Origin of the sequence: Streptomyces sp. NPDC051133 (assembly GCF_040682635.1) — a bacterium.
GTDB lineage: Bacteria > Actinomycetota > Actinomycetes > Streptomycetales > Streptomycetaceae > Streptomyces.
Genome location: NZ_JBFBBK010000040.1, coordinates 1 through 55565 on the forward strand (window position 1 = coordinate 1; position 55565 = coordinate 55565).

51 protein-coding genes and 1 pseudogene are annotated in these 55565 nt (G+C 71.6%); 19 read left to right on the forward strand and 33 right to left on the reverse strand.

The genetic code is table 11. The features are described from left to right. Positions 1-228 precede the first annotated feature (228 nt). Positions 229-810: a TetR/AcrR family transcriptional regulator gene (locus AB0N17_RS32490; protein ID WP_366015171.1), complete on the reverse strand. Its 582-nt coding sequence runs from the start codon at positions 808-810 to the stop codon at positions 229-231. Positions 811-947: 137 nt separating this feature from the next. Here AB0N17_RS32490 and AB0N17_RS32495 point away from each other — a divergent pair, with 137 nt between their 5' ends. Beyond that, a complete protein-coding gene (locus tag AB0N17_RS32495; protein ID WP_366015172.1) occupies positions 948-1700 on the forward strand; it encodes an SDR family oxidoreductase in 753 nt (250 codons plus the stop codon). A 125-nt stretch (positions 1701-1825) separates the two neighbouring features. Here AB0N17_RS32495 and AB0N17_RS32500 read toward each other — a convergent pair whose 3' ends face one another. Next, the gene (locus tag AB0N17_RS32500; RefSeq protein WP_366015173.1) at positions 1826-3409 is read right to left on the reverse strand and encodes an MDR family MFS transporter; all 1584 of its coding nucleotides are present in this window, start codon (positions 3407-3409) and stop codon (positions 1826-1828) included. A gap of 121 nt (positions 3410-3530) precedes the next feature. Here AB0N17_RS32500 and AB0N17_RS32505 point away from each other — a divergent pair, with 121 nt between their 5' ends. Then, positions 3531-4127 (forward strand): helix-turn-helix domain-containing protein, encoded by a 597-nt coding sequence (locus AB0N17_RS32505; RefSeq protein ID WP_366015174.1) that lies wholly within the window; start codon positions 3531-3533, stop codon positions 4125-4127. Between the two features lies 1 nt (position 4128). On the opposite strand, the gene AB0N17_RS32510 is transcribed toward AB0N17_RS32505, so the two are convergent. Next, entirely contained in the window at positions 4129-4680 is a 552-nt protein-coding gene (locus AB0N17_RS32510; protein WP_366015175.1) for a M23 family metallopeptidase, read from the reverse strand. Between the two features lie 595 nt (positions 4681-5275). Here AB0N17_RS32510 and AB0N17_RS32515 point away from each other — a divergent pair. Beyond that, positions 5276-5926 carry an HAD family acid phosphatase gene (locus AB0N17_RS32515; protein ID WP_366015176.1) on the forward strand — a complete coding sequence of 217 codons (651 nt, stop codon included), beginning with the start codon at positions 5276-5278 and terminating at the stop codon, positions 5924-5926. A 110-nt stretch (positions 5927-6036) separates the two neighbouring features. Here the strand turns inward: AB0N17_RS32515 and AB0N17_RS32520 are convergent, their stop codons facing one another. Then, positions 6037-8562, reverse strand: coding sequence for an ATP-dependent Clp protease ATP-binding subunit (locus tag AB0N17_RS32520; RefSeq protein ID WP_366015177.1), 2526 nt, complete (start codon positions 8560-8562; stop codon positions 6037-6039). Positions 8563-8991: 429 nt separating this feature from the next. Between AB0N17_RS32520 and AB0N17_RS32525 the strand changes: the two genes are divergently transcribed. Next, a complete protein-coding gene (locus AB0N17_RS32525) occupies positions 8992-10005 on the forward strand; it encodes an SCO3374 family protein (RefSeq protein WP_366015178.1) in 1014 nt (337 codons plus the stop codon). Here AB0N17_RS32525 and AB0N17_RS32530 read toward each other — a convergent pair. From AB0N17_RS32530 to AB0N17_RS32575, 10 genes are all read right to left on the reverse strand, one after another. Further along, on the reverse strand, positions 9984-10319 hold the full coding sequence (locus tag AB0N17_RS32530; RefSeq protein ID WP_366015179.1) for an Lsr2 family protein: 336 nt from the start codon (positions 10317-10319) through the stop codon (positions 9984-9986). The genes AB0N17_RS32525 and AB0N17_RS32530 overlap by 22 nt on opposite strands. Before the next feature lie 203 nt (positions 10320-10522). Next, the gene (locus tag AB0N17_RS32535; RefSeq protein WP_366015180.1) at positions 10523-11071 is read right to left on the reverse strand and encodes an amino-acid N-acetyltransferase; all 549 of its coding nucleotides are present in this window, start codon (positions 11069-11071) and stop codon (positions 10523-10525) included. Positions 11072-11080: 9 nt separating this feature from the next. Continuing rightward, positions 11081-11521, reverse strand: coding sequence for a BlaI/MecI/CopY family transcriptional regulator (locus AB0N17_RS32540; protein WP_366015181.1), 441 nt, complete (start codon positions 11519-11521; stop codon positions 11081-11083). 127 nt (positions 11522-11648) lie between these two features. Continuing rightward, positions 11649-11828 carry a hypothetical protein gene (locus tag AB0N17_RS32545; RefSeq protein ID WP_366015182.1) on the reverse strand — a complete coding sequence of 60 codons (180 nt, stop codon included), beginning with the start codon at positions 11826-11828 and terminating at the stop codon, positions 11649-11651. 66 nt (positions 11829-11894) lie between these two features. Beyond that, a complete protein-coding gene (locus tag AB0N17_RS32550) occupies positions 11895-12554 on the reverse strand; it encodes a hypothetical protein (protein ID WP_366015236.1) in 660 nt (219 codons plus the stop codon). 170 nt (positions 12555-12724) lie between these two features. Continuing rightward, a complete protein-coding gene (locus tag AB0N17_RS32555) occupies positions 12725-13522 on the reverse strand; it encodes a type III pantothenate kinase (protein ID WP_366015183.1) in 798 nt (265 codons plus the stop codon). Between the two features lie 5 nt (positions 13523-13527). Continuing rightward, positions 13528-14505, reverse strand: a complete 978-nt coding sequence (nadC, locus tag AB0N17_RS32560) for a carboxylating nicotinate-nucleotide diphosphorylase (protein ID WP_366015184.1) — start codon at positions 14503-14505, stop codon at positions 13528-13530. Positions 14506-14534: 29 nt separating this feature from the next. Beyond that, a complete protein-coding gene (locus AB0N17_RS32565; RefSeq protein WP_366015185.1) occupies positions 14535-16232 on the reverse strand; it encodes an L-aspartate oxidase in 1698 nt (565 codons plus the stop codon). Beyond that, positions 16229-17221: a pantoate--beta-alanine ligase gene (gene panC / locus AB0N17_RS32570; RefSeq protein WP_366015187.1), complete on the reverse strand. Its 993-nt coding sequence runs from the start codon at positions 17219-17221 to the stop codon at positions 16229-16231. Before panC ends, AB0N17_RS32565 begins: the two co-directional genes overlap by 4 nt. Continuing rightward, entirely contained in the window at positions 17221-18180 is a 960-nt protein-coding gene (locus AB0N17_RS32575) for a DUF2520 domain-containing protein (protein ID WP_366015188.1), read from the reverse strand. Before AB0N17_RS32575 ends, panC begins: the two co-directional genes overlap by 1 nt. A 336-nt stretch (positions 18181-18516) precedes the next feature. Here AB0N17_RS32575 and AB0N17_RS32580 point away from each other — a divergent pair, with 336 nt between their 5' ends. Then, positions 18517-19638, forward strand: coding sequence for a beta-eliminating lyase-related protein (locus AB0N17_RS32580; RefSeq protein ID WP_366015237.1), 1122 nt, complete (start codon positions 18517-18519; stop codon positions 19636-19638). A 105-nt stretch (positions 19639-19743) separates the two neighbouring features. Here AB0N17_RS32580 and AB0N17_RS32585 read toward each other — a convergent pair whose 3' ends face one another. After that, entirely contained in the window at positions 19744-19950 is a 207-nt protein-coding gene (locus tag AB0N17_RS32585; protein ID WP_366015189.1) for a hypothetical protein, read from the reverse strand. 165 nt (positions 19951-20115) lie between these two features. On the opposite strand from AB0N17_RS32585, the gene AB0N17_RS32590 reads away from it, so the two are divergent. Then, positions 20116-21219: a DUF5937 family protein gene (locus AB0N17_RS32590; protein WP_366015191.1), complete on the forward strand. Its 1104-nt coding sequence runs from the start codon at positions 20116-20118 to the stop codon at positions 21217-21219. Between the two features lie 118 nt (positions 21220-21337). Here AB0N17_RS32590 and AB0N17_RS32595 read toward each other — a convergent pair whose 3' ends face one another. Continuing rightward, positions 21338-22009: a response regulator transcription factor gene (locus AB0N17_RS32595; RefSeq protein WP_366015192.1), complete on the reverse strand. Its 672-nt coding sequence runs from the start codon at positions 22007-22009 to the stop codon at positions 21338-21340. 91 nt (positions 22010-22100) lie between these two features. After that, on the reverse strand, positions 22101-23306 hold the full coding sequence (locus tag AB0N17_RS32600; protein ID WP_366015193.1) for a sensor histidine kinase: 1206 nt from the start codon (positions 23304-23306) through the stop codon (positions 22101-22103). 223 nt (positions 23307-23529) lie between these two features. Here AB0N17_RS32600 and AB0N17_RS32605 point away from each other — a divergent pair, with 223 nt between their 5' ends. Further along, positions 23530-24675, forward strand: a complete 1146-nt coding sequence (locus tag AB0N17_RS32605; RefSeq protein ID WP_366015239.1) for an SAM-dependent methyltransferase — start codon at positions 23530-23532, stop codon at positions 24673-24675. Between the two features lie 8 nt (positions 24676-24683). Here AB0N17_RS32605 and AB0N17_RS32610 read toward each other — a convergent pair whose 3' ends face one another. Continuing rightward, positions 24684-25835 carry an NADH-quinone oxidoreductase subunit D gene (locus AB0N17_RS32610; protein WP_366015194.1) on the reverse strand — a complete coding sequence of 384 codons (1152 nt, stop codon included), beginning with the start codon at positions 25833-25835 and terminating at the stop codon, positions 24684-24686. A 31-nt stretch (positions 25836-25866) separates the two neighbouring features. Here AB0N17_RS32610 and AB0N17_RS32615 point away from each other — a divergent pair, with 31 nt between their 5' ends. After that, positions 25867-26370: a PH domain-containing protein gene (locus AB0N17_RS32615; protein WP_366015195.1), complete on the forward strand. Its 504-nt coding sequence runs from the start codon at positions 25867-25869 to the stop codon at positions 26368-26370. A gap of 83 nt (positions 26371-26453) precedes the next feature. Then, positions 26454-27761 carry a PH domain-containing protein gene (locus AB0N17_RS32620; protein ID WP_366015240.1) on the forward strand — a complete coding sequence of 436 codons (1308 nt, stop codon included), beginning with the start codon at positions 26454-26456 and terminating at the stop codon, positions 27759-27761. Between the two features lie 54 nt (positions 27762-27815). Here the strand turns inward: AB0N17_RS32620 and AB0N17_RS32625 are convergent, their stop codons facing one another. Continuing rightward, positions 27816-29264, reverse strand: a complete 1449-nt coding sequence (locus tag AB0N17_RS32625; protein WP_366015196.1) for a hypothetical protein — start codon at positions 29262-29264, stop codon at positions 27816-27818. A 97-nt stretch (positions 29265-29361) separates the two neighbouring features. Beyond that, complete coding sequence (locus tag AB0N17_RS32630) at positions 29362-30489, reverse strand: alpha/beta hydrolase-fold protein (RefSeq protein WP_366015197.1); 1128 nt, start codon at positions 30487-30489, stop codon at positions 29362-29364. Between the two features lie 228 nt (positions 30490-30717). Here AB0N17_RS32630 and AB0N17_RS32635 point away from each other — a divergent pair, with 228 nt between their 5' ends. From AB0N17_RS32635 to AB0N17_RS32660, 6 genes and pseudogenes are all read left to right on the forward strand, one after another. Continuing rightward, entirely contained in the window at positions 30718-32532 is a 1815-nt protein-coding gene (locus tag AB0N17_RS32635; protein ID WP_366015199.1) for a phosphatidylglycerol lysyltransferase domain-containing protein, read from the forward strand. Positions 32533-33297: 765 nt separating this feature from the next. Further along, a pseudogene (gene folP / locus AB0N17_RS32640) lies at positions 33298-34155 on the forward strand (dihydropteroate synthase); the annotation flags it as partial. A gap of 203 nt (positions 34156-34358) precedes the next feature. Next, positions 34359-34901, forward strand: a complete 543-nt coding sequence (locus AB0N17_RS32645; RefSeq protein ID WP_366015200.1) for a nuclear transport factor 2 family protein — start codon at positions 34359-34361, stop codon at positions 34899-34901. 250 nt (positions 34902-35151) lie between these two features. After that, complete coding sequence (gene folB / locus AB0N17_RS32650) at positions 35152-35511, forward strand: dihydroneopterin aldolase (RefSeq protein WP_208899553.1); 360 nt, start codon at positions 35152-35154, stop codon at positions 35509-35511. Then, complete coding sequence (folK, locus tag AB0N17_RS32655) at positions 35508-36119, forward strand: 2-amino-4-hydroxy-6-hydroxymethyldihydropteridine diphosphokinase (RefSeq protein ID WP_366015202.1); 612 nt, start codon at positions 35508-35510, stop codon at positions 36117-36119. Before folB ends, folK begins: the two co-directional genes overlap by 4 nt. A 71-nt stretch (positions 36120-36190) precedes the next feature. Further along, positions 36191-36679 (forward strand): DUF3180 domain-containing protein, encoded by a 489-nt coding sequence (locus AB0N17_RS32660; RefSeq protein ID WP_366015203.1) that lies wholly within the window; start codon positions 36191-36193, stop codon positions 36677-36679. A gap of 3 nt (positions 36680-36682) precedes the next feature. On the opposite strand, the gene AB0N17_RS32665 is transcribed toward AB0N17_RS32660, so the two are convergent. The 7 genes from AB0N17_RS32665 to dacB form a co-directional block, all read right to left on the reverse strand. Further along, positions 36683-37534 carry a hypothetical protein gene (locus AB0N17_RS32665; RefSeq protein WP_366015204.1) on the reverse strand — a complete coding sequence of 284 codons (852 nt, stop codon included), beginning with the start codon at positions 37532-37534 and terminating at the stop codon, positions 36683-36685. A gap of 201 nt (positions 37535-37735) precedes the next feature. Then, a complete protein-coding gene (gene folE, locus AB0N17_RS32670) occupies positions 37736-38341 on the reverse strand; it encodes a GTP cyclohydrolase I FolE (RefSeq protein ID WP_366015205.1) in 606 nt (201 codons plus the stop codon). Between the two features lie 111 nt (positions 38342-38452). Then, positions 38453-40492, reverse strand: a complete 2040-nt coding sequence (gene ftsH, locus AB0N17_RS32675) for an ATP-dependent zinc metalloprotease FtsH (RefSeq protein WP_366015206.1) — start codon at positions 40490-40492, stop codon at positions 38453-38455. 195 nt (positions 40493-40687) lie between these two features. Further along, complete coding sequence (gene hpt, locus AB0N17_RS32680) at positions 40688-41248, reverse strand: hypoxanthine phosphoribosyltransferase (RefSeq protein ID WP_366015207.1); 561 nt, start codon at positions 41246-41248, stop codon at positions 40688-40690. A gap of 90 nt (positions 41249-41338) precedes the next feature. Further along, positions 41339-42391, reverse strand: coding sequence for a tRNA lysidine(34) synthetase TilS (tilS, locus tag AB0N17_RS32685; RefSeq protein WP_366015208.1), 1053 nt, complete (start codon positions 42389-42391; stop codon positions 41339-41341). A gap of 192 nt (positions 42392-42583) precedes the next feature. After that, positions 42584-43684, reverse strand: coding sequence for a zinc-dependent metalloprotease (locus AB0N17_RS32690; protein WP_366015241.1), 1101 nt, complete (start codon positions 43682-43684; stop codon positions 42584-42586). A 160-nt stretch (positions 43685-43844) separates the two neighbouring features. Continuing rightward, a complete protein-coding gene (dacB, locus tag AB0N17_RS32695; protein ID WP_366015242.1) occupies positions 43845-45389 on the reverse strand; it encodes a D-alanyl-D-alanine carboxypeptidase/D-alanyl-D-alanine-endopeptidase in 1545 nt (514 codons plus the stop codon). 124 nt (positions 45390-45513) lie between these two features. Here dacB and AB0N17_RS32700 point away from each other — a divergent pair, with 124 nt between their 5' ends. Beyond that, positions 45514-46005: an inorganic diphosphatase gene (locus AB0N17_RS32700; RefSeq protein WP_031115900.1), complete on the forward strand. Its 492-nt coding sequence runs from the start codon at positions 45514-45516 to the stop codon at positions 46003-46005. A gap of 115 nt (positions 46006-46120) precedes the next feature. Beyond that, positions 46121-47776, forward strand: a complete 1656-nt coding sequence (locus tag AB0N17_RS32705) for a threonine/serine exporter family protein (protein WP_366015209.1) — start codon at positions 46121-46123, stop codon at positions 47774-47776. A gap of 30 nt (positions 47777-47806) precedes the next feature. Here the strand turns inward: AB0N17_RS32705 and AB0N17_RS32710 are convergent, their stop codons facing one another. Further along, positions 47807-48814: a VTT domain-containing protein gene (locus AB0N17_RS32710; protein ID WP_366015210.1), complete on the reverse strand. Its 1008-nt coding sequence runs from the start codon at positions 48812-48814 to the stop codon at positions 47807-47809. A gap of 147 nt (positions 48815-48961) precedes the next feature. Here AB0N17_RS32710 and AB0N17_RS32715 point away from each other — a divergent pair, with 147 nt between their 5' ends. Beyond that, on the forward strand, positions 48962-49327 hold the full coding sequence (locus AB0N17_RS32715; RefSeq protein WP_366015211.1) for a YbjQ family protein: 366 nt from the start codon (positions 48962-48964) through the stop codon (positions 49325-49327). A 28-nt stretch (positions 49328-49355) separates the two neighbouring features. Here the strand turns inward: AB0N17_RS32715 and AB0N17_RS32720 are convergent, their stop codons facing one another. Further along, entirely contained in the window at positions 49356-50120 is a 765-nt protein-coding gene (locus AB0N17_RS32720; protein WP_366015212.1) for a MerR family transcriptional regulator, read from the reverse strand. 150 nt (positions 50121-50270) lie between these two features. Between AB0N17_RS32720 and AB0N17_RS32725 the strand changes: the two genes are divergently transcribed. Further along, complete coding sequence (locus tag AB0N17_RS32725; RefSeq protein ID WP_366015213.1) at positions 50271-51677, forward strand: glutamate decarboxylase; 1407 nt, start codon at positions 50271-50273, stop codon at positions 51675-51677. A gap of 40 nt (positions 51678-51717) precedes the next feature. Here AB0N17_RS32725 and AB0N17_RS32730 read toward each other — a convergent pair whose 3' ends face one another. The 4 genes from AB0N17_RS32730 to AB0N17_RS32745 all read right to left on the reverse strand — a co-directional run bounded on the left by AB0N17_RS32730 (position 51718) and on the right by AB0N17_RS32745 (position 55432). Continuing rightward, positions 51718-52359 (reverse strand): PadR family transcriptional regulator, encoded by a 642-nt coding sequence (locus AB0N17_RS32730; RefSeq protein ID WP_366015214.1) that lies wholly within the window; start codon positions 52357-52359, stop codon positions 51718-51720. Positions 52360-52390: 31 nt separating this feature from the next. Beyond that, on the reverse strand, positions 52391-52939 hold the full coding sequence (locus AB0N17_RS32735; RefSeq protein ID WP_366015215.1) for a DinB family protein: 549 nt from the start codon (positions 52937-52939) through the stop codon (positions 52391-52393). Positions 52940-53055: 116 nt separating this feature from the next. Further along, on the reverse strand, positions 53056-54516 hold the full coding sequence (locus AB0N17_RS32740) for an aldehyde dehydrogenase family protein (protein WP_366015216.1): 1461 nt from the start codon (positions 54514-54516) through the stop codon (positions 53056-53058). A gap of 91 nt (positions 54517-54607) precedes the next feature. After that, positions 54608-55432 (reverse strand): helix-turn-helix transcriptional regulator, encoded by an 825-nt coding sequence (locus tag AB0N17_RS32745; protein WP_366015243.1) that lies wholly within the window; start codon positions 55430-55432, stop codon positions 54608-54610. Positions 55433-55565: the final 133 nt, after the last annotated feature.

Genomic DNA, 55565 nt, shown 5'->3' on the forward strand with positions numbered 1-55565 from the left:
CCCGCCCACGCGGCGCACGCACCCGCACCCGCCCACACGGCGCACGCACCCGCACCCGCCCACGCGGCGCACGCACCCGCACCCGCCCACACGGCGCACGCACCCGCACCCGCCCACACGGCGCACGCACCCGCACCCGCCCACACGGCGCACGCACCCGCACCCGCCCACACGGCGCCCGCACCCGCCCCCGCAGCACCTGCACCCCCGCGAGCCGCGGCCCCGTCCCTACTCGATCAGTGAATCGGCCAGCCGCACCGCGGTGTCCCGGTCCAGCGGCCCGTGCCCCAGCAGGAAGCGGTACCAGAAGAAGCCGTAGAACTGGTCGACCAGCAGCTCCACGTCCCGCCCCGCCGGCAGCTCCCCCCGCTCCCGGCCCCGGACGAGAACCGCGCGCACGGCCGCCCGGCGGGTCTTCGTGAACTCCCCCATCAGTTCGGCCAGGTGCGGATCCCGGGCCGCCTCCCGGACGAGGGTGCGCAGAGCCGGGGCGGACGGGGGGCGCTGGGACGTCTCGAAGGTGGCCGTCGCCAGCGCCCGCAGATCCTCGCGCAGGCTGCCCGTGTCGGGTGTGGGCACCTCCTGCGCGGCGCGATCGGTGAGCGCCTCCAGCAGTACGGCGCCCTTCGACGGCCACCAGCGGTACAGCGTCTGCTTCCCGACCCCGGCCGCGCGCGCGATGGTCTCCACGCTCACCGGCGCACCGTCGGCGTCGGCGAGCAGGTCCAGCGCGGCGTCGAGGATCGCCCGTCGTGCGGCTTCGTTGCGGCGGCGCCCGGTGTGCGGGCGGGGTTCCTTGCTGTCGTGCACGGCCTCATCCTCTCCGAGCTCCCGGCCCTCCCGGAACCTCCTTGACGAGACTGTCAGTCTCGGTAACACTTTAACGAGACCGACGTTCTCGGCAAAGGGCCGGGACCCGGTGGACCGTTCTCGGGAGAGAGCCACTCATGAGCACTCCGCACACCCCTGTGAACCACCTCGCCGGACAGCGCGTCGCCGTCATGGGCGGCAGCTCCGGCATCGGCGAGGCGACGGCCCGCCTCTTCGCGGCGGACGGCGCGGAGGTCGTCGTCACCGGCCGCGACCAGGACCGGCTGGACGCCGCGGCGGCCCGGATCGGCGGCAAGGTGTCGACGCACCGCCTGGACGCGTCCGACCGCACCGCGGTGGACGCCTTCTTCGCCACGGCCGGCGCCATCGACCACCTGGTCCTGGCGCTCAGCGGCAGCAAGGGCGGCGGCCCGTTCGCCGCACTGGACCTGGCCGAGCTGGCGGACGGCTTCGACGGCAAGTTCTGGCCGCACGTCCACGTCCTGCAGGCTGCGCTGCCCACCCTGCGCCACGACGGCTCGGCGACCCTGGTGACGGCCGCCTCCGCCCGCGCCGCCCTGCCCGGCACCGCCGGCCTCGCCGCGATCAACGGCGCCCTGGAGGCGATGGTCCCGCCGCTCGCGGTGGAGCTGGCGCCGCTGAGGGTCAACGCGGTCTCGCCGGGCGTCGTCGACACGCCCTGGTGGGACGGCGTGCCGGACGAGCAGCGCCGGGCGCTCTTCGACGGCTACGCCGCCGCCACGCCCGTGGGCCGGGTCGGCCGCCCCGAGGACATCGCCCGCGCGATCCACCTGCTCGCCGCGAACGGCTTCGTGACCGGAGTGGTCCTGGAGGCGACGGGCGGCGCGACCCTGGCCACGGGCCGCTGAGCCCCTCCCCCGGAAAAGGCGAAGACCCCCGGGGCGGACACCGACCGGGGGTCTTCTGTTCGGTTACGGCACCGGACTGCCTGTCCGGCTGCGGACACGGCCGTGGCCGCGGGTGGGACTGCGGCTCAGACGGCGTCGATCACCGGCAGGGGGCCACCGTCGTCGCCCTTCGCGGTGGCCTGCGCCGCGCCGCGCAGCGGCACCTCCTTGACGAACAGCGCCGCGGCCAGCACCAGCACCGCGATCACGGCGCCGAGCAGGAACGCCGAGTGCGTACCGGCGGACACCGCGTACTGGTACGCCTCCCGGATCGGCGCCGGCAGCTTCGCCAGGCTCTTCGCGTCCAGCGCGGCGGACTTCTCGGTCATGTGCCTGCCCGCCGCGCCGGCCCGCTCGGCCATCACGTGCTGCACGCGGTGGTTGAACAGGGCGCCCATGACGGCCACACCGAAGGAGGAGCCGAGCGTACGGAACAGGGTCGAGGACGAGGACGCCACGCCCATGTCCTTCATCTCCACGCTGTTCTGCGCCACCAGCATGGTGATCTGCATCAGGCAGCCCATGCCGAGGCCCAGCACGGCCATGTAGACACCGGAGGTGACCCGGGTCGTCCCGGTGTCCATCAGCGACAGCAGGTACAGGCCGACGACCATCAGCGCACCGCCGACGATCGGGAACGCCTTGTAGCGGCCGCTGCTGGTGGTGATCCGCCCGGCGACCATCGAGGTCACGAGCATCGCGCCGAGCATCGGCAGCAGCAGGAGACCGGAGTTGGTGGCGGAGGCACCCTGCACGGACTGCTGGTACAGCGGCAGGTAGAGCGTGGCGCCGAACATCACGAAACCGGTGATGAAGCCGATGACCGACATCAGGGTGAAGTTGCGGCTGCGGAACATGTGCAGGGGCAGCACCGGCTCGACGGCCTTGGTCTGCCACCACACGAACGCGATCAGGGAGACGACGCCGAGGGCGATCAGCTCCATGATCCGCGCGGAGGTCCAGGCGTACTCGCTGCCGCCCCAGGTGGTGACCAGCACGATCGCCGTGATGCCCACGGTCAGCAGCGCGACGCCCAGGTAGTCGATGCGCGCCTTGGCCCGCTTCTTCGGCAGGTGCAGCACGGCGGAGACCAGCACGAGGGCGACCGCGCCGAGCGGCAGGTTGATGTAGAAGGACCAGCGCCAGCCCCAGTTGTCGGTGATCGTGCCGCCGACCAGCGGGCCGCCGATCATCGCCAGCGCCATGACACCGGCCATCATGCCCGTGTACTTGCCGCGCTCCCGCGGCGGGATCAGGTCGCCGATGATCGCCATGACGCCGACCATCAGGCCGCCGGCACCCAGACCCTGCACGGCACGGAAGCCGATGAGCTGGCCCATGTTCTGGGCCATGCCGCTCAGCGCCGAGCCGACCAGGAAGATCACGATGGAGCTGAGGAAGGCGCCCTTGCGCCCGTACATGTCGCCGACCTTGCCCCACACGGGGGTCGAGGCCGCGGTCGCCAGGGTGTAACCGGTGACGACCCAGGACAGGTGCTCCAGGCCGCCCAGCTCGCCCACGATCGTCGGCATCGCCGTGCCCACGATCATGTTGTCGAGCATCGCGAGCATCATCGCGATCATGAGCGCGAGCAGCACCACGCGCACGCTCTTGGGCCGTTTGGTCTCCGCCGAGCTCTCCACTACGACGCGTTCGACTGTGTCCGCCATTTTTCCACTCCCCCTGCGGCACCACTTACTTGCCGCCCGGCTAGTTCACTACACTGGGAAGGTAGACCTGTCACTAGCCGGGCGTCAAGTAAGTTTCCGCGGGAGCGCGAGGAGTACGAGGATGGGCGGCACCATGGACGGCACCAAGCACCAGCGCCGCGGCAACACCCGCCAGCGCATCCAGGACGTGGCGCTCGAGCTCTTCGCGGAGCAGGGGTACGAGAAGACCTCGCTGCGGGAGATCGCCGAGCGGCTCGACGTCACGAAAGCGGCCCTGTACTACCACTTCAAGACGAAGGAAGAGATCATCGTCAGCCTCTTCGAGGATCTGACGAAGCCACTCGAGGACCTGATCGAGTGGGGCCGGCAGCAGCCGCAGACGCTGGAGACCAAGCAGGAGATCATCCGGCGCTACAGCGCGGCCCTCGCCGGCGCGGAGCCACTGTTCCGCTTCATGCAGGAGAACCAGGCGACGGTGCGCGAGCTGCGCATCGGCGACACCTTCAAGGACCGGATGCGCGGCCTGCGGGACATCCTCATGGACCCGGAGGCCGCCCTCGTCGACCAGGTCCGCAGCATCAGCGCGATGTTCACGCTGCACGCGGGCATGTTCGTGATGCAGGACCTGGAAGGCGACTCCGAGAAGAAGCGGCAGGCCGTTCTCGAAGTCGCCGTGGACCTCGTCACGCAGGCGCACAGGGGCGCCCACCAGGACTAGGTCAGACCTTCACACCCTTGCTCACCAGGAAGGCGACGGGGTTGACGGCGGAACCGTAGTTCGGGGTCGTACGGATCTCGAAGTGCAGGTGCGGGCCGGTGGTGTTGCCGGTGTTCCCGGACAGGGCGATGTGCTGACCGGTCTTGACGGCCTGGCCGACCTTCACGTCGATCCGGGACAGGTGGGCGTACTGCGAGTACTGGCCGTCGGCGTGCTTGATGACGATGGCGTTGCCGTACGCCGGGCCGTCACCGCCGCCGTTGGGGCCCGCCTTGACGACGGTGCCGCCGTGCGCGGCCATGACGTCGGTGCCGACCGGGACGGCGAAGTCCTGGCCACTGTGCTTGTGCATCCAGTGGCTGCCGCCCTGGTCGAAGCTGGCGGTGAGCGTGTACGACTTCACCGGGTCGACCCAGGACGCGGCCGACGGCGCGGCGGCGTTCGCGACCCCGGTACCCACCACGGCCGTGGCGCCGAGGCCGGCGGCCAGGACGGCCACGCGGGTACGGAGCGAGGACGTACGGGAAGAGCGGGACGTGACGCGCTGGAACATTCGAGACCTCATGGGTTCGGGAACAGAACGACCACCTGGCGCACTGACATTCGCTTCGCCGGTGGGGCCATTCATTGGTAACCCGACTTCCCGACCGGGCACAAAGGGCTTATCTACGGCAGCTCATAGTAGATATTGGCAAAACCGCCCACTTCTAGACGTAAGAGACATCCGGCACCGTCGCGCTGACCTGCCGGTTCCCGGGGCGAGTTTTATGGAATGCCCGAATTGCCCAATTAAGGACAGCACTACGCCTCTTCGTACGGGCCTTATCCCCTGTGCGCCACATCACCGGCACGCCAGCCCTCCGGACGGCGAATGTGACCCGGGCCTCTCGATATCAACCCGGCATATGTGACCCAGACCTCTCGAATGCCCCGGGGCAAATGTGACCCAGACCCCGGAAATCCGACATTGAGGTGACCCGGGTCTCCCACTTCCCCCCGGAGAAATGTGACGCAGGCCCCTAGGCGCCTACCGATCGGTAACCTTACGGTTCCTCTCGCGCCACCCTCGCCTCAGATCATGCTCCTGACATTCAGGCACGTGTACGGACCCGACCAGCCCGTGTACGGACGTGAGAGGACCCCCACCGATGACCAGACGCCCCCGGGCGCGCCGTATGGCCGTCACCGCCGTCTCCGTGGCCGCCCTGGCCGCGATGGCCGCTCCGGCCCAGGCCGCGGCCACCAGCGGCTCCACCGCCGCGGCCGGCGCCACCAGCGCCTCGATCTCCTCCGGCTCCGCCGCGAAGGTCGACTACGCGACCTGGCAGAAGGACTGCCAGGCGGTGATGGACCAGGCCCTGCCGTACCTGAAGGACCGCATCGCCGCCGCCCGGCCGGGTGAGAAGCAGGCGATCGTCTTCGACATCGACAACACCACGCTGGAGACCGACTTCGGCTTCACCTACCCCCAGCCGGCCAACAAGCCCGTCCTGAACGTCGCGAAGTACGCCCAGGAGCACGGGGTCTCGCTCTTCTTCGTCACGGCCCGCCCGGGCATCATCTACCTGCCCACCGAGTACAACCTCGAGCACGACGGCTACGACGTCTCCGGCCTCTACCTCCGCGGTCTGTTCGACCTCTTCAAGGACGTCGCCGCCTACAAGACCGCCCAGCGCGAGGACATCGAGGGCAAGGGCTACACGATCATCGCGAACATCGGCAACAGCGCGACCGACCTGTCGGGCGGTCACGCCGAGAAGGCGTACAAACTGCCGGACTACAACGGCCAGTTGTCCTGACTCCCGGCGGAGGTCACCGGCCGGGACCTCCGCGCGTCAGGGTGACCACATGAGAAGGGGCCGGTGCCCGAAGGCACCGGCCCCTTCAACTCTGGCGAACCGCCGGAGGCTTACGCGTCCTTGCTCAGGTTCGGACCCGCCCCGCCCGCGGCCTGCTCGATCGGCGGGACGTCGGGCAGTGCCGACTTCTCCTCGCCGCGGAAGGTGAAGGTCTGGGACTCGCCCTCGCCCTCGGTGTCCACGACCACGATGTGACCGGGGCGCAGCTCGCCGAAGAGGATCTTCTCCGAGAGCGTGTCCTCGACCTCGCGCTGGATCGTGCGGCGCAGCGGACGCGCGCCCAGCACCGGGTCGTAACCCTTCTTGGCCAGCAGCTCCTTGGCGGACTGGGAGAGCTCGATGCCCATGTCCCGGTCCTTCAGGCGCTCGTCCACCTTGCTGATCATCAGGTCGACGATCCGCAGGATGTCCTCCTGCGTCAGCTGCGGGAAGACGACCACGTCGTCGACGCGGTTGAGGAACTCGGGACGGAAGTGCTGCTTGAGCTCGTCCGACACCTTGTTCTTCATGCGCTCGTAGTTGGTCTTCGTGTCACCCGCGGCGGCGAAGCCGAGGTTGAAGCCCTTGGAGATGTCCCGGGTGCCGAGGTTGGTCGTCATGATGATGACCGTGTTCTTGAAGTCCACGACCCGGCCCTGGGAGTCGGTCAGGCGACCGTCCTCCAGGATCTGCAGCAGCGAGTTGAAGATGTCCGGGTGGGCCTTCTCGACCTCGTCGAAGAGGACGACGGAGAACGGCTTGCGGCGGACCTTCTCGGTCAGCTGGCCGCCCTCTTCGTAGCCCACGTAGCCGGGGGGCGAACCGAAGAGACGCGAGACCGTGTGCTTCTCGCTGAACTCCGACATGTCGAGGGAGATCAGCGCGTCCTCGTCACCGAAGAGGAACTCGGCGAGCGCCTTGGACAGCTCGGTCTTACCGACACCGGACGGGCCGGCGAAGATGAACGAGCCACCGGGGCGCTTCGGGTCCTTCAGACCGGCACGCGTACGGCGGATCGCCTTCGACAGCGCCTTGACGGCGTCGACCTGGCCGATGACCCGCTTGTGGAGCTCGTCCTCCATGCGCAGCAGGCGGGAGGACTCCTCCTCGGTCAGCTTGAAGACCGGGATGCCGGTGGCCGTGGCGAGGACCTCGGCGATCAGCTCGCCGTCGACCTCGGCGACGACGTCCATGTCGCCGGCCTTCCACTCCTTCTCGCGCTTGGCCTTGGCGGCCAGGAGCTGCTTCTCCTTGTCGCGCAGGGAGGCGGCCTTCTCGAAGTCCTGCGAGTCGATCGCGGACTCCTTGTCCCGGCGGACGGCGGCGATCTTCTCGTCGAACTCGCGCAGGTCCGGCGGCGCGGTCATCCGGCGGATGCGCATCCGGGAGCCGGCCTCGTCGATCAGGTCGATCGCCTTGTCCGGGAGGAAGCGGTCGGAGATGTACCGGTCGGCCAGAGTGGCGGCCTGGACCAGGGCCTCGTCCGTGATGGAGACGCGGTGGTGCGCCTCGTAGCGGTCGCGCAGGCCCTTGAGGATCTCGATCGTGTGCGGCAGGGACGGCTCGGCGACCTGGATGGGCTGGAAGCGGCGCTCCAGGGCCGCGTCCTTCTCCAGGTGCTTGCGGTACTCGTCCAGGGTGGTCGCACCGATGGTCTGCAGCTCACCGCGGGCCAGCATCGGCTTCAGAATGGAGGCCGCGTCGATGGCGCCCTCGGCGGCACCCGCACCGACCAGCGTGTGCAGCTCGTCGATGAACAGGATGATGTCGCCGCGGGTGCGGATCTCCTTGAGCACCTTCTTCAGGCGCTCCTCGAAGTCACCGCGGTAGCGGGAGCCGGCGACCAGTGCGCCCAGGTCGAGGGTGTAGAGGTGCTTGTCCTTGAGGGTCTCGGGCACCTCGCCCTTGACGATGGCCTGGGCGAGGCCCTCGACGACGGCGGTCTTGCCGACGCCGGGCTCACCGATCAGCACCGGGTTGTTCTTGGTACGGCGGGACAGCACCTGCATGACCCGCTCGATCTCCTTCTCGCGCCCGATGACCGGGTCGAGCTTGGACTCACGAGCGGCCTGGGTCAGGTTCCGGCCGAACTGGTCCAGGACGAGGGAGGTCGAGGGGGTGCCCTCGGCCGGGCCGCCGGCGGTGGCGGTCTCCTTGCCCTGGTAGCCGGAGAGCAGCTGGATGACCTGCTGCCGCACCCGGTTGAGGTCTGCACCCAGCTTGACCAGGACCTGGGCGGCGACGCCCTCGCCCTCACGGATCAGGCCGAGCAGGATGTGCTCCGTGCCGATGTAGTTGTGGCCCAGCTGAAGAGCCTCGCGGAGCGACAGCTCCAGGACCTTCTTGGCACGGGGGGTGAAGGGGATGTGACCGGACGGGGCCTGCTGGCCCTGGCCGATGATCTCCTCCACCTGCTGGCGGACCGCCTCAAGCGAAATGCCGAGGCTCTCCAGGGCCTTAGCGGCGACACCTTCGCCCTCGTGGATGAGACCCAGGAGGATGTGCTCGGTGCCGATGTAGTTGTGGTTGAGCATCCGGGCTTCTTCCTGAGCCAGGACGACAACCCGCCGCGCGCGGTCGGTGAACCTCTCGAACATCGTTAATCGCTCCTCAGAGCGGTCAGGCAGTGGGGGGAACTTCCCCTCCCTGTCCTTCCGCAGCTTAGTCCCGCAAGCGGGGACCGCTCATTCCAACTGCCGACACCGTCGATGGCCTCCTGACCCCGAACGCCGACATCTGCTCCAACCCGATGGTGCGAGACGATGTTCCCGCAGGCCAGGCAGTTACCCCAGTCGCCAGTACGCCCATGGCGAACGTGAGACGGCCCGTCCTGCGTGTCGCCCCCTCCCACTAGGCATGTCTTACCCGCAGGGACTGACACTCCATGCCGCGCGCACCGGTTCCCTCCGCTATGGGCGAACAACCTTGCGCCTCCCCGCACCCCCGCGCGCCCCCGTTTTCGGCACTATGCGCGATCACGGGAGCACACAGCGTAACTCTCGGGTCGCTCCGCCGGTTGCACGGGCATGGCTGGTCCGGCCCCCACGGCATCCGCGGAGCTCCCTCCCCGCGCTCCCGCGTCCCATACGGTCCCCCTTCCCCGACGACCGCTCGATCCGGAGACGGAGCCCTGCGCTCCGCCGGCCGGCCCGGACACCCGGGCCCGGCACTGGTACGAGAACGATCTGGGGTGGGCGACAGTGCCCGGACGGCCGCTGCGGCTGCTCACAGGGGTGCGGTTCGACGTCCTGGACGTGCCGGCCGAGGCGGGCGCGGGGGCGCTCCGGCATCTCGCGCCGGGCTCTCCGGTGGCCGTGCGGGGCGACCGGATGGAGCTGCTGGTGGCCGCGGGCAGCGCGGAGGAGCTGCCGGGGCTGCTGGACTGGCTGGAGTGGGGCGGGGTCGCCCTGGACCTGCGGGCCCTGGGGGCGGGCGAGACGCTGCAGGCGCCGATTCCGCCGGTCCGTGCGGGCGGTGCTTCCGCGGACACCGTTTCCGCGGGGGCCGCTTCGGCGGGGGTTGCTTCGGCGTATGCCGGTTTTGCACCGAACAATCCCCTCTCGGGGGATTTCACGTCGGCCGAATCCCCGTCGGCCGTATCCCCGCCGACGGAATCCCTGCCGGTCAAGTCCCTGCCGGGCGATTTTCCGCCGCCCGATTCACTTCCCGGGGATGCCCCGCGGGCCTGCCCCGTGCGGCTCGATTCCGTAGCGGCCGAATCCGTGCGGGCCGGTTCCGTACAGGCCGGTTCCGTGCGGGCCGAGTCCGTGCGGGCCTGCCTGCGGGCCCATGGCGCGCAGGGCTGTCGCGGGCCGTTCGAAGCCGAACAGGGGGCCGCCGTGTGGTTGCGGCCCCCCTGGCCGGGAGGTGAGGTCGAAGCCTGGCTGCCTGCGATGCCGGCCATGGGGCGCGAGGGGAGCGCCCCCGATCTCGTACGCCTGGTGGACACGGTGGCAGCACAGTGTCACCGGGTCCGGCTGCGGCGCGCGTGCGCCGGGCCGTCCGCCTGCCGGCGGGATCAGCCGTGGGCCTTCTCGTAGGCCTCGCGGATGGACTGGGGAACACGGCCGCGGTCGTTGACCTCGTGGCCGTTCTCCTTCGCCCAGGCGCGGATCGCCGCGGTGTCCTGGTTGCCACCGGAAGCGGCACGCGCCTTTCCGCGACCGCCCGAAGCGCGGCCTCCGGTACGGCGGCCACCCTTCACGTAGGCGTCGAGGAGACCGCGCAGCTTGTCCGCATTGGCGGTCGTGAGGTCGATCTCGTACGTCTTGCCGTCCAGCGCGAACGTCACGGTCTCGTCCGCCTCGCCGCCGTCGAGGTCGTCGACAAGAAGGACCTGAACCTTCTGTGCCACCGGATTTCCTTTCATCGATAACGTTGAGGGCCAGGGGTGTGCGGCGTTCGCCGTTTCGCCGCCCCTGTTATATGCAGTACTGCAGTACGTCGGAAAGCAAACCGCTTTTGCCGGAAAAACACAAACCCCTGGGAGTGACCGAGCGGACCGCCCGCCTCCGGAAACATGCGCGTTTCGGACATAGGGAACCTGGGCAATGACGATCACAGATGCAGAAGCATCCGGCTGTTGCCCAAGGTGTTCGGTTTCACTCGTTCGAGACCGAGGAACTCCGCGACACCCTCGTCATAGGAACGCAAGAGCTCCGCGTACACATCGGTGTCGACCGGTGTCTCACCGATCTCCACGAAGCCGTGCTTCCCGAAGAAGTCCACTTCGAAGGTGAGACAGAAAACCCGGCGAACGCCGAGCCAGCGTGCGGTCTGGAGCAACTTCTCCAGCAACTGATGTCCGACGCCGGCGCCCTTGAGCCCGGGCTTCACCGCCAGAGTGCGGACTTCCGCGAGGTCCTCCCACATGACGTGCAGCGCACCGCAGCCGACGACCTCGGCGTTGTCGTCGCGTTCCGCGACCCAGAACTCCTGGATGTCCTCGTAAAGCATGACCGTGGCTTTGTCGAGCAGGATGCGGTCGCGGACGTAGGCGTCGAGGAGGTGGCGCACGGCGGGGACATCGCTGGTCCGGGCCCGGCGGACGGTGATGGCTTTTGCGGGGACTTCGGGACGCTCTGCGGACAGACGCTCTGCTGACATGAGCGGACGCTATCGCCCGTCGCCGTCCCCCGCCGAGCCGGGGTTCTCCTCTTCCCGGGCTTCCGGTGCTTGCGGGGCTTCCAGGGTTTCCGGGCCCTGGACGATGCGTACGGCGTCACGGAGGGCCTGGCGCTGTTCATCGCTCATCATCCCGAAGAAGGCGACGAGAGCGGCGGCCGCGTTGTCGCTCTGCGACCAGGCGTCGTTCATGAGGGCGGCCGCGTAGGCGGCGCGGGTGGAGACGGCCTCATATCGATACGCCCGCCCTTCCGCCTCGCGGCGGACCCAGCCCTTCTGATGGAGATTGTCCAAAACCGTCATCACGGTGGTGTACGCGATGGAGCGTTCCTGCTGGAGGTCTTCCAGGACTTCTCGAACGGTCACCGGGCGGTTCCACTTCCACACCCGCGTCATGACCGCGTCTTCGAGTTCTCCCAATGGGCGAGGCACAGCTCAGAACAATAGTGGGAGATCCGGTCAATGGCGTGCCGGACGTGCACCAAGTCCGTGAATCAGACAAAAAGGGCGTTCCGCGCCGAGGAGTACGCCGGTGAAGGGCGTCGAGGGCCGCTTCGGCTCAGGCGTCGCCGCTGGCGGAGACCTTGCGGCCGCCCTCCACGCGCGCGAGGGCGGCGTCGACGGCCGCGTCCTCCTTGGCCTTGGCGGCCCCGCCCTGGGTCTTCACGATCACCCTGACGACACCGATGAAGAACACGGCCATCACTACCGGGGGCACGAGCGCGGAGACGTAGTCCATGGGACCAGAGTAGCCATCCCCGAACGCCCGAAATGACCGGGGCCCGGCCGGGGGCCGGGCGGGTCGTCAGCCGGCCGCCAGCCGGCAGGTGGCCGCCGCCTCCGCCGGGGGCGCCGGTTTGCGGCGCGGGAAGACCTCGCCGGGCGTGGGAATGGGCCGCTTCGGCGCGGCCGGTGCGGGGGCCGGCCGCTCGGGAGTGGCCGGCGCGGGCTTCGGCGCGGGCTTCTCCGCCGGTTTCTGCGGCTCCTCGGGTCGTTCCGCCCCGGCTCCGGCCCCGGAGCCTCCAGCACCCCCGGGAAGGGCCGTCAGGCGCGCTCTGGAGGGCGGCACGGCCGGCGCGGGCAGCGTGCGCGCCCCCTGTGCGAACCGGGCCCGCACGTCCTGCTCCGCCAGCGTCCGGCAACGCTCCAGCAGGGCCGCCGCCGCGGGGTTCCCGCGCAGCGCCCGGAGCGCGGCGAGGTCGTCCGCCGTCGGCCGGTGCCCGGCGCCCAGCACCTCCTCCAGCAGGCTCAGATAGCCGGTCGCCGTTCCCGGAAGAGCGGCCCGGTACCGGCCGAGGTCGGCCACCAGGAAGGCGCGCAGTCTGGCCCCCTCGCGCATCGCCTCGTCGAGCGACTCGGCAAGGCGGTGACAGTCCTTGACGTCCTCGGCGGACGCTCGGCCGGGGTGGAGGGCGAGGGCGAGGGCGCGGCGGAGCACACGCAGCTCCTCCACGCCGAACGCCATGCCGCCGCGGGATCCGTATGGCGTGGGCATGCGGCGACGGTACCGCTAATCAGACAAAAGCGACGGACCAGGACGTTTTGTCGCCGCGTGTCGTCCGAGGTTTCCCCCGGCCGCAGTCACCCGGGCCGGTTCTCGGCGGGGCCGGCGCACCTCGGCGCGCCGGCCCCGCCTCACAGCCGCGACACGTTCCGCTCGTACACCAGGCGCAGCCCGATCAGCGTCAGCCACGGCTGGTGCTCGTCGATCACCGAGGACTCGCCCAGCACCATCGGCGCGAGCCCGCCGGTGGCGATCACCGTGACGTCGTCCGGGTCGTCCGCCAGCTCGCGCGCCATGCGGCCGACGACCCCGTCGACCTGGCCGGCGAACCCGAACACGATGCCGGCCTGCATGGCCTCGACCGTGTTCTTGCCGATCACGCTGCGCGGCCGGGCCACCTCGATCTTCCGCAGCTGGGCGCCCTTGACGCCGAGCGCCTCCACGGAGATCTCGATACCGGGCGCGATGACCCCGCCGACGTACTCCCCGCGCGCGGAGACCGCGTCGAACGTGGTCGCCGTACCGAAGTCCACGACGATCGCCGGGCCGCCGTACAGCTCCACGGCCGCGACGGCGTTGATGATCCGGTCCGCGCCGACCTCCTTGGGGTTGTCGGTGAGGATCGGCACGCCCGTCTTCACGCCCGGCTCGACCAGGACGGCGGGTACGTCGCCGTAGTAGCGCCGGGTGACCTCGCGCAGCTCGTGCAGCACCGACGGCACGGTGGCGCAGATCGCGATGCCGTCGATGCCGTCGCCCAGCTCCTCGCCGAGCAGCGGGTGCATGCCCATCAGGCCCTGGAGCAGCACGGCCAGCTCGTCCGCCGTGCGGCGCGCGTCCGTGGAGATGCGCCAGTGCTCGACGATGTCCTCGCCGTCGAACAGGCCGAGGACGGTGTGCGTGTTGCCGACGTCGATCGTGAGCAGCATCGCCGTTACTCCGCCTCGCGCAGGTCCAGGCCGATGTCCAGGATCGGCGAGGAGTGGGTGAGCGCGCCGACGGCCAGGAAGTCCACGCCCGTGTCGGCGTACACGCGCGCGACGTCGAGCGTCAGCCGGCCGGAGGCCTCCAGCAGGGCCCGCCCGCGGACGATCCCGACGGCCTCCGCGCACTCGTCGGGCGTGAAGTTGTCCAGCAGGATCAGGTCGGCGCCCGCCTCGACGACCTCGCGCAGCTGGTGCAGGGTGTCGACCTCGACCTCGATCGGCACCTCCGGGAAGGCCTCCCGTACGGCCTTGAAGGCCTGCGCCACGCCCCCGGCCGCCACCACGTGGTTGTCCTTCACCAGGGCCGCGTCGGACAGCGACATGCGGTGGTTGACGCCGCCGCCCGCGCGGACCGCGAACTTCTCCAGCGAGCGCAGGCCCGGCGTCGTCTTGCGGGTGTCGCGGACCTTCGTGCTCGTTCCCTCCAGCGCGTCCGCCCAAGCGCGCGTGGCGGTCGCGATGCCGGACAGGCGGCACAGGATGTTCAGCGCGCTGCGCTCGGCGGTGAGCAGGTCACGCGTGCGCGTGGTGACCGACAGCAGCTTCTGGCCGGCCTCGACGCGGTCGCCGTCCTCGACGTGCCGCTCGACCTCGAACTCGTCCGTGCAGACCACGGAGAGCACGGCCTCGGCGACCCGCAGGCCGGCCACGACGCCCGCCTCGCGCGCGGTGAAGTCGCCGGTGGCCACCGCCTCCTCCGGGATGGTCGAGACGGTCGTCACGTCCACGCCGCCGTCCAGGTCCTCCTGGATGGCCACGTTCGCGATGTCCTCGACCTCGATCGGATCGAGCCCGGCAGCGGCCAGCAGCTCGGCGAGCGCGGGGTCGAGACCGCTCTCCAGGTACTCCTCGTCGCCGTCCGCGCCACAGGCACAGCCGTCGCCGCAGCCGCCGGCGGGGGCGAGGGGAAGGTCGTCGGTGCTCACGTCTGTCACTGCTCCTGAGGCGCTGGGTGTTACCGGGTAGGGGGGAAGTCTGCGGTGTCGGTGGTGCGTACGGCCAGCGACCGGTCCGGATCGAGCCGTACGACGATGTGGCGCCGCCAGTGGGTGTCGTCGCGCTCGGGGTCGTCCTCGCGCCAGTGGCAGCCGCGGGTCTCCTCGCGCAGCCGGGCGGCGGCGACCAGGACGCGGGCCACGCACAGGAGGTTGGTGGCCTCCCAGGTGTCGACGCCGGGCTCGGCCGTCTTGCCGTTCTCGTCGAGCGCGTCCCGGGCCTCGGCGTGCAGCCGCTGGAGCTGCTCGGCGGCCTCGGCGAGAGACTCCTGCGAACGCAGCACGCCGGCGCCCTCGGTCATGATCCGCTGGACGGCGAACCGGGTCTCGGCGGCGAGCAGGGGATGCGCGGGCTTCTCGGGGGCCGGGACCGGCACGGGCACGCGCGCGTGGAGGCCGTTCCCGGCGGCCACCGCGGTGATGTCGGCGGCGATCCGCTCGGCGTAGACGAGGCCTTCGAGGAGGGAGTTGGAGGCGAGCCGGTTGGCGCCGTGCACGCCGGTGCAGGCGACCTCGCCGCACGCGTACAGGCCCGGGACCGTCGTACGGCCCTGGGCGTCGGTGCGGACGCCGCCGGAGGCGTAGTGGGCGGCCGGGGCGATCGGGATGGGCTCGGTGACCGGGTCGATGCCGTTGGCGCGGCAGGCGGCCAGGATGGTCGGGAAGCGGTGCTCCCACATCTCGGCGCCGAAGTGCCGGGCGTCGAGGAACATGTGCTCGGCGTCCTGCTCCAGCATCCGCCGCAGGATGCCCTTGGCGACGATGTCCCGGGGCGCCAGCTCGGCCAGCTCGTGCTGTCCGACCATGAACCGCACGCCGTCGCCGTCGACCAGGTGGGCGCCCTCGCCGCGTACCGCCTCGGAGACCAGCGGCTGCTGGCCCTCGGCCTCCGGGCCGAGGAACAGCACCGTCGGGTGGAACTGAACGAACTCCAGGTCGGAGACCTCCGCGCCGGCGCGGAGGGCCAGCGCGACGCCGTCGCCGGTCGACACGGACGGGTTGGTGGTCGCCGAGAACACCTGGCCCATGCCGCCGGTCGCGAGGACCACCGCGGGGGCGTGCACGGCGCCCACGCCGTCGTGCTGGCCCTCGCCCATCACGTGCAGCGTGACCCCGGCCGTGCGGCCTTCGGCGTCCGTGAGCAGGTCCAGCACCAGCGCGTTCTCGACGGTGCGCAGTCCACGCGCGCGCACGGCCTCCACGAGGGCCCGGGAGACCTCCGCGCCGGTCGCGTCGCCGCCCGCGTGCGCGATCCGGCGCCGGTGGTGGCCGCCCTCGCGGGTGAGGTGGATGTCGCCCTCGTCGTCGGTGTCGAAGTGGGCGCCGGTGGAGATCAGCCGGCGTACGGCGTCGGGGCCCTCGGTGACGAGGATCCGTACCGCCTCCTCGTCGCACAGGCCGGCGCCGGCCACCAGGGTGTCCTCGAGGTGCTGCTCGGGTGTGTCGCCCTCGCCGAGCGCGGCGGCGATGCCGCCCTGCGCCCAGCGCGTGGAGCCGTCGTCCAGGCGGGCCTTGGTGACGACGACCGTCGTCAGCCCGGCGGCCTCGCAGCGCAGCGCCGCGGTCAGGCCGGCCACCCCGGAGCCGACGACGACCACGTCCGCGGAGATGTTCCACCCGGGGGCGGGTGCGTGCAGTCGTATGCCTGTGCTGGTCACGAGGCGGCTCCGAAGGTCAGAGGAAGATTGTCGATCAGCCGGGTCGTGCCGACCCGGGCGGCGACGGCGAGGACGGCCTCGCCGGTGAAGTCGTCGCCGATCTCGGTGAAGTCGGCGGGGTCGACCAGGGCCAGGTAGTCCAGTTCGAGCGGCGGGTCGAGACGGCTCGCGTCGTCCAGGATCTGGCGGGCGGCGGCGCGGACGGCCGCCGGGCCGCCGGGGGCCGCCGTGGCGACCGCGTGCGCGTCGGCCGCCGCGCGGGACTCGCCGATCGCGCTCAGCGCCTCTGCACGCGCGTGCGTGGAGGGCACTTCGCGGGCACGCGCGCGCAGCGCCTCCTGCGCGGCGTGCCGGTCCCCGCCGGCGAACAGCGCCCGGGACAGCAGAAGCGCGGTCCGGCGCTCGTCGGGCGAGAGATAGCGGTTGCGGCTGGACAGGGCGAGCCCGTCCTCCTCGCGCACGGTCGGTACGGCGACGATCTCGACGCCGAAGTTCAGGTCGCGCACCATGCGCCGGATCAGCGCCAGCTGCTGGGCGTCCTTCTGCCCGTACAGGGCCACGTCGGCGCGGGTGAGGTGCAGCAGCTTGGCGACGACGGTGAGCATGCCGTCGAAGTGGCCGGGCCGCGAGCCGCCCTCCAGGCGTTCGCCCATGGGGCCGGCGGTGATGCGCACCTGGGGTTCGCCGCCCGGGTAAACCTCGTCCACCGAGGGCGCGAAGACGACGTCGGCGCCCGCCTGCCCGGCGAGTTCGAGGTCGGCGTCCAGGGTGCGCGGGTAGCGGTCCAGGTCCTCGCCCGCGCCGAACTGCAGCGGGTTCACGAAGACGGTGACGACGACCTCGCCGTCCGGGCCGGCGATCTCCCGCGCGGAGCGGACGAGCGTCGCGTGCCCTTCGTGCAGGGCGCCCATGGTCATCACCACGGCACGGCGGCCGCGGCGCACGCGCGCGTGCAGCTCTTCGGCGGTGCTCAGCAGGGCGGTGGTCATCAGGCGTTCCCCTCGGTGCCGTCGGTGCTGTCGGTGCCGTCGGTGCCGTTCGTGCCGCCGCTTCCGTCGGCGAGTACCCCGAGCAGGTCCTCGGCGAGCTCCGGCTTCAGCAGGCCGTGCGCGAGCGCCCGGTCGGCGGTGGCGCGGGCCATCGCCAGATAGCCCGCCACGGCCTGCGGGGCGTGCTTGCGCAGCTCGGTGACGTGCGCGGCGACCGTGCCGGCGTCCCCGCGCGCGACGGGCCCGGTCAGGGCCGCGTCACCGGAGCGCAGGGCGTTGTCCAGGGCGGCGCCCAGCAGCGGGCCGAGCATCCGGTCGGGCGCCGCCACACCGGCCGTGCGCAGCAGCTCCATGGACTGGGCGACCAGGGTGACCAGGTGGTTGGCGCCGAGAGCGAGGGCCGCGTGGTACAGCGGGCGGTTCGCCTCGCTGATCCACTCCGGTTCACCGCCCATCTCGATGACCAGGGCCTCGGCGGCCAGGCGCAGTTCCTCGGGCGCGGTGACGCCGAAGGAGCAGCCCGCGAGGCGCTGGACGTCGACCGGGGTGCCGGTGAAGGTCATCGCCGGGTGCAGGGCCAGCGGCAGCGCGCCCGCCCGCAGGGCCGGATCGAGGACCGCGGTGCCGTACCGCCCGGAGGTGTGCACGAGCAGCTGTCCCGGCCGTACCGCCCCGGTCTCGGCGAGCCCGGAGACGAGCCCGGGCAGGGCGTCGTCGGGGACGGTGAGCAGCACCAGGTCGGCGCGCTGGAGGACCTCGGCGGGCGGCACCAGGGGCACGTCCGGGAGCATGGCCTCGGCGCGCCTGCGGGAGGCGTCGGAGACTCCGGAGACGGCCACCGGACGATGCCCGGCGAGTTGGAGGGACGCGGCGAGCGCGGGGCCCACGCGTCCGGCGCCGACGACGCCGACGGTGAGCCGTGCGGGGCGGTCCTTGAGGTCTGGCTGGTCTGTACTCACGCGACGGCGGCCTTCCCGTTCCAGTCCGCTCTGGGTACCGGACGATTTCTCGTCATGTTAACGCTATCTCGGTCCGGCGCCGACCGGCTGTCCACAGGCTGTGGGTTACTGCACACCGCCACCACGCCCCGCCGCGTCCGCGCGCCGGGCCGTGCCGCGCAGGTCCCCCCAGGCCTCGGCGCGTGTCGTCCCGTGGTCGTAATCCGGCTGACCGCGCGCGGGGCCGCGCGGCATGATCCGTGCATGACCGACACGGCCGAACACGGCGAACACGGCGAACACGGCGACCAGCAGCAGGGCGAACAGCGGCAGACGGAGCAGTCCGAGCGGGAGCGGATGCGGGAGCGGCGGCTGGCCGCCTTCGCGAAGGCGGAGCGCGTGCTCGTGCGCGAGGGAGCCCGGCGCACGGTGCGGGAGCGGCTGAACGCCCTCCAGGAGGCGGCGCCCGAGGTGTACGACCTGGACCGGACGGTCGACATCTACGGCAACCGGATCGTGGCGGACCTGGAGGAGCGGGTCGCGGCCCTGCTCGGCACCGAGGCCGCCGCGTTCTTCCCGAGCGGCACGATGGCCCAGCAGGTGGCGTTGCGCTGCTGGGCGGGCCGCACCGGCAACCCCACGGTCGCCCTGCACGCCCTGGCCCACCCCGAGGTGCACGAGCGGCACGCGTTCAGCGAGGTCAGCGGGTTGCGGCCGGTGCGCGTCACCGGTGAGCCCCGGCTGCCCACGGCCGCCGAGATACGCGACCTCGAAGAGCCCTTCGGGGCGCTGATGCTGGAACTGCCACTGCGGGACGCCGGCTATGTGCTGCCCACCTGGGAGGAGCTGACCGACGTCGTCGAGGCCGCGCGGGAGCGCGACGCGGTGGTGCACTTCGACGGGGCCCGCCTGTGGGAGACCACGGTCCACTTCGGCCGGCCCCTGGCGGAGATCGCCGGGCTGGCGGACAGCGTCTACGTGTCGTTCTACAAGTCCCTCGACGGCTTCGGCGGTGCCGCGCTGGCCGGCCCGAAGACCCTGGTGGACGAGGCGAGGACGTGGCGGCACCGCTACGGCGGCCAGATCTTCCAGCAGTTCCCCACCGCGCTGTCGGCGCTCATCGGCCTGGAGCGCGAGCTGCCCCGGCTGCCCGACTACGTGCGGCACGCGCGCGTGGTCGCCGCCGCGCTGCGCGAGGGGTTCGCCGCGGCCGGGACCCCGTGGGCGCGCCTGCATCCCGAGGAGCCGCACACCCACGAGTTCCAGATCTGGCTGCCGTACGACTCCGAGGTCCTGCTGGAGGCGGCGGTGCGCCAGGCCGAGGAGACGGGCACGTACCTCTTCCCCGGTTACTGGGAACGGGGCGGGCCGGGGCTGTCCTACGCCGAGGTCACCGTCGGCGCCGCCGGGCTGGAGTGGACGGCGGAGGACGTACGGGCGGCCGTGGCCGACTTCGTCTCCCGCCTGCCCGCCCTGTGATCACCACGCGCGTGCCGGCCCTGTGATCACCGCGCGCGTGCCGCGCTCCGGTCACGGCGCGGGTGTGCCGCCCGGTGATCAGAGCGCACGTGTGCCGCCCTGTGATCAGAGTGCGCGCGGGCGCAGCCACCGGCGCAGGGCGTAGCGCACACGCCCTCGTGCCGGGCGCCCGGCGACGACCGCACGGAAGCGCCGGTACTCGCGCAGCTCGCGCGCCAGCGCGAGGTCGTGCCGGCCCGGCGCGGGTGGTTCCGCCTCGCCGCGCACGCGGGCGCGGTAGCTGTCGAGGAGGTACTGCTGGGTGATGCTCATGGCGGTTCGCCTTCTCGGGACGGGTGGCTGATCTGTGGCCGATCGGGCTCCGCGGCTGCCCCGGTGCCTCCAGCCTCGTCCCCGGCCCGGCCGGATGTCCCGTGGATTGACGACTGCCGTCAATCCACGGGGGGCCTGTCAGTGGTCCGGTGCACGATGGAGGGCATGAGCGTGACCATCGACATCAGCGGGCTGCCGGCCGAGCGGGTCTTCGTCGTGCCCTCCCCGCTGGGGGAGCTGGGGATGGCGCTGCACGCGCTCAGCGAGCCCGGCCACCACCCCGACCTCCAGGGCTGGGCGACCGCCGTCTCTTCCCGGCTGGACCCCTCGCTGGCCGACCGGCTCTGCGAGGCCGACTTCCTGTGGCGGACGACGTTCTCCGACGTCTTCTCCCCGTTCGCGGCCCTCCCCGGCGGTCGGGGCCTGCCCGGCGCCACGCTCGCGGAGGAACTGGACCAGCTGGACAAGCTGTCGGACGAGCAGTTCGTGAACGCCGCGCTGGAGTTCACCTGCCAGCTGCGCTACGACGTCCAGGATCCCGGCCCGCTGGCCGACCCCGAGCTGCGCCGCCGCTCCCTGGAGCTGGCCGCCGCGCGCGGTGCCGTGCAGGAGCGGTTCACGCTCCGGCTGCTGGAGGACCCGCCGGTCGTCCGCGCGTGGTTCCGGCAGCTGATGCTCGACTGCGAGGAGGCCTTCTTCGCCGACACCTGGGCCCGGCTCCAGCCCCAGCTCGCCGCCGACACCCGGCACAAGACCGAGCTGCTGCGCCGCAAGGGCCTCGGCGAGGCCCTCGCCTCGCTCTCCGGGGCCATCTCCCTGGACGAGGAGGCCGCGCTCATCACGATCGACAAGCTGGCGGTGGGCCGCGCCGCCACGGGCGACGGCAGCCTGGTGCTGATGCCGACCAGCCTCGGCTGGCCGCACGTCCACGTCCTGCGGCGGTACGGCTGGCAGCCGGTGATCACCTATCCGGCGAGCGGCTCCCGCCCGCAGACCCCGTCCGTCGAGCAGCTCACGCGCCGTATGGAGGCGCTGTCGCACCCGGTGCGGATGCGCCTGTGCCGGCACCTCGCGCGCGCCCCGCACACCACGAGCGAGCTGGCCGACGCGCACGGCATGTCGGCGCCCGAGATATCCCGGCACCTCGCGGTGCTGAAGAAGGCGGGCCTGATCACCCACTGCCGCCGCGGCCGGTACGTGCAGCACCAGCTGGACCTGCCGGCGGTGGCCCGGCTGGGCAGCGACTTCATCGAGGGCGTCCTGCGCTGAGCCGTTGCCGGCGGCCTGTGCCGCGAGGCCGCACGGGGAGCCGTTGTCGAGTGCGGTCGCCGAAGGGCTACGCGGGGAGCGGGCGTCGAGATTCAGCCGTGCCGCCCGGCTCCCCGGCTCAGCCGTGCCCGCCCGCCCGCACCAGACCCGTCTCGTACGCGAGCACCACCACCTGCACCCGGTCGCGCAGGCCGAGCTTGGTGAGGATGCGGCCCACATGGGTCTTCACCGTCGCCTCGGACAGCACGAGCCGGGCCGCGATCTCCCCGTTGGACAGGCCCTGCGCGACCAGCACCATCACCTCGCGCTCCCGGTCGGTGAGCCGCTCCAGCTCCTTGTGCCGGGGTTCGGTGCCGGCGGAGGGCAGCATCGGCGCGAAGCGGTCCAGCAGGCGCCGGGTGGTGGAGGGCGCGACCACCGCGTCCCCGCTGTGCACGGCCCGGATCGCGGCCAGCAGCTCGCCGGGCGGCACGTCCTTGAGCATGAAGCCGGAGGCGCCCGCCTTCAGTCCGGAGAAGGCGTACTCGTCGAGGTCGAACGTGGTCAGGATGAGCACCTTCGGGGCGCCCGGCTCCGCGCAGATCCGCCGGGTGGCCTCCACGCCGTCCAGCTTCGGCATGCGGACGTCCATCAGGACGACGTCGACGGCGTTCGACCGCAGCACCTGGAGAGCCTCGACGCCGTCGCCCGCCTCCGCGACGACCTCCATGTCCGGCTGGGCGGCGAGCACCATCCGGAACCCGGTGCGCAGCAGCACCTGGTCGTCGACGAGCATCACGCGGATCGTCATCGGGCCTCTTTCGGTCGTACGGCCGTCACGGGTGTGACTGTCACCGAAGTCTTCTGGTGTGACAGGTGTCAACAGGGGGCGTGCGGATGCGTCAGTGCGCCGGTTTGAGCGGCAGCAGGACACTGATGCGGAATCCTCCGCCCGGGCGCGGCCCGGCGTCCAGGGTGCCGCCGACCATGCCGACCCGCTCGCGCATGCCGATCAGACCGTGGCCCTGACCGTCCGCGCCGCCCTCCTCGTACAGCTCGTGCGGGGCGCCCTTGCCGTCGTCCTCCACGAGCAGGCCGAGCCCGTCGTCGAAGTAGACCAGCCGGACGCTGGCGCCCGCGTTGGGGCCGCCGTGCTTACGCGTGTTGGTGAGCGCCTCCTGCACGATCCGGTAGGCGGTCAGCTCCACGCCGCTGGGCAGCGGGCGCGGGGTGCCCTCGACCTTGAAGTCGACGGGCAGGCCGGAGGTGCGGCACTGCTCGATGAGGTCGTCGATCTGCTCGACGTCCGGCTGCGGGACGTACTCACCGCTCTCCTGGTGCTCCCCGGTGCGCAGCACCCCCAGCAGGCGGCGCATCTCGGCGAGGGCCTGCCGGCCGGTGGAGGAGATCGTCTCCAGGGCCTTCTTGGCCTGGTCGGGGGCGGCGTCGAGGACATAGGCGGCGCCGTCGGCCTGCACCACCATCACCGACACGTTGTGCGCGACGACGTCGTGCAGTTCGCGCGCTATCCGGGCGCGCTCGGCGGCCACCGCGACCTTCGACTGCGCCTCCCGCTCCTTCTCCAGGCGGGCGGCACGCTCCTCCAGCTGGGCGAAGTAGGCGCGCCGGGTGCGCATGGAGTCGCCGAGCACCCAGGCGAGCGCGAAGGGCACCGTCTGGAACACCGCTATGGCGATCTGCCCGAGGAAGCCGGACTGCTCGGCCGGCCAGCGGATCTGCGCCAGGGCCGCCGCACAGAGGCTGACGGCGAGCGCGAGCCGGGAGGCCCAGCGCGCGCCGACCGCCGCGACCGTGTAGGTGATCACCAGCATGGCGAAGTCGGCGACGGTGGTCTCGACGTCCAGCACCAGCTGGGCCATCCCGGTCCCGACGGCGAGCAGCAGCATCGCCTCCGGGAAACGGCGGCGCAGCGCGACGACGGCGCACAGGACGACGGACACGGCCATCCCCGCGGGGAGCGTTCCGTGGTGGCGCGGCACCCCGTTGAGATTGACCACGCTCAGGCTCGACAACCCGAGCAGGACGACGGCCCAGAAGGTGTCGACCCAGGTCGGGTGGCGGCGGAGGAAGTCATAGAGGCGCTGCACGTAACCCAGAGTAGGTAAACGGGATGCGTGCAGGGGTCAACCGGAGGGCCGATCCGCGCCCGGCGCGTGTACTCCGCAAGGTGGAGGAAGTGATCATCTGTGCGCCTAGTCTGTTGCGGTGACGGATGAGACGGCGCGGGAAGCGGAACCGGCACCCGGCGGCGGGCGGGAGCGGCCCGGCGGACACGGCCGGCTCGGCTGGCGCGAGGCCACCGAGGCCGCGCTGTACGGGCCCGGCGGCTTCTACCGGCGCCCCGAGGGGCCGGCCGGTCACTTCCGTACGTCCGTGCACGCGTCACCGCTGTTCGCGCGGGCCGTGGCGCGGCTGCTGTGCCGGGTCGACGAGGCGCTGGGGCGGCCCGCGGTGCTGGACTTCGTCGACATGGGGGCCGGACGGGGCGAACTGGTCACCGGCGTGCTCGCCGCCCTGCCCGCCGACGTGGCGGCACGCGCGCGTGCGTACGCCGTGGAGATCGCCGACCGCCCGGCCGGCCTGGACGAACGGATCACCTGGTCGAGCGCGCCCCCGGACACGGTCACGGGGCTGCTGTTCGCCAACGAGTGGCTGGACAACGTGCCGGTGGACGTGGCGGAGGTGGACGGCGCGGGCGTGCCCCGGCTGGTGCTCGTCGCGGCGGACGGCTCGGAGCGGCTCGGGGAGCCCGTGGCGGGCGCGGAGGCGGACTGGCTCGCCCGCTGGTGGCCGCTGCCGGCCGAGGAGGGGCTGCGGGCGGAGATCGGGCTGCCCCGGGACCGGGCGTGGGCGTCGGCGGTGGACAGGCTGGCACGGGGGCTCGCGGTGGCCGTGGACTACGCCCACACGCTGGACACCCGGCCCCCGTTCGGCACGCTCACCGGCTTCCGGGAGGGCCGTGAGACGGCACCCGTGCCGGACGGCTCGTGCGACATCACGTCACACGTCGCCCTGGACGCCTGCGCGACGGCCCTCGCAGGGCACAGGCCCCCCGGCTCCGCGACGAACACGCCTCCCGGCCCCGCGACGCACACGCCTCCCGGCACCACCCCGCACGCGCCCTCCGGCCCCCCGGCGCTCGCGGCCGCTGCCGGCCGCACGACGGACACGCCGCCCGACGCGGGGCGCACGCCCGCCGGCACCGCGAGCACGCCTCCTCCCGGCGCGCGCGCACTCCCCGGCGCGCGCCTGATCACCCAGCGCGCCGCTCTGCACGCCCTGGAGATCACCGGCGTACGCCCCCCGCTCGCGCTGGCCTCGACCGACCCCGCCGCCTACGTGCGCGCCCTCGCGGGTGCCGGTGAGGCAGCCGAACTCACCGCGCCGGGCGGCCTCGGCGACTTCGGCTGGCTGCTCCAGACCGTGGGAATCGCGGACCCGCTGCCCCCGGAGTGATCGCCGGCCTACTTGTCGATGTCACCGACCACGAAGAACAGCGAGCCCAGGATCGCCACCATGTCCGCCACCAGCGTGCCCGGCAGCAGCTCGGTGAGGGCCTGGATGTTGTTGTACGACGCCGACCGCAGCTTCAGCCGGTAAGGGGTCTTGTCGCCCTTGCTGACCAGGTAGTAGCCGTTGATGCCGAGCGGGTTCTCGGTCCACGCGTACGTGTGCCCCTCGGGCGCCTTCAGCACCTTCGGCAGCCGCTGGTTGATCGGCCCCGGCGGCAGCTGCGCCATCCGGTCCAGGCAGGCGTCGGCGAGGTCGAGCGCGTTGTGCGTCTGCTCCAGCAGGCACTCGAAGCGGGCCAGGCAGTCGCCCTCGCTCCGGGTGACGACCTTCAGCGTGTCCTGCAGCTCGCCGTAGGCCAGGTACGGCTCGTCGCGGCGCAGGTCGAAGTCGACTCCCGAGGCACGCGCGATGGGCCCGCTCACGCCGTAGGCGTGCACGGTCTCGGGCGCGAGCGCCCCCACCCCGCGGGTGCGCCCCCGGAAGATCTCGTTGCCGAGCACCAGGTCGTCGAAGACGTCCATGCGCGAACGCACGGCGGCGACGGCGGCACGCGCGCGTGCGGCCCACCCGGCCGGCAGGTCCTCCTTGAGGCCGCCGACGCGGTTGAACATGTAGTGCATGCGCCCGCCGGAGACCTCCTCCATGACGTTCTGGAGCACCTCGCGCTCCCGGAACGCGTAGAACACCGGGGTGATCCCGCCCAGCTCCAGCGGATAGGAGCCGAGGAACATCAGGTGGTTCAGCACCCGGTTCAGCTCGGCGAGCAGCGTGCGCGTCCACACCGCCCGCTCGGGCACCTCCATGCCGAGCATCCGCTCCACGGCGAGGACCACGCCCAGCTCGTTCGAGAACGCCGACAGCCAGTCGTGGCGGTTGGCGAGCATGATGATCTGCCGGTAGTCGCGCGCCTCGAAGAGCTTCTCGGCGCCCCGGTGCATGTAGCCGATCACCGGCTCCGCGTGCACGATGCGCTCCCCGTCCAGCACGAGCCTGAGCCGCAGCACGCCGTGCGTGGACGGGTGCTGGGGGCCGATGTTGAGCACCATGTCGGTGCTCTCCGCGGCGCCGCCGATCCCGACCGTGGTCTCCGTCGTAGGAGTCATGGCCCCAGTTTCCCCTACGTACGCTGGGCGCATGGAGACGGGGAGCCCCGAAGGGGCGGGGATACCGGGGGGCGAGCCGGTGTGGCGGGGGCTGCCGCCGGGTCTGCTGCGGATGCGCCGGCTGCTGCTGGTGGTGTGGACGGGGGTGCTCGCGGCCGCCGCGGGGCTGCTGCCCGGCCTGCTCGTGGGGCCGGTGTGGGCGGCCTGCGCCCTGCTGCCCGTGGCGTTCGCCGCGTGGTGCTGGGCGCTGCTCGGCCGCAACTGGCGCTCGTGGCGGTACGCCGAGCGCGCCGACGACCTGCTGATCAGCCGCGGTGTGCTGTGGCGCGAGGAGACCGTGGTGCCGTACGGGCGGATGCAGCTGGTGGAGGTCACCTCCGGGCCGGTGGAGCGGCGCTTCGGGCTGGCCACCGTCCAGTTGCACACGGCGGCCGCCGCGACGGACGCGACCATCCCCGGCCTGGACCCGGCCGAGGCGGAGCGGCTGCGCGACCGGCTCACCGAGCTGGGCGAGGCCCGATCGGCCGGCCTGTGACGCCCCCGCACCGCGCCGACGGAACCGACGACGGCACCGACGACGGCACCGACGCGAGCACGGGCGAGGGCGCGGACGGCGGTATACCGGGGCGTCCGCCCGTGGCCGAGCGCCGGCTGCACCCGGTCACGCCCTTCCGCCGGGCGTGGGCGCCGGTCGCCGTACTCGCCGGCTGGGCGGCGCACGACCCGAACGGCGCGCAGGAGCAGCTGACGCGGCTGACCACCACCATGCTGCTGCTGGGACTCGCCGTCCTGGTGCCGCTCGCCGGGCTCTACGGCTTCCTGTCCTGGTGGTACACGCACTTCGCGGTCACCGACACCGAACTGCGCATCCGCACCGGACTGCTGTTCCGGCGCACCGCGCACATCCGGCTGGAACGCATCCAGGCCGTCGACGTCTCCCGGCCGCTCCTCGCGCGCGTGGCGGGCGTCGCGAAACTGCGGATCGACGTCGTCGGCGCCGACGACAAGGACGAACTGGCCTTCCTGGGCGAACGGGAGGCGAGCGACCTGCGTGCGGAGCTGCTCGCGCGCGCGGCGGGCTTCGCGCCCGAGACGGCGCGCGAGGTCGGCGAGGCACCGGCGCGGGAACTGCTGCACGTGCCCCCGCGGGCGCTCGCGCTCTCCCTGGCGCTGACGGGTGCCACCTGGGGCTCGCTGTGCGCCGCGCTCGTCGTGCCGCCCGTGCTGTGGTTCACCACCCACAACCTGTGGACGGTCCTCGCCGCCGCCGTACCGCTGCTCGGCACGGCCGGTGCGAGCAGCGCGGGGCGGTTCGTCACCGAGTACGACTGGACGGTGAGCGAGTCCCCGGACGGGCTGCGCATCGACCACGGGCTGCTCGACCGTGCCCACGAGACCGTGCCGCCCGGCCGGGTGCAGACCGTGCACGTCGTGGAGCCGCTGCTGTGGAGGCGGCGCCGCTGGGTACGGGTGGAGCTGGACGTGGCCGGGTCGGCGAACTCGGTGCTGGTCCCGGTCGCCCCGCGCGCGGTCGCCGAGTCGGTCGTCGCGCGCGTGCTGCCCGGGGTGACGGTGCCCCGGGAACTGTCACGGCCGCCGCGACGGGCCCGCTGGTGCGTGCCGGTGCGGTGGCGCGGGCACCGGCTCGCGGTCACTGACACGGCCTTCGCCACCCGGCACGGCCTGCTGCGCCGCAGGCTCTCGCTGGTCCCGCACGCCAAGGTGCAGAGCGTGCGGCTCACCCAGGGGCCCTGGGGGCGCCTCTGGGGGCTCGCCGACGTCCATGTGGACACCGGCGCCGGCAAGACCGTGACGGCCCGTCTGCGGGACGCCGAGGAGGCCGTACGGCTCCTGCACGCGCAGGCGGAGCGGTCCCGTACGGGCCGCCGGGACGCCCGGCCGGACCGCTGGATGACGACGCGATGACACAAGCCCGGCCCCCCCTTGCGGGAAGGCCGGGCTCTTTGTCGTGCCGTCGGTTCAGGACGCCGCGCTGCGCAGCCCCTGGACGTCGATCTGCTCGGTTTCGTCGTGCGCGGTCAGGTCGATGATCTGGCCGACCTCGCGGGACCGCGCGTCGGCGGGCTTGTAGGCGGCCTCGGACTCCGCCTTGTGCACGGCGAGGGCCTCCTGGCCGACGACGTCGGCGAGGTCCTCGTTCTGCACGGACTCGAGCGCGGCCTCCGGGGCGTCCTTCTGCGTGCCGAAGAAGTCGAAACCACCCTCGACGACGGGGCGACGCACGGGCGTGGCCGGTACGACGGCCACGGCGGTCGGCACCGTGAAGTGCCCGGCGGGCTGCTGTGCCGCGGGCTGGGACACGTGGGCCGGCCGGGCGGACGGGGCGGGCCCGTCGGGAGCCGTCGGGGCGGCGGCCGCGCGCGCGTGCCCGTCGTCCGCCGTCGGCCGGTCCTGCGCCTCGTCCTGCCGGGCGTCCGGCGCACCGGCCTCGCTCGGGGCGGGACCGGCGCCTTCCTTCACGCCCTCGGCGGCGCGTTCTCCTTTGGCGACGGAGTCGCCCCCGGCCGTCTCGGTCTCGGCCGTCTCGGCCACGGCCGTCTCCGCCGCGCCGGCTTCCGGGTCGGCGGCCTCGGGCTCGGGCTCGGAGGAGAGTGCCTCCGCCGCCTCGGGCTCGGTGGTCTCCGTCTCCGCGGTCTCCGCGGTCTCCGCGTCTGCGGTCTCCGCCTCGGCGACCGGGGCGTCCGCGCACGGCGCCTCGGCCCGCTCGGTCTCGGTCTCGGTCTCGGTCGGTGTCTCCCGGGCGAACCCGGCCAGGGCGGTCAGGGCCCGCAGGTAGAGCCGGGACCCCTCGGGCGAGAACACCGCGAACGCCTTCGGCTCGTCCCCGGAGGCCGCTTCGGGGGCGGCATCGGTCGCCCGGTCGGCCTCGGTCCCCTGCGCCGGGCCGGGCTCCGTCCCGGGCTCCGGCTCGGCGCTCCGCGCGGGCGGCAGTGCGGGCAGGGACGAGGGCGTGCCCGCCTCGATCTCCAGCAGCCGGCGCCCCTCCAGGGCACTCGCGCGCTCGGTCTCCGCCGTGGCGTACCGGCGCAGCAGGGCCGCGTGCTCGTTGCGCAGGCCGGCCAGCTCCGCCCGCTTGGCGCGCAGCCGCTTCTCCAGCTTGGTGCGCAGCTCGCGGGACTCCTCCAGGTCGGTCTCCAGTTCGGCGACCCGCTCCTCGAAGCGCCACTCGTCGCTGGCACGCGCGCGCGTGAGTTCGGCGACCTGCTTGCCCGCCTGCGCGTCCCAGCGGCGCATCACGAACGCGCCGACGACCGCCGTGACCGCGGCGGCGGAAGCGAGCACCCGCAACACCGTGGCCCCGGAGAACGCCCAGGGACCCAGCGCGCAGACGACGGACACACCGGCGATCGCCGACGGAGGCAACAGCCGGTGCAGAGGCGGGGAATGGCGGTGGCGTCCACGTGGCATGGCCAGAAACTTACCGCGCGTAGGCGAATCGCGGACCTCCACCCCGTAAAAATCCGGCCGGACCCCGGCCTCACGGGGCGTCAGGCGACCGGGGCGGTCAGCGGTCGGTGAGCCGCCCGCTCAGCCACTGCAGCGTCGCCGGGATCTCGCGCCGCCAGGTGTTGAAGTTGTGCCCGCCGCTGTCCAGGATGATCGACGAGATCCGGGTCAGGTTCGTGGCCTGCACACGCGCGATGAACCTCAGCGTGTCCTTGTAGTTGTGCTCGCCGACCTTGCTGCTGGTGACCAGCAGCGAGGTGTCCGGCGCCGCCTCGTGCTTGAGGAGCCACCACAGGTCGGCACGGTTGCGCAGGGCCTTGTCGCCCCGGAAGAGGTCACCGGTGGTGGGGTCGATCGGCGCCTTGTAGTACGGCGAGAGACCCGCGCCCGCCGCGTACACGTTGGGATGGTGCATGGCGATCTTCAGCGCGCAGTAGCCGCCCGTGGAGTCGCCGACGACACCCCAGCTGCCCGGCCGCTTGCCGACCCGGTAGTGCGCGAGGACCGCCTCGGGCAGGTCCTTGGCGAAGAACGTCTCCGCCTTCGGTCCGCCCGGGACGTCCACGCACTCGGTGTCCCGCGGCGGCGCCACGGTCGGGCGCATCATCACCAGGATCATCGGCTGCATCCGCCCGTCCTTGGCCAGCTGCTGCGCCGTACGCGGGTAGTGCAGCTTGTCCACCAGGGCCTGCGCCGTGCCCGGGTAGCCGGTCAGCACGACGGCCGCCGGGAACGTACGGGTGCGGTACTGCGGCTGAAAGTACTCCGGCGGCAGGTAGACGAACGCGGGTGTGGCGATGTGACTTCTGCGGCCGACGATGTCGACCTTCTGTATCTGCCCGCCCGTCCGCGGGTCCGTGGCGCGTCCACCCGGCACCCCGGACGAGGAGAGGACCTGCAGCGGGCCGCCGGTGCGGCCGTCGGCCGCGTGGTCGACGACGACTCCCTGGTCGGTCTCCCTGCCGAACAGGTCGGCCCAGCTGGCGTAGAAGCCGAAGGCCTGGTTGGCGGCGAGCCCGAGGGAGGCGACGAGCGCCAGCTGGGTGGCCAGCATCAGGCCGATCCGTGCGCTGACGGACCGCCAGCTCTGCCGGGCCAGGCGCGGCCACCACCACACCGTGCCGACGAACAGCACGACAGCGAACACGACCGCCAGCACCAGCACTTTGTTGCTCGTGAGACCCATGGGCTGTTACCTGCCTGCGCTTTCCGCCCGGCCGGCGCCCACATGTTCGTTGCGAGGGCTTGCCCGGGGCTTTCCTTGGCCTTTGACCCGACTTTCCGGTGGGGAGTGAACCTCTCTCCCCAAGACACCGTCCTAGAGGGCGCAATGTCGCCGGATGCCCGATCGGGCCCGGGTTCAAGGTCTCTCGCAGAACTACGGGATGCGATGTCTGTCAGGATAGATGGGGAAATGTCGGGCGGGGTTCCGAGCCGATCAAGCCGGGCGCGGCGCATACTGCGCGGCCCGCGTCCCGAGGCCGTCCCCACTCTGGTCAGCAGGGCGGCCGCCATCGTGGGCGCACTGGACATCGCCGCGGGGGTGTTCCCGCGCTTCCGGCACAGCCGTATGCACGCCATCGCCGAGGTGCTGCCGGGGTCGTTCGGGCCCTTCGCCGCAGCCCTGTCGCTGAGCGCGGGCGTGCTGTTGCTGCTGCTCGCGCACGGGCTCAAACGGCGCAAGCGCCGGGCGTGGCGTGCCGCGGTCGCGCTGCTGCCGGCGGGTGCGGCGGCGCAGTTCGCCTACCGGCACTCGCTCGTCGGCGTGGCCATAGCGGTCGTGCTGCTCGTCCCGCTGCTACGTCACCGAAGCGAGTTCGCGGCGCTGCCCGACCCGCGCAGCAGGTGGCGCGCGCTCGCCAACTTCGTCCTGATGAGCGCCGGTTCGCTGATGCTCGGACTCGTCATCGTCAACGTCCACCCGCACCGCACGATCGGTGACCCGAGCCTGGCCGACCGGCTGACGCACGTCGTCTACGGCCTGTTCGGCTTCGAGGGCCCGGTCGACTACCAGGGCAACACCTCCTGGACCGTCGCCTTCTCCCTCGGCGCCCTCGGCTGGATCACCGCCGTCACCACCATCTACCTGGCCTTCCGCCCCGAGCACCCGGCCGCACGCCTCACCGCGGACGACGAGTCGCAGCTGCGGGCGCTGCTGGAGAAGCACGGACGCCGCGACTCCCTCGGCCACTTCGCGCTCCGCCGCGACAAGGCCGTCGTCTTCTCCCCCAGCGGCAAGGCCGCCGTCACCTACCGCGTCATCTCCGGCGTGATGCTCGCCAGCGGCGACCCGATCGGCGACGTCGAGGCCTGGCCCGGCGCCATCGAGCGCTTCATGGACGAGGCCAAGGCACACTCCTGGACGCCGGCGGTCGTCGGCTGCTCGGAGACCGGCGGCGAGGTGTGGACCCGCGAGACCGGCCTGGACGCCCTGGAACTGGGTGACGAGGCGGTGGTGGACGTCGCGGATTTCTCACTCGCCGGACGCGCGATGCGCAACGTGCGCCAGATGGTCAAGCGCATCGAGCGGGCCGGCTACGAAACCCGGGTCCGGCGCATCCGTGACCTCGGCGAGGCCGAGCTGGAGCGGATCCGCCGGGCGGCGGAGGACTGGCGCGGCACCGACACCGAGCGCGGCTTCTCCATGGCGCTCGGCCGCGTCGGCGACCCCGCCGACGGCGACTGCCTGATCGCCACCGCGCACAAACAGGACGACGAGCCCGGCGAGTACGGCGACCTGAAGGCGATCCTGCACTTCGTGCCGTGGGGCACGGACGGCGCTTCCCTGGACCTCATGCGCCGCGACCGCGCCGCCGACCCCGGCATGAACGAACTGCTGATCGTGGCCGCCCTGCAGGCCGCCCCGAAGTTCGGCATCACCCGGGTCTCGCTGAACTTCGCCATGTTCCGCTCCGCCCTCGCGCGCGGGGAGAAGATCGGCGCCGGACCGGTGCTGCGCGCCTGGCGCGGACTGCTGGTCTTCCTCTCCCGCTGGTTCCAGATCGAGTCGCTGTACAAGTTCAACGCCAAGTTCCAGCCGCGCTGGGAGCCGCGCTTCATCGTCTACCGCGCCACCACCGACCTGCCGCGCATCGGCTTCGCCACCATGCAGGCCGAAGGCTTCGTCAACCTCGCCCTGCCGCTGCCGCGCTTCCTGCGCCTGCGCCGCACGGCCGCCGAGCGCCCCTGCGCGCACGCGATGGCCGAACGGGACGTCCGCGCCGCCTGAACCTCGCGGCCATCGAGCGCGGGGCCGGGCGCGGAGTTGGCCCGGCACGGGGCGCGGAGTGGGCCCGGGGCCGGGGGCGCAGTGAGCCGGTGGGCCGGGGGCCGGGCACGGAGTAGCCCGGGACCAGGCGCGGAGTAGCCACGGGGCCAGGCGCAGCATCAGGCGCGAGACCGGCCAGGCGCGGGAGCGGTCGCGGGACCGGGCCCGGGGCCCCGGGCGCGGAGCGAGCCCGGGGCCGGGCGCCGGACCGGCCGCGGGGCCAGCCGCAAAATCAGGCGCTGCTCGGCCCGCTGACCAACCCGGCGAAGGTGCGGGCGCAGGCGGTCGGCGTGCGCGTGGCGCGCGAGGGACCGGGATTGGCCGTGGGACCAAGCGCAGCATCGGGCACGGGAGCGGTCGCAGGACCAGGCGCAGCCTCAGGCGCGGGAGCGGTCGCGGGACCGGGCCCGGGGCCCCGGGCGCGGAGTGAGCCCGAGGCCGAGCGCCATACCGGCCGGGGGACCAGCATCAGGCACGGGAGCGGCCGCGGGACCGGGCGCAGCCTCAGGCGCGGGAGCGGTCGCGGGACCAGGCGCACAATCAGGCACGGGACCGACTGCGGGACTAGGCGCGGGAGTGGCCGTGGGACCAGGCACAGCATCGGGCGCGGGAGCGGGTGGTGCGGGGACGGACGGGCCCGGGGTGGGCGTTCCAGCCCCTTCCGCACAGGGCCTGAGCCCGGGCCGCGGCGCGATCCCGCCGTCCCGCGGGGCCTACGCTGAACGTATGAACAACCTCAGCGGGCGCGGCCGAGTGACGGGCCTTCCGGCATGGGACCGGTGCGCGGTCATGGGGGTCGTGAACGTGACCCCCGATTCCTTCTCCGACGGGGGCCGCTGGTTCGACACGACCATCGCCGTCAAGCACGGCCTGGATCTGGTCGCCCAGGGCGCGGACCTGGTCGACGTCGGCGGCGAATCCACCCGGCCCGGCGCCACCCGCGTGGACGAGGCCGAGGAACTGCGGCGCGTCATCCCCGTCGTGCGCGGCCTGGCCTCAGAAGGCGTCGTCGTCTCCGTCGACACCATGCGCGCCTCCGTCGCCGAGCAGTCCCTCGCGGCCGGCGCCGCCCTCGTCAACGACGTCAGCGGCGGCCTCGCCGACCCCGCGATGATCCCGGTGGTCGCCGCCGCGGGCGCCCCGTTCGTCGTCATGCACTGGCGCGGCTTCCTCCAGGGCGGCAACGTCAAGGGGACCTACGAGGACGTCGTCACCGAAGTCGTGGACGAGCTGCACGCGCGCGTGGAGGCCGTTCTGGCGGGCGGCATCGCCCCCGACCGCATCGTCGTCGACCCCGGCCTCGGCTTCTCCAAGGAGGCCGAGCACGACCTCGTCCTCCTCGCCCACCTCGACCGCCTGCGCGCCCTCGGCCACCCCATGCTCGTGGCCGCCTCCCGCAAACGGTTCCTCGGCCGCGTCCTCGCCGGCCCCGAAGGCGCACCCCCGCCGGCCCGGGAGCGCGACGCCGCCACGGCCGCCGTCTCCGCCCTCGCCGCGCACGCCGGCGCATGGGCGGTGCGCGTGCACGAGGTACGCGCCACCGCGGACGCGGTACGCGTGGCCCGCGCCGTGGAGGGGGCACGGGCCGCGGGCCCGGTGCCGGGGGACGAAAGGACGCGCGCGGAGGGTGAGGGCGAGGCGCGGAACGCCGGCCGCACGCCGGGCGCGGGAAGCTCGCCTCAGGCGCAGGATGCGGGCCGCACGCCGGGCGCGGGAAGCGAAGCCGCAGCGGGCGGTGCGGGGCGTGCGCCGGAGGCCGATGGCGGGCATGGGGCGGAAGAAGCCCGGTGAGCGCCCCCCATACCGACGTCGAGCAGGTGGAGGCCGCCAACACCGCCTTCTACGAGGCACTCGAACGCGGCGACTTCGACGAGGTCTCCTCCCTCTGGCTCACCCCGGCCGACCTGGGCGTGGACGAGCAGTACCACGACCCGGCGGACACCGGCGTGATCTCCTGCGTGCACCCCGGCTGGCCGGTGCTCACCGGCCGCGGCGAGGTCCTCAGGTCGTACGCGCTGATCATGGCCAACACCGACTACATCCAGTTCTTCCTCACCGACGTACACGTCTCCGTCACCGGCGACACCGCGCTCGTGACCTGCACCGAGAACATCCTCAGCGGCGGCCCCGCCCCCGAGGGCGGCGAGGAGCTCGGCCCCCTCGTCGGCCAGCTCGTCGTCGCCACGAACGTCTTCCGGCGCACGCCCTCCGGCTGGAAACTCTGGTCCCACCACGCCTCCCCCGTCCTCGCCGAGAGCGACGACACCGACAACGGCGACGGCGACAGCGGCGTGAACGGCGTGAACCCGGACGACGGCCCCCTCGCCTGAGCGGGCAGGCGCCCCGCAGGCACGGAGAAGTGGTTGGAATCACCTACCCCGGGGTAGGAGCGGCTTCCAGTCCATGACGCGGCCGGGTTCCCCGGGGAAAACACCCGGTGAACGCTCCGGGTCCCGGCCCGGGCACACGCCCCCATGGCCCCGCTTTGTCAGTGCCCGCAGGTAGATTCGTCTGAGGCCGGTGCATCCGCCCGCACGCGGTACGGACCGGCCGTTCCCGACGATTGCAGGAGTGATTCGCGTGGATCGTGTCGCGCTGCGCGGCCTGAAGGCCCGCGGGCACCACGGTGTGTTCCCCAAGGAGCGCGAGGAGGGCCAGACCTTCATCGTGGACCTCGTCCTGGGCCTGGACACCCGACCGGCCGCGGCCGACGACGACCTGGCGAAGACCGTGCACTACGGCATCGTGGCCGAGGAGGTCGTGGCCGTGGTCGAGGGCGAGCCGGTGGACCTCATCGAGACGCTCGCCGAGCGGATCGCCCAGACCTGCCTGAAGCACGAAGGGGTCCAGGAGGTCGAGGTCTGCGTCCACAAGCCGGACGCGCCGATCACCGTCCCCTTCGACGACGTGACCGTCACCATCACCCGGAGCCGAGTATGACCCGACCTTTCCTTCAGGGTCACAGCGACCCGACCGTCCAGCCGGTGCCCGCCTCGGTCGTCGAGAGGGTGGACGCCGCCGACACGACCCTGCAGAACCCCAAATGGGCCGTCATCTCCATCGGTGCCAACCTCGGCAACCGCCTGGAGACCCTCCAGGGCGCCGTCGACGCGCTGGAGGACACCCCGGGTCTGCGCGTGAAAGCCGTCTCGCCGGTGTACGAGACCGAGCCGTGGGGCGTGGCACCCGGCAGCCAGCCGTCGTACTTCAACGCGGTGGTGCTGCTCAAGACCACCCTGCCCCCCGCCTCCCTGCTGGAGCGGGCGCACGCCGTGGAGGAGGCCTTCAACCGCGTGCGGGACGAGCGCTGGGGTCCGCGCACCCTGGACGTCGACATCGTCGCCTACGCCGACGTCACCTCCGACGACCCGCACCTCACCCTGCCCCACCCACGCGCCCACGAGCGCGCCTTCGTGCTCGCTCCCTGGCACGACGTGGACCCCCAGGCCCAGCTGCCGGGCCGCGGCACGGTCGCCGATCTGCTGACGGCCGTCACCCGGGACGGCGTGGAAGCCCGCGCGGACCTGGAACTCCGACTGCCGGAGTAGTCGTTAAGGTCAAGACGGCAAGGTCGAGACGACCGCGGTCCGGGCCGGTCCGGGGGAACTGAAGGGACACCGTGAGAGAGCTGCGCATCAGGGTGCTGGTCGGCGTGTTCGTCGTGGCCGGGATCCTGTCCTGGGCGGGCGCCCGCCTCTGGAACTCGATCGGGACCCTTCCCAGCGTCCCCCTGGCCGCGCCCATCGTCCTTGCCCTGATCGCCGCGGTGCTGCTCTCGACGGCGCTGTCGCTGCGGGCCCGGTTCAAGGCCCAGCGCGAGCGCCGCCCGGGCGCAAAGGGGGTCGACCCCCTGATGGCCGCCCGGGCGGTCGTCTTCGGCCAGGCCAGCGCGCTGGTCGCCGCACTGGTCGCCGGCATGTACGGCGGCACGGGCGTCTTCCTGCTGGAGCTCCTCGACTTCCCGGCCCGCCGCGACCAGGCCATCTACGCCGGCCTCTCGGTCCTGGCCGGAATCGCCGTGATAGCGGCGGCCCTGTTCCTGGAGCGCGTGTGCAAGCTCCCGGAGGACGACGACGAGAACCACACGGGCGCGGAGCCGGTGGCCTGAGGGCTACCACGGCTGCCGGGCGAGGTGGCCGTTGACCAGGAAGCCGGGGTGGGGGGCGAGGCGGTAGCTGTAGAGCGTGTAGGGCTTGCTGTCGGCGACGCGTGGGCGCACCTCGTGCACCTGGCTCCAACCCGATTCTCGGAGCTGGATCGGATGCTGCTCCGGTCGGAAGGTGCCTCGTGAGGACCACCTGTCCGTGACGAGCAGGTGCGACGCGGCACCGCTTGCGGAGGGTGTGAATCGGGCACCGACGACACAGCTGAGTTCGGTCAGGAACGGCACATTGGCGCTGACCAGTACGCGGCCTCCCTTGACCGTGCAGCCATCACCGTCCGCGTAGCCGTCGAGGAAGCCGTCGAAGGTCGGCCTGTCGCGCAGCACCACTCGCGGGAAGCGCTGCCGCATGTGGTGCGCGTCCCCGCCGACGTACTGCCGCATCGAGTCGGCCAGGTAGGAGGACACGACCCGCACCCTGAAGCCGGGCGCGTCCCGCTGCAGGTAGCCGGAGGGCCGAGTGACCGCCTCCAGCCGCGCGTCGAGTCCTGTGGCCGTGCTCAGGCACCTCGCATAGCGCTCGGCGAAGCGTTCGTCGTTGACCACCAGGGATACATAGTTCCTGCCGACCGTTCCGTCCGAGCAGGTGGCTCCCATCAGGTAGCCGAAGTCGTATCCCGGAGTGATGGACAGCCGCTGCCGGCACAGTTTTCGAGCGGGCGTCCACGCGATCACGGTCCCCTGTGTGTCTCTGGCATGCACCCACCCATCGGGCGTCCCCAGCAGCTGATCCGGCGCCGCGGTGAACGTGACCCGGTCGGTCACGACCTCCACGACCTGGCGGACCTTCGTCACTGTCACAGCCTCGACCGTGGTCTGTGCCGTTCGCTCCCCCTGCAGCGTCCACAGTCGGCAGCCGGCCCGGACGCTGCGTGCCTGAAGCCGGCCGCCGACGGCATTCACCGTCTGCTTGCTCGGCAGTCCGTCCCCCATCCCGATCCCCCTTGATCAGTGATCAACCCACTGATCAAGGGACGTTATCGGGCACCACTGACAATCAGGTCACTGCGCCAGTATCAGGCTCATGGCCTCGGCACGCGTCGTGGCGTCCCGAAGCTGGCCGCGCACCGCCGACGTGGTGGTCTTCGCGCCGGGCTTGCGGATGCCCCGCACCGACATGCACATGTGCTCGGCCTCGATGACGACGATCGCACCCCGCGCCTCGAGAATCCGCATGAGGGAGTCGGCGATCTGGGTGGTGAGCCGCTCCTGCACCTGCGGTCGGCGGGCGAAGACCTCGACCAGGCGCGCGAGCTTCGACAGGCCGGTGATCTTTCCCGTTTCAGCCGGAATGTAACCGATGTGCGCTACGCCGTGAAAAGGCAGCAGATGGTGTTCACAGAGGGAAACGATCTCGATGTCCTTCACCAGGACCATCTCGTCGTGCCCCAGATCGAACGTCGTCGTCAGGACGTCCTCAGGCGCCTGCCACAACCCCGCCAGCAGCTCCCTGTACGCCCTGGCCACCCGCGCCGGAGTGTCCTTGAGGCCCTCGCGCTCGGGGTCCTCACCGACAGCGATCAGGAGTTCGCGAATGGCGTTCTCGGCGCGCTTCTCGTCGAACTCGCCGATCGAGCCGTCACCGGCCAGCGTCACGGGGTCGATCATCTGGTGCCTCGTTCCTCTACGTCTTGCTCACGGGCATACGAAAATGCCGCGCCCCCAGGCTAAAACCTGGGGGGCGCGGCGTTCATTCCGGGCCGGGTCGGCCGCAATGAATCAGCTCTCGGAGCGGTCCTCCGGGGTCTGGTCCGTGACCGGGGACGACTCCGTCGCCGTGGACTTGGCCGTGCTGATGGCGGCCGTCGTGCCGTTCGCGCCGTTCGTCAGTGCCAGCTCCTTCGGGGAGAGCACCGGCGGGCGGGTGGACGGGGTGCGGCGGGAGGAGCCGGTCCACGCGGGACGCGGCGGGCGCTTGACGATCGGGGCGAAGATCTCGGCGATCTCCTCCTTGCCCAGGGTCTCCTTCTCCAGCAGGTGAAGGACGAGCTGGTCGAGCACGTCGCGGTTCTCGACCAGGATCTCCCAGGCCTCGTTGTGCGCGTTCTCGATGAGCTTCTTGACCTCTTCGTCCACCAGCGCGGCGACCTCTTCCGAGTAGTCGCGCTGGTGTGCCATCTCACGGCCGAGGAAGGGCTCGCTGTTGTCGCCGCCGAACTTGATGGCGCCGAGCCGCTCGGTCATGCCGTACTGGGTGACCATCGCGCGGGCCAGGTTGGTGGCCTTCTCGATGTCGTTCGCGGCGCCGGTGGTCGGGTCGTGGAAGACCAGTTCCTCGGCGGCGCGGCCGCCCAGCATGTAGCCGAGCTGGTCGAGCATCTCGTTGCGCGTGGTCGAGTACTTGTCCTCGTCGGGCAGGACCATCGTGTAGCCGAGGGCGCGACCGCGGGACAGGATCGTGATCTTGTGGACCGGGTCGGAGTTCGGCGAGGCCGCCGCGACCAGGGCGTGGCCGCCCTCGTGGTACGCGGTGATCTTCTTCTCCTTGTCCGACATGATCCGGGTCCGCTTCTGCGGGCCCGCGACCACGCGGTCGATCGCCTCGTCCAGCGCCTTGTTGTCGATCAGCTTCTGGTCGCCGCGGGCCGTGAGCAGCGCGGCCTCGTTGAGGACGTTGGCCAGGTCGGCGCCGGTCATGCCGGGGGTGCGGCGGGCGACGGCGGCCAGGTCGACGTCGGGTGCGACCGGCTTGCCCTTCTGGTGGACCTTGAGGATCTCCAGGCGGCCCTGCAGGTCCGGCGGGTCGACCGCGATCTGGCGGTCGAAGCGGCCGGGGCGCAGCAGCGCCGGGTCGAGGATGTCGGGGCGGTTGGTGGCGGCGATCAGGATGACGCCGCCCTTGACGTCGAAGCCGTCCATCTCGACCAGCAGCTGGTTCAGGGTCTGCTCGCGCTCGTCGTGACCGCCGCCGAGGCCGGCGCCGCGGTGGCGGCCGACCGCGTCGATCTCGTCGACGAAGACGATCGCCGGGGCGTTCGCCTTGGCCTGCTCGAACAGGTCGCGGACGCGGGAGGCGCCGACGCCGACGAACATCTCGACGAAGTCGGAGCCGGAGATCGAGTAGAAGGGGACGCCCGCCTCGCCGGCCACGGCACGCGCGAGCAGGGTCTTGCCGGTACCCGGGCGGCCGTAGAGCAGCACGCCCTTGGGGATCTTGGCGCCGACGGCCTGGAACTTGGCCGGCTCCTGGAGGAACTCCTTGATCTCGTGGAGCTCCTCGACGGCCTCGTCGCAGCCGGCGACGTCGGAGAAGGTCGTCTTCGGGGTGTCCTTGGTGATGAGCTTGGCCTTGGACTTGCCGAAGTTCATGACCCGGGAGCCGCCGCCCTGCATCTGGTTCATCAGGAACAGGAAGACGACGACGATCAGGACGAAGGGCAGCAGGGAGAGCAGGACGCCGACGAACGGGTTCTGCTTGGACGGCGAGACCGTGTAGCCGTCGGGGATCTGCTTGTCCTGGTACTTGGTCTGCAGCTGACTGGCGATGGTCACGCCCTGGTCGCCGATGTAGCTCGCCTGGATCTTCGAGCTGCCGTCGACCTTCTGGCCGTCCTTGAGCGTGACCTTGACGGTCTCTTCGTCACCAGTGGTGATCTTGGCCGACTGGACCCTGTTGTCGTTGATCGCTGCCACGACCTGGCCGGTGTCCACCGTCTTGTAGCCGCCGGACGAGCCGACGACCTGCATCAACACGACCACGGCAAGGACGGCCAGCACGATCCACATGACCGGCCCACGGAAGTATCGCTTCACGTCCATCCATACGGAGCGGTGTCGCCCCGTCCCTCCTGCCATAGTGAGTTTGATAAGACAGTTCTTCTGACGGTACCCCAGCATGGTTGTCCGAAGCCGCACGATGCTGCTTCGAGGGCTGGGAAAGCCGTCTCTGCATGCTTCAACGGAACGGAACCCGCCGGGGTTCCCGATCGTCCTACTGGGCTTGGGCCGAGTGGCTCAGCCGCCGTAGACGTGAGGCGCGAGCGTACCGACGAACGGCAGGTTGCGGTACTTCTCGGCGTAGTCGAGGCCGTAGCCGACGACGAACTCGTTCGGGATGTCGAACCCGACCCACTCCACGTCGATGGCGACCTTGGCGGCGTCCGGCTTGCGCAGCAGGGTGCACACCTTCAGCGTCGCGGGCTCGCGGGAGCCCAGGTTGTTGATCAGCCACGACAGGGTCAGGCCGGAGTCGATGATGTCCTCGACGATCAGGACGTGCTTGCCCTTGATGTCGGTGTCGAGGTCCTTGAGGATCCGCACGACACCGGAGGACTGGGTGCCCGCGCCGTAGGAGGACACGGCCATCCAGTCCATGGTGACGGGGGTGGACAGCGCCCGCGCGAGGTCCGCCATGACCATCACGGCGCCCTTGAGGACGCCGACGATGAGCAGGTCCTTGCCCGCGTACTCCGCGTCGATCTTCGCGGCCAGCTCGGCCAGCTTCGCGTCGATCTCTTCCTTGGTGATGAGCACCCGCTGGAGGTCGGCACCCATGTCTTTCGCGTCCACCCGCATCACTTTCGGTCGTCCCGCACTTACGGCCGCAGATCACGGCCACCGGCTGCCCGTACCGGCCGCCGGAGGGTCGCTCCGCGGGGTCGGGATTCAGCCTTGCCGAATCACCAGTCTGCCACCCTGTCGCTGGGCGACGACTTTGCCCGGGAGATTGATGGCTCCCTGACCGCGCCAGCCGGTGATCAGACGGTCGACTTCCTCGATGTGACGGGCGAACAGCGAACCGGCCGGGGCGCCCGCCTCGATGGCCGCTCGGCGCAGGATCCGGCGGCGTACGGCGGGCGGCAGCGCGTACAGCTTGGCGCACTCCAGCAGGCCGGTGGCGTCCCGTACGGAGGTCTCGGCCTGGCTGGCCCAGGCGTCGAGGGCGTCGGCGTCGTCCCGGGAGAGCTGGGCGGTGCGGGCGAGTGCCTCGACGACGCCCTTGCCGAGGGCCTTCTCCAGGGCGGGCAGGCCCTCGTGCCGGAGCCGGGAGCGGGTGTAGGCCGGGTCGGCGTTGTGCGGGTCGTCCCAGACGGGCAGGGACTGGACCATGCAGGCCTTGCGGGCGGTCTGCCGGTCGAGGTGCAGGAACGGCCGCCGGTAACGGCCGCCGGCCCCCGAGACCGCGGCCATTCCGGACAGGGAGCGGATGCCGGAGCCGCGGGCGAGGCCCAGCAGGACGGTTTCGGCCTGGTCGTCCCGGGTGTGGCCGAGCAGGATCGCGGTGGCTCCGTGCCGCTCGGCGATCGCGTCGAGGGCGGCGTAGCGGGCGTCGCGGGCGGCGGCCTCGGGCCCTCCGTCGCGGCCGACGGTGACGGCGGCGGACTCGACGGGGTCGAGGCCGAGTTCACGCAGGCGCAGGACCACCTCGGCGGCGCGGAGGCCGGAGCCGGGCTGCAGGCCGTGGTCGACGGTGACGCCACCGGCGCGGATGCCGAGCTTGGGGGCCTCGAAGGCGAGGGCGGAGGCGAGGGCCATGGAGTCGGCGCCGCCGGAGCACGCGACGAGCACGAGCGGGGAGGGAGGCCGTTCGGCTCTCTGGTCCGGCCGGTGGCCGGGGGTGTCCGGGTGCTCGCCGGAGACCTGGTGGTCGTCGAGGATGTCGTGGAGGGCGCGGCGGACCGCCAGGCGTATCGCCGCGACCGCAGGATGGGGACCCATGTCCGGTTCCCTTCATGAAGTTTTCGGGGGGTGAGCCCGAGGTCGGTCACTCAGAGTGTGTAGATGGTGACAGAACCGGGCCGTTCCCCGAGCATTGCACGCCTACGCATGGCTCACGGTCCCTCGGACGGGTGATTGGAGGGGCGTTCGCCTGCCGTCGGCCGGATTCGGTTCACGACCCATGTGTGACGTTCACGACTCGGCCTTGCGGTGCACCCGCGCGACCCAGTCCGCCGGTTTGGCGATCTCCGCCTTGGTGGGGAGGGTGTTGGGCGAGGTCCACACGCGGTTGAAGCCGTCCACGCCGACCTCGTCGACGACGGCGCGGACGAACCGCTCGCCGTCGCGGTACTGCCTGAGTTTGGCATCCAGACCCAGCAGCTTGCGCAGGGCGAGGTCGAGGCGGGAGGCACCCTTGGCGCGGCGTTGCTGGAACTTCTCGCGGATCTCGGAGACGGACGGTACGACGCTGGGTCCGACGCCGTCCATGACGTAGTCGGCGTGGCCCTCCAGGAGGGACATGACGGCGGTGAGGCGGCCGAGGATCTCGCGCTGGGCGGGGGTCTGCACCAGTTCCACGAAGGAGTGGCCGCCGTCGTCCTCCTCGCCCTCGGGGCGGCCTCCGGCGAGGGACTGGGCGGCCTCCCGGATGCGCTCCAGGAAGGTCATCGGGTCGACGTCGGTCTCGGCCAAGAACGACTGGATTTCGCCCTCGAGGTGGTCGCGGAGCCAGGGAACGGCCGTGAACTGGGTGCGGTGGGTCTCCTCGTGCAGGCACACCCAGAGGCGGAAGTCGTGCGGTTCGACGTCGAGTTCGCGTTCGACGTGGACGATGTTCGGGGCGACGAGCAGCAGCCGGCCGCCGCCGGTGGCGCCGGCGGGCAGGTCGCGGGTGGCGGGGGCGAAGGTCTCGTACTGGCCGAGGACGCGGGAGGACAGGAACGAGAGCAGCATGCCGAGTTCCACGCCGGTGACCTTCCCGCCGACGGCGCCGAGGACCGCGCTGCCCGGGTTGCTGCCGCGCCGTTCCTGCATCTTCTCCAGCAGCGGCCGGAGGATCTCGCGGAAGCCGGCGACGTTGGCGCGGACCCAGCCGGGGCGGTCGACGACGAGGACGGGGGTGTCGTGGGTCTCCTCGGTGCCCATACGAGTGAAGCCCCGGACGTGTTCCTCCGAGGCTTTCGCGTGCCGGCGCAGCTCCGCGACGACGGCCCTGGCCTCGTCGCGGCTGACGTCGGGGCCGGGTCGTACGAGGCGGGTCGCGGTCGCCACCGCGAGGTTCCAGTCGACCATCCCGGGAGAGGCAGTGCCACCGAAGCCTGTCATGCCGTCAACCGTACGGGACCCTTCCCGCTCCGGGCAGGCCGTGCGGGGTCCGTGGTGGGCGGGTCCCGCCGTCGGCACACCTAGGGGGCTTCGTTTCGCGGACCCGGGCTGATCCAAACGAAACCCCCTAGTCGCAGCCGCATCCCGCGAGTGCCGTGGCCGTCCGGTCGAGGGCCGACTGGGCCTCGACCGGGTCGGTCGTGCCCGAGGCCAGGAAGGCGAAGGCCAGGAGGCGGCCGTCCTGGTCCACGAGGGTGCCCGCCAGGGTGTTGACGCCGGTCAGGGTGCCGGTCTTGGCGCGGATGAGGCCGGCCGCGCCGTCGGTGTAGCGGGCGGCCAGGGTGCCGGTGAAGCCGGCGACGGGCAGGCCGGTGAGGACGGGGCGCAGGCCGGGGCGGCCGGGGTCGCCGGCGGTGACGAGGAGGGCGGTGAGGAGGTCGGCCGTGAGCCGGTCGTCGCGGTTGAGGCCGCTGCCGTCGTGGAAGGAGGCGCCGGTCATCGGCAGGCCCAGCTTGGTCAGCCGTGCGGCGATCGCCTTCGCGCCGCCGGCGTAGCTGCCGGGTTCGCCGCTCGCCAGGGCCGTCTGGCGGGCCAGGTTCTCGGCGATGTCGTTGTCGCTGTTGGTGAGCATGCGCTCGACCAGGGCGGACAGCGGGGGTGAGGAGACCGTGGCGAGGGTCTCCGCGCGCGTGCTGGCCTTGGAGGGTCCGGGGGGTGTGGCGGTGATGCCGGCGTTCTTGAGGAAGCCGGCGAATTCGGCGGCGGCGTTCTTGGCCGGGTCGGCCACGCGCCGCACCGGTCCGGCGGCGGAGCCGTCGGTGCGGCCCTCGTCGGCGGTCAGGGCGCTGACGGGGGCGAGGTTGTCGTTCACGCCGATGGGGTGCAGGGCGGGGCCGGTGTAGAGGGTCGTGTCGTAGGAGAGCGTGACCTTGTGGATGTCCTTCTCGCGCAGGGCGTCGGCGGTGTCCTTCGCCAGGGTCCGCAGGCTCGCCCAGCCGTCGGACCGGGTGTGGGCGGTGAGGGTGGGGTCGCCGCCGCCGACCAGGACGAGTTCGCCGGTGTCGGGTTCGAGGGCGGCGCGGGTGGTGAGGCGGTGGTCGGGGCCGAGCGCGGACAGGGCGGCGACGGCGGTGGCGATCTTGGTGGTGGAGGCGGGGGTGAGGGCCCTGCCGGAGTCGACGCCGTACAGGCGCTTGCCGGTGGCCACGTCGACGACCGCGGCCGTGTGGGTGCCGCCGAGCGCGGAGGCGCCCAGGAGGGGCTCCAGGACGTCTGTGAGCGCCTTGGTGCCCGGCGTGGTCTCTTTGGTGCCGACGGCGGCTGTGGCGCGTCCCAGGCCCGTCAGGACGGGTTGGGCGCTGGGTGCGGGCCGGGGGGTGCCGGGGCCGCCGTGATCTGTGCCACCTGGCCGCTCCAGTGCGGCGGCCCGGTCGCGCTCGGCCGTACGCTGACCGTTGGCGTCCCAGGGGCCTGCCGCGGTCACCACTCCGGCGGCCAGTGCAAGGCCGGCGGTGGCGGCGCCCGCGGTGTACTGCCAGGTCCTGAGGGTCCGCGGACGGGGGAGGTGCACGGGCCGGGTCCGAAGGCTGCGCGTCAACCGCGCGATCCGCGGTCCCGCGGCCGTCACGGCCCTCGCCAGCCGGGGTCGCACGGCGTTCGCGATCCGCACCACCTGCGGTTTCGCGGCACGCCAAGGCCTCAGCTCCGGCACGACCACCAACCCCTTTCGCGATCACACACCTGCGTGAGGGACACTTAATCACCAGAACTATGTGCTGATCATGGAGGAGCCACCGGTGGAGTTCGACGTCACGATCGAGATCCCGAAGGGTTCGCGCAACAAGTACGAGGTGGACCACGAGACCGGTCGGATCCGCCTGGACCGTCGCCTCTTCACCTCGACCGCCTACCCGACCGACTACGGCTTCGTCGAGAACACCCTCGGCGAGGACGGCGACCCGCTGGACGCGCTGGTCATCCTGGACGAGCCGACCTTCCCGGGCTGCCTGATCAAGTGCCGTGCGATCGGCATGTTCCGGATGACGGACGAGGCGGGCGGCGACGACAAGCTGCTGTGCGTTCCGGCCACCGACCCGCGTGTGGAGCACCTGCGTGACATCCACCACGTCTCGGAGTTCGACCGCCTGGAGATCCAGCACTTCTTCGAGGTGTACAAGGACCTGGAGCCCGGCAAGTCCGTCGAGGGCGCCAACTGGGTCGGCCGCACGGACGCCGAGGCGGAGATCGAGCGGTCCTACAAGCGCTTCAAGGAGCAGGGCGGTCACTGACCGGCCGGTTTGCCTTTCGCGGGCCGCGGCACCCTGGGTGGGGTGGCGCGGCCCGTCTGCGTACTCATGCGCATACTGAGGCCTACGGAAGGTGTCGTTCAGGGAGCGGTGCGAGGTGACGGAGGCGGAGGACCGCAAGCCCCGGTCTGACGAGGCGCGGTACGACCCGGAGATCACGTCGGAGTTCGCCATCCCGGTGGGGCTCGACGTCCCCAGGGCCGTGGGTGAGCCGGAGACGACGTCCGAGTTCGCCGTACCGCAGGGGTTCCAGACGCCGCAGCCGGCGAGCCCCGAGCCGGAGGGGTCGGCGTTCAGCCCGCCGCACACCTACAGCGCCAAGGATGCCCCGGCCGCCTTCACACCGGCCACCGGGGTGCCGCTGGTCAGCCTGGTCAAGGACGCGCCGTGGCAGGACCGGATGCGCACGATGCTGCGGATGCCGGTGGCCGAGCGGCCCGCGCCGGAGCAGGTGCAGCGCGGCGAGGAGGAGGGCCCGGCGGTTCCGCGCGTCCTCGACCTGACCCTGCGTATCGGCGAGCTGCTGCTCGCGGGCGGTGAGGGCGCGGAGGACGTGGAGGCCGCGATGTTCGCGGTGTGCCGGTCCTACGGACTGGACCGCTGCGAGCCGAACGTCACCTTCACGCTGCTGTCGATCTCCCACCAGCCGTCCCTGGTCGAGGACCCGGTGACGGCGTCGCGGACGGTACGGCGGCGGGGCACCGACTACACGCGGCTGGCGGCCGTCTTCCGGCTGGTGGACGACCTGACCGACGCCGAGACCCATGTCTCCCTGGAGGAGGCCTACCGGCGCCTGGCGGAGATCCGGCGCAACCGGCACCCCTACCCGGGCTGGGCGCTGACCCTGGCCGGCGGGCTGCTGGCCGGCGCGGCCTCCGTGCTGGTCGGCGGTGATCTGATCGTGTTCGTCGCGGCGGCCGTCGGCGCGATGCTCGGCGACCGGCTGGCCTGGCTGTGCGCGGGGCGCGGGCTGCCGGAGTTCTACCAGTTCACGGTCGCGGCGATGCCGCCCGCGGCGATCGGGGTGGCGTTCGCGCTGGCGCACGTGGACGTGAAGGCGTCCGCGGTCGTCACCGGTGGACTGTTCGCGCTGCTGCCCGGACGGGCGCTGGTGGCGGGCGTGCAGGACGGTCTGACCGGCTTCTACATCACGGCCTCGGCACGTCTGCTGGAGGTCATGTACTTCTTCGTCGGCATCGTCACCGGCGTGCTGATCGTCCTGTACTTCGGCGTGAAGGTCGGCGGCGAGCTGAACCCGGACGCGGCGCTCGTCACCAACGGACGGCCGCTGATCCAGATCGCGGCGTCCATGCTGCTGTCGCTGACCTTCGCGGTGCTGCTGCAGCAGGAGCGGTCGACCGTGCTGTGGGTGACGCTCAACGGAGGCGTCGCGTGGACGGTGTACGGCGCGATGCACTACGTGGCCGACATCTCGCCGGTGGCGTCCACGGCGGTGGCGGCGGGGCTGGTGGGGCTGTTCGGGCAGCTGCTGTCGCGTTACCGGTTCGCCTCCGCGCTGCCCTACACGACGGCGGCGATCGGTCCGCTGCTGCCCGGTTCCGCCACGTACTTCGGGCTGCTCAACATGGCCCAGAACGAGGTGGACAAGGGGCTGGTGTCGCTGGCCAACGCGGCTTCCCTGGCCATGGCCATCGCGATCGGGGTGAATCTCGGGTCGGAGGTGTTCCGGCTGTTCCTGCGGGTCGGCTCCGCGGGGAAGCGGCGGGCCGCGAAGCGGACCCGGGGTTTCTAGGGGCGCGGGTTCGCCGCGCCCCGGCGTCGGCTACCGCTGGCCGTAGTCGTACGGGTACGGGTGCTGGGGCTGGTGCGGGTCGTACTGCTGCTGCTCGCCGTACGGCTGCTGCTGTTCGCCGTACGGCTGCTGCCCGCCATAGGGCTGCTGGGCATGCTCGGGCCGCTGCTGCGGGTACTGCTGCTGGTCGTGGTACCGGTTGCCGTACTGGTCGTCGTACCGGTTGCCGTACTGGTCGTCGTACTGGCTGTCGTAGCCGCCCTGGTTCCAGTACGGCTGTTCCTGCTGCTGGTGCTCGTACGGCTGGTCCGGCTCGATGCGGCGGAGCTGGGTCGTGGCCGTGTCCATGGCCGGGGGCTGCTGGTACCCGGGTGCCTGCGGCCGCAGCGGGGGCTGGGGGGCGGCCTCGGCGGGCTTCTTCTGCTTGCCGCGCGCCCGCAGCAGCTCGATCACGATCGGGACCACGGAGATGAGGACGATCAGGATGAAGATCGCCTCGATGTTGTTCTTGACGAAGTCGATGTTGCCGAGCCAGGAGCCGAGCAGGGTGACGCCCGCGCCCCACAGCACACCGCCGATGACGTTGAAGAGCAGGAACGAGCGGTACTTCATGCCGCTGACGCCGGCGATGATCGGCGTGAACGTGCGCACGATGGGCACGAAGCGGGCCAGGACCAGGGACTTCGGGCCGTACTTCTCGAAGAACTCGTGCGCCTTGGTGACGTTCTCCTGCTTGAACAGGCGCGAGTCCGGCCGGTTGAACAGGGACGGGCCGACCTTCCTGCCGAACATGTAGCCCGCCTGGTCGCCCAGGATCGCGGCGAGGCAGATCAGGCCGATCGCCCCCCACAGCGGGAAGTCCAGCTGGTGCGACGTGATCAGCAGACCGCACGTGAACAGCAGCGAGTCGCCCGGCAGGAAGAACCCGATGAGCAGGCCCGACTCGGCGAAGACGACGAGCAGCAGGCCCCAGACGCTGTACGTGTCCAGCAGGTAGTTGGGATCGAGCCAGCTCGGGCCGAGGGCGAGTGTCATCACGGGTCCGGGCTCCTGGGGGTGAAGGCGGCTGCGGCGGCTGAACATCGTGGGATTGCCGCACAAAGCTATCAACGTGAGGTGACCGCCCCAGGTTCCACGGGCGTATCCGGGATGCACTGTGTGATGACTGGGAGAAAGCTGTGGTTCATGGGACTCGATGACTACGGCGGCGGCCAGGAGCCCCAGCCGGACGTGCTGGTCGTGACGACGAACGACGTGCCCGGATACCGGGTGCAGGAGGTGCTGGGCGAGGTCTTCGGGCTCACCGTGCGCTCCCGGCACCTCGGCAGCCAGATCGGTGCCGGGCTGAAGTCGATGATCGGCGGCGAGCTGAAGGGGCTCACCAAGACGCTCGTGCAGACCCGCAACCAGGCCATGGAGCGGCTGGTGGAGCAGGCACGCGCGCGTGGGGCCAACGGGGTGCTGATGTTCCGGTTCGACGTGACGGAGGCCGCCGACGTGGGCACCGAGGTGTGCGCCTACGGCACGGCGGTGGTCCTGGCCCGGGAGTGAGCCCCGCGCACGCCCGGGCCGGGACCGGTCAGGAGGTGGTGTGCCGGTCGGCGTTGGCGAGGATCGCCGCGCGCAGGTGTTCCGCGAGCCCCGGGTGCAGGGAGTCGTAGAAGGCCTTGAAGCGCTCGTCGGAGACGTACATCTCCGCGAAGCACCGGTGCATCTCGTACTCGACCTCGAAGTAGTACCTGCTGATGTGCCGCCGGTGTTCCTCGGCCAGGTCCATGGCCGCCTCGCCGGCCGGCTGCTCGCCGGCGGCCACGAGGCCGGCGTACCGCCGGCCCCAGTCGTCCACCTCGGCCTGGATCCGCTTCCAGTCCTCCTTGCCGTACGTGGCGGCGCGGCGCTGCGACTCGGCGTACGCCTCGGTGCCGCCCCAGCGCTGCTCGGCCTCCTCGGCGTACTGCTCGGGGTCCTTGTCCCCGAACACCTCGAACCGCTCCTCCGGCGTGAGGTTGATGCCCATCGTGCGTGCCTCCATGGCGTGCTCCACGGCCGCGGCCATCTTCTGCAGCTTCTCGATCCGGGCGGTCAGCAGTTCGTGCTGGCGGCGCAGGTGTGCGCGCGGGTCCGCGTCCGGGTCGTCGAGCAGGGCCGCGACCTCCTCGAGCGGTAAGCCGAGCTCCCGGTAGAACAGGATCTGCTGGAGCCGGTCGAGGTCGGCGTCGTTGTAACGCCGGTGGCCGGCGTGCGTGCGCTCGCTGGGCACGAGCAGGCCGATCTCGTCGTAGTGGTGCAGGGTGCGCACCGTGATGCCGGCGAACCCCGAGACCTGTCCCACGGAGTAGCTCACGTCTTCCGCTCCTTGTCGTCGGTACGCCGTCCACGCTGAGGCCTCACGTCACGTGAGGTGCAAGTCCGGGATCTCTCCGGGTGGCGACTCCGGGTCGTTCCGGATGTCCGGTCCGGGCCGTCCGCCTATGGTGGCCGCAAGGAGGCACCCATGGCCCTGCACAAAGGTCCCGAAAAGCACGAAGAGCGGCAGGTGTCGGTCAACCCCTTCTTCGGGGAGGCCAATCCGGTCGCCGGAATGACCGAGGCGCCGCCCACGCACCGGCTCCCCGACGTCCCGCTGGCGCCGAACACCGCCTATCAGCTGGTGCACGACGAGCTGATGCTGGACGGCAACTCCCGGCTGAACCTGGCCACCTTCGTCACCACCTGGATGGAGCCGCAGGCCGGGGTGCTGATGGCGGAGTGCCGGGACAAGAACATGATCGACAAGGACGAGTACCCGCGCACGGCCGAGCTGGAACGGCGCTGCGTGGCGATGCTCGCCGATCTGTGGAACGCGCCGGACCCGTCGGCGGCGGTGGGCTGTTCGACGACGGGGTCGAGCGAGGCCTGCATGCTCGCCGGGATGGCGCTCAAGCGCCGCTGGATGCGGCGCAACTCCGACCGGTATCCGGGCGCGCGGCCCAACCTGGTGATGGGTGTCAACGTCCAGGTGTGCTGGGAGAAGTTCTGCAACTTCTGGGAGGTGGAGGCCCGGCTGGTGCCCATGGAGGGCGACCGCTTCCACCTGGACCCGCAGGCGGCGGCCGAGCTGTGCGACGAGAACACCATCGGGGTGGTCGGCATCCTCGGCTCGACGTTCGACGGGTCCTACGAGCCGATCGCCGAGCTGTGCGCGGCCCTGGACGCCCTGCAGGAGCGCACGGGCCTCGACGTCCCGGTGCACGTGGACGGGGCGTCCGGCGCGATGGTGGCGCCCTTCCTGGACGAGGACCTGGTGTGGGACTTCCGCCTGCCGCGCGTGGCGTCGATCAACACCTCGGGGCACAAGTACGGGCTGGTGTATCCGGGCGTCGGCTGGGCGCTGTGGCGGGACAAGGAGGCGCTGCCCGAGGAGCTGGTCTTCCGGGTCAACTACCTGGGCGGCGACATGCCGACCTTCGCGCTGAACTTCTCCCGTCCGGGCGCCCAGGTGGTCGCGCAGTACTACACGTTCCTGCGGCTGGGCCGCGAGGGGTTCCGGGCGGTGCAGCAGTCGACGCGGGACGTGGCGCGCTCGCTGGCCGGGCGGATCGAGGCGCTCGGGGACTTCCGGCTGCTCACGCGCGGGGACGAGCTGCCGGTGTTCGCGCTCACCACGGCCGACGACGTCACGTCGTACGACGTCTTCGACGTCTCCCGGCGGCTGCGCGAGAACGGCTGGCTGGTGCCCGCGTACACCTTCCCGCCGAACCGGGAGGACCTGGCCGTCCTGCGGATCGTGTGCCGCAACGGCTTCTCCCACGACCTGGCCGACCTGCTGGTGGACGACCTGACGCGGCTGCTGCCGGAGCTGCGCCGCCAGCCGCATCCGCTCACGCACGACAAGGAGGCGGCCACCGGCTTCCACCACTAGAACCGTCGCGTTCCGCGACCGGGCCCGCTCTCGCGGTCGGTCAGCGGGCGTCCCCCGGGTGCCGCTCCCCCGTGGCGTACGGGTTCTCCTGCCCCTCGGCGAGGACGCCGACGAACGGTTCGCCCTCGCCGGCGAACGTGTAGGCACCCGCTTCCAGGCGGTCGACGAGCCCCTGGGTCCAGGCCGCGTCGGTGTCGGCCGTGCGGACCCAGAGGTCCATGATCTCGCCGATGTGGCCCAGCTGTCCGGGGCCGTCCTCGGGGATGTAGTGCTCGGTGACGGCGGCCCGCCACTGCCCCGTCCGCCGGATCCGCTCCCGCAGCAGCTCCAGTGCCTCGGCCCGGGGCAGTTCGACGAGGAAGCCGATCGCCGCCGACCGGACGTCCATCTTCTGGTCGTAGGAGACCAGGGCCTCGCGCAGCAGCCGGAAGAACTCCTCCTCGCCCGGGCCGGTGATCTCGTACTCCACCCGGGGCGGCCCCCCGGCCGTGGACGGCGCGGTCTCGTGCGCGTGCAGCAGTCCCTGCTTGGCCATCTGCTTCAGGGCGTGGTAGACCGAGCCGGGCTTGGCGTTGGACCACTCGTGCGCGCCCCAGTACTCCAGGTCGCCGCGCACCTGGTAGCCGTGGGCCCGCCCGTGCTGGCGGACGGCGCCCAGCACGAGCAGACGGATCGCTGACATGGGGTCCAGGTTAGGCCCCGGGACGTCGCGGTCACCCCCAGGAGGTGCCCTCCTCCAGGGCGACCAGCTCGAACGCGGTCTTCCCGTCCAGGGACTCGCGGATGATGTCGGCGTGGCCGGCGTGCCGGGCCGTCTCGCGGATCAGGTGCAGGCACAGCCAGCGCAGGGACACCCGGCTCTGCGGCGGGAACCAGGGGTCGGGCGGCAGCGGGAAGGTGTCGTCCAGGCTCGGTGCCGAGCGGATGAACTTCTCCGTCTCGGCGGCGACCTGCTCCCAGTACGCCAGCTGGGAGGCGACCGTCTCGTCGCCGATCAGCTGGAAGGTCTCGTGCCAGTTGGACTCGTCGCGCCGGATCGCCGGCGGCTCCTGCCTGGCGCGGGCGATCCAGCCCTGTTCGACCTCCGCGGCGTGCTTGAGCAGCCCGCCCAGGGAGAGTTCGCTGGCACTGGGGCGGGTGCGGGCCTGTTCGTCCGTCAGCCCGAGCAGGGCCCGGCGGATGCCGCCGCGCTGCTCCTCGATGAACGCGAGCAGCGCCCCGCGCTCGTCGCCCTGCGTCTCCGCCGGTACGTGCTTGACCATGGCCTTGCCGCCTTCCCTCGGTGCGCCGGGCCTCTGCCCTGACACCGACGACAGTACGGGCCCACTAGGTCAGATCCTGTCCGCTTGGGCCCGCACGTCTCGACGGCCTGGCAGCCTCAGAAGGGGAACCCGCTCCGGCCGTGCTGCACCGAGATCCACTTGACGGTGGTGAAGGCCTCCAGCGTCGTGTCGCCGTTCAGACGGCCGATGCCGGAGTGCTTCTCGCCGCCGAAGGGCACGATCGGCTCGTCGTGGACCGTGCCGTCGTTCACGTGGAACATGCCGGTGTCGATCCGCTTGGCGAAGGCGACTCCCCGCTCGATGTCGCCCGTGTGCACGGCGCCGCTGAGGCCGTACGGGGTGTCGTTGACGATCCGCACCGCGTCCTCCTCGCCGTCGAACGGGACGAGGAAGACCACCGGGCCGAACACCTCCTGCTGCAGCAGAGCGGAGTCGGCGGGGACGCCGGTGAGCACGCTGGGCTCGACCAGGTTGCCGGAGGTGCCGCCCCGCACGAGGGCGGTGGCTCCCTCGGCGAGCGCCTGCTCGACGGCGCCGTGAACCGCGCTCGCCTGCTGGGAGTTGATGACCGGGCCGATCACGGTCTGCGGGTCGCGCGGGTCGCCCACCTTCAGGGTGCGGACCTTGGCGACGAACTTCTCGGTGAACTCGTCGGCGATCGAGCGGTCGACGAGGACCCGGTTCGCGGCCATGCAGACCTGGCCCTGGTGGACGAAGCGGCTGAAGACCGCCGCGTCCACCGCGTAGTCGATGTCGGCGTCGTCCAGCACCACCAGCGCGCTGTTGCCGCCCAGTTCGAGCACCGAGCGCTTGAAGTTCGCGGCGCAGACGGTGGCGACGTGGCGGCCGACCTTGTCCGAGCCGGTGAAGGAGATGACCTTCGGGACCGGGTGCTCGATGAACGCGTCACCGATCTCGGCGATGTCCGTGACGACGACGTTGAGCAGGCCGCCGGGCAACCCGGCCTCCTCGAAGATCTTCGCGATCAGGGTGCCGCCGGCGATCGGGGTGTTCTGGTGCGGCTTGAGGACGACGGCGTTGCCGAGCGCGAGCGCCGGGGCGACCGACTTCAACGACAGCAGGAAGGGGAAGTTGAACGGGCTGATCACGCCCACGACGCCCACCGGCACCCGGTAGACGCGGTTCTCCTTGCCGTCGGCCGGCGAGGGCAGGATCCTGCCCTCGGGGCGCAGCGCGAGGTGGATCGACTCGCGCAGGAACTCCTTGGCGAGGTGCAGCTCGAAACCGGCCTTCACGCGGGTGCCGCCCAGTTCCGCGATGATCAGGTCGGCTATCTCCTGTTCGCGGTCCTCGATCAGCCGGAGCGCCCGCTCGAAGACCCCGCGGCGGGCGTAGGGGTTGGTCGCGGCCCACTCCTTCTGGGCGCGGGCGGCGGCCCGGTAGGCCTGGTCCACCTCGTCGACCGTGGCCACCGTGATCGAGGCCAGCTTCTCGTCGTCGTACGGGTTGAAGTCGATCACGTCCCAGGAGCCGGTTCCCGGACGCCACTCGCCGTCGATGTACTGCTGGGCCAGGTCGGTGAAGTAGGACGACATGTGAACCCTCAATCGCTAGCGGCCACCAGAACTGCGCCATGTCTGATCGCACGTCATGGTACTTGTGTTTAAAGCGAGTTGAGGGAACAGGTCAGGACAGCTGGAGAAGTCCGCGCAGCAGGTCCCGGCTCTCGTCGGGGCCCGGGCTGTCCTGCTGCAGCTCCTTCAGGGCCTGCTCGTACTGGGCGACGTCCTCGCGCTTGTCGAGGTAGAGGGCGCTGGACAGCTGCTCCATGTACACCACGTCGGACAGGTCGGTGTCGGGGAAGCTGAGGATGGTGAAGGCGCCGCTCTCACCGGAGTGCCCGCCGAAGCCGAACGGCATGACCTGCAGCCGCACGTTGGGCCGCTCGGAGACGTCGATGAGGTGCTGGAGCTGGCCGCGCATCACCTGGCGGTCGCCGTAGGGCCGGCGCAGGGCGGCCTCGTCGAGGACGATGTGGAACTCCGGGGCGTTCTTGGCGAGCAGGTACTTCTGCCGCTCCAGGCGCAGGGCGACCCGCCGCTCGACGTCGGCGGCGCTCGCGCCCTTCATGCCGCGCCGGACCACCGCGCGCGCGTACTCCTCGGTCTGCAGCAGGCCGTGCACGAACTGCACCTCGTAGACGCGGATCAGCGAGGCGGCGCCCTCCAGGCCCACGTAGGTGGGGAACCAGCTGGGCAGAACGTCGGTGTAACTGTGCCACCAGCCCGCCACGTTGGCCTCGCGGGCGAGGGAGAGCAGCGACTGGCGCTCCGCCTCGTCGGTGACGCCGTAGAGCGTCAGCAGGTCTTCGACGTCCCTGGTCTTGAAGCTCACCCGGCCCAGCTCCATCCGGCTGATCTTCGACTCGGAGGCGCGGATCGAGTAACCCGCCGCCTCGCGCGTGATGCCCCGCGCTTCCCGCAGTCGCCTGAGTTGCGAGCCGAGCAGCATCCGCCGCACCACCGATCCGGGCTCTCCCGCGCTCACGTTCGCCAGCCTCCCCAACCGTCTTCAGGGCCCGCAGTCTGCCACTAAAACACTTCGAGCAGTACTCGTCCGGTTACGGAAACGGAAAGACGTCGGC

Bases quoted from the DNA above. Each gene is read 5' to 3' on its own strand.
- AB0N17_RS32495 (WP_366015172.1), top strand. From the start codon at position 948: ATGAGCACTCCGCACACCCCTGTGAACCACCTCGCCGGACAGCGCGTC.
- AB0N17_RS32500 (WP_366015173.1), bottom strand. From the start codon at position 3,409: ATGGCGGACACAGTCGAACGCGTCGTAGTGGAGAGCTCGGCGGAGACC.
- AB0N17_RS32505 (WP_366015174.1), top strand. From the start codon at position 3,531: ATGGGCGGCACCATGGACGGCACCAAGCACCAGCGCCGCGGCAACACC.
- AB0N17_RS32510 (WP_366015175.1), bottom strand. From the start codon at position 4,680: ATGTTCCAGCGCGTCACGTCCCGCTCTTCCCGTACGTCCTCGCTCCGT.
- AB0N17_RS32515 (WP_366015176.1), top strand. From the start codon at position 5,276: ATGACCAGACGCCCCCGGGCGCGCCGTATGGCCGTCACCGCCGTCTCC.
- AB0N17_RS32520 (WP_366015177.1), bottom strand. From the start codon at position 8,562: ATGTTCGAGAGGTTCACCGACCGCGCGCGGCGGGTTGTCGTCCTGGCT.
- AB0N17_RS32525 (WP_366015178.1), top strand. From the start codon at position 8,992: ATGGCTGGTCCGGCCCCCACGGCATCCGCGGAGCTCCCTCCCCGCGCT.
- AB0N17_RS32535 (WP_366015180.1), bottom strand. From the start codon at position 11,071: ATGTCAGCAGAGCGTCTGTCCGCAGAGCGTCCCGAAGTCCCCGCAAAA.
- AB0N17_RS32545 (WP_366015182.1), bottom strand. From the start codon at position 11,828: ATGGACTACGTCTCCGCGCTCGTGCCCCCGGTAGTGATGGCCGTGTTC.
- AB0N17_RS32550 (WP_366015236.1), bottom strand. From the start codon at position 12,554: ATGGCGTTCGGCGTGGAGGAGCTGCGTGTGCTCCGCCGCGCCCTCGCC.
- AB0N17_RS32555 (WP_366015183.1), bottom strand. From the start codon at position 13,522: ATGCTGCTCACGATCGACGTCGGCAACACGCACACCGTCCTCGGCCTG.
- panC (WP_366015187.1), bottom strand. From the start codon at position 17,221: ATGACCACCGCCCTGCTGAGCACCGCCGAAGAGCTGCACGCGCGCGTG.
- AB0N17_RS32580 (WP_366015237.1), top strand. From the start codon at position 18,517: ATGCGGGAGCGGCGGCTGGCCGCCTTCGCGAAGGCGGAGCGCGTGCTC.
- AB0N17_RS32585 (WP_366015189.1), bottom strand. From the start codon at position 19,950: ATGAGCATCACCCAGCAGTACCTCCTCGACAGCTACCGCGCCCGCGTG.
- AB0N17_RS32590 (WP_366015191.1), top strand. From the start codon at position 20,116: ATGAGCGTGACCATCGACATCAGCGGGCTGCCGGCCGAGCGGGTCTTC.
- AB0N17_RS32595 (WP_366015192.1), bottom strand. From the start codon at position 22,009: ATGACGATCCGCGTGATGCTCGTCGACGACCAGGTGCTGCTGCGCACC.
- AB0N17_RS32610 (WP_366015194.1), bottom strand. From the start codon at position 25,835: ATGACTCCTACGACGGAGACCACGGTCGGGATCGGCGGCGCCGCGGAG.
- AB0N17_RS32615 (WP_366015195.1), top strand. From the start codon at position 25,867: ATGGAGACGGGGAGCCCCGAAGGGGCGGGGATACCGGGGGGCGAGCCG.
- AB0N17_RS32625 (WP_366015196.1), bottom strand. From the start codon at position 29,264: ATGCCACGTGGACGCCACCGCCATTCCCCGCCTCTGCACCGGCTGTTG.
- AB0N17_RS32630 (WP_366015197.1), bottom strand. From the start codon at position 30,489: ATGGGTCTCACGAGCAACAAAGTGCTGGTGCTGGCGGTCGTGTTCGCT.
- AB0N17_RS32635 (WP_366015199.1), top strand. From the start codon at position 30,718: ATGTCGGGCGGGGTTCCGAGCCGATCAAGCCGGGCGCGGCGCATACTG.
- folK (WP_366015202.1), top strand. From the start codon at position 35,508: ATGACCCGACCTTTCCTTCAGGGTCACAGCGACCCGACCGTCCAGCCG.
- folE (WP_366015205.1), bottom strand. From the start codon at position 38,341: ATGATCGACCCCGTGACGCTGGCCGGTGACGGCTCGATCGGCGAGTTC.
- ftsH (WP_366015206.1), bottom strand. From the start codon at position 40,492: ATGGACGTGAAGCGATACTTCCGTGGGCCGGTCATGTGGATCGTGCTG.
- hpt (WP_366015207.1), bottom strand. From the start codon at position 41,248: ATGCGGGTGGACGCGAAAGACATGGGTGCCGACCTCCAGCGGGTGCTC.
- tilS (WP_366015208.1), bottom strand. From the start codon at position 42,391: ATGGGTCCCCATCCTGCGGTCGCGGCGATACGCCTGGCGGTCCGCCGC.
- AB0N17_RS32690 (WP_366015241.1), bottom strand. From the start codon at position 43,684: ATGGTCGACTGGAACCTCGCGGTGGCGACCGCGACCCGCCTCGTACGA.
- AB0N17_RS32715 (WP_366015211.1), top strand. From the start codon at position 48,962: ATGGGACTCGATGACTACGGCGGCGGCCAGGAGCCCCAGCCGGACGTG.
- AB0N17_RS32725 (WP_366015213.1), top strand. From the start codon at position 50,271: ATGGCCCTGCACAAAGGTCCCGAAAAGCACGAAGAGCGGCAGGTGTCG.
- AB0N17_RS32730 (WP_366015214.1), bottom strand. From the start codon at position 52,359: ATGTCAGCGATCCGTCTGCTCGTGCTGGGCGCCGTCCGCCAGCACGGG.
- AB0N17_RS32735 (WP_366015215.1), bottom strand. From the start codon at position 52,939: ATGGTCAAGCACGTACCGGCGGAGACGCAGGGCGACGAGCGCGGGGCG.
- AB0N17_RS32740 (WP_366015216.1), bottom strand. From the start codon at position 54,516: ATGTCGTCCTACTTCACCGACCTGGCCCAGCAGTACATCGACGGCGAG.
- AB0N17_RS32745 (WP_366015243.1), bottom strand. From the start codon at position 55,432: ATGCTGCTCGGCTCGCAACTCAGGCGACTGCGGGAAGCGCGGGGCATC.